This window comes from Streptomyces sp. NPDC006326, assembly GCF_040612915.1.
Lineage (GTDB): Bacteria > Actinomycetota > Actinomycetes > Streptomycetales > Streptomycetaceae > Streptomyces.
The window spans coordinates 111,481-166,046 of sequence record NZ_JBEXRC010000010.1 but is presented as its reverse complement, the minus strand read 5'-3'; the positions used below and the strand labels follow the sequence as shown (position 1 = coordinate 166,046).

Sequence of the window (54,566 nt, the reverse complement as noted above, 5' to 3'; positions counted from 1 at the left end):
GGCATGGCGGGTGGGTGGTGTGCTCAGCTCGGCACTGACCCCTCACGTGGACCCGTCGTGGAACGGCTGGTCGCTGACGTCCCGACAGGAGATCCATCCGGACGAGTTCGAGAAGGTCGGCGAGCTGCTCTGCTGGCTGGCCACAAGGGCTCACGAAACGCACCCGCTCGGGGACAGCGCAGTCGGGATCGGATCCCTCAGGTTTTATGAAGCCGAGGTTCCGGATGTACTTCAGGTCAAGAGCGGGCAGGTCAACTGGCCTGCCTGAACAGTTTGCTCCCCGAGGGCGACCTGGACTGGGTCGTCGCGGCCGACTCCACATCCGTGGCCACCAGCACGCCGCCCATCACCGGTAACCCAGGGTCCGCCCGTGGGCGGACGGGTCAGCGCTCGGCGTGGATCACCTCTCCGTGGTCCTTCGTCCAGGTGCGCAGGCGGTGCCGGATGCCGTCCGTCTCGGCCCACAAGGTGATGGTCACCCCGTCCGAGCCGTGCGTTCCGATGAAGCTGCGGAACCGCTTCACCGCAGATGCCTCGGTTTCCCAGGCCCCCTCGACATTTGGTCCCCCGGGGGTGAAGGTCATCGACACGTGGAAGCGGACGGTCGGCTGCGGGGGTGTGCTGGTCATGGTGTCGTCTACCGGCGGTGGGCGCTCTCGAAGATCTCCACGGCCGTGGCTCCGGACTGCTGGAGTTCTTGCTGTCGCCGCTCGGCGGAGGTCCGGTCCTAGTGGACGGCCGAGGTCTGCTCCTGACCGTCGCAGACCCATCTCACTTTGAAGCTCACCATCGCCATCACCTCCGTCATAGCTGCTGAGCGGCCGCCGCCGGGAGCGCCGGGCCTGCTGACTGATGTCAGCTTCTCAGCCACCACTGACAATCTTGCAGGCGCTACCAGGGCCGGGCAGTCCAGAGTCACGCACAGGGCGCAGGGCCGGCCGGTACTGATGGCCTCGGCCTGTTCGCGTAGGTCGGCGGGGGTGAAACCGATCAGGGCGTCGTCGGCTGGCGTGCGCTTGAAGTACGTCCGGGGAGGCGAGCGATCACATGAGGTGAGCGGTGCCGACCAGGGTGGGGATGCCGCCGCCTAACGGGGCAGCCGGCCCGACACTGCGCGGCCCGCCGGATGAGCAGGCTCCCCGCGGAACCGGATAGCGATGGAACTGGCGTGGCAAGTCCGGCCGTGGATGAAGTCCCGCAGAGCACACAGCTGGTCAATGGTCGGCAGGCACGGCTGGCCAGGGTCATGAGCAGTCACGACTCGACCCTACTCACAAGCGGGTGGCGCGGCGGGTGGGCAACTAGCCCTGCAGGCTTCGGCAGGCCACGGCCCCTTGCACGGAGCCGCCTCGATGGGCGCCGCCCCTCGCCTAATGGTGCGGTCGCACCAGGCACACAGCACTGTCGCGCGGGCGCCCGCGTCCTCAAGGACCCTCGCCGCCTCTTCTGCGACCTCGAGCCAGTTGGGTTCCGTGACCGCTACTGGCGCGCTGTCGAGGAGAAGTTTGCTGTTCCAGAGACTGAGACCGGTGACCGTACGCATCGCACGGACCGCCTCGACCTTCCGGTCACCTGCCTCTGTCAGCAGTACACGGAAGCCTGGCTCTTCCACACACCCTCCCCGCCCCGGCCACCCCAAGCTATCCCTGGCAAGTGAACCATTCACCGACGCAGCTGCTTGTCATGGTCGCCTCACAAACAGGTACTCACGCGCGCGGGTAGCCGTGGCCCGGCGGCGGTTACTCCGGTGGGGGTGCGGCAACGCCATCGAGGACGACGGGGACCGCCACGCCGAGCGCGACGGCCGCACGCCGGCACCCTCCCCGCACGGCGACAAGCTCCGCCCGTACGTCCACCCCCGGCCGGTCCCCGGCGGCCTCGGCCGCCCGGGCGGCCGCCGCGCGGAGCTCCGCCCGCGCCAGTGGCCCGCCTGCGGGAAGGACCGTGAGCTCGGCGGCGTCCGCCACCGCGCCCACCAGGTACGCCGCCTCCGCCGGACCCGGCAGCGACCGGTGAACGTGCACGCCCAGCAGCCGGGGCGCCCACTCCGCCAGGGCGTCCCGGACCTGCTCGCACAGCCTGCCGATACCCGTGTACGGGCCGACGGGCGCCCTACCGGCGCTCATCTCTCCATGCTCTCCCCCACCACCGACAGCCCCGTCGGGGACGGGCATGACCGGCTTCGCCGCTGCGCCTGGCCGGGCGCAGCGCGGCCGGGGACATCCCGCCCCGAGCCAGCCGGGCTCGGGGCGGGTGGCCGGGTGGTCAGCCGGGCTCGTTGCCCGCGGCCGGCTGAAGGTTTGCCCGCAGGGCATCGCGGGCGGTGAACAGGACGCAGTTCACATCATGGGCCGGGAGGGGCAGGATCGCCTCGCACTCCTGCGCCCAGGTGGGCACCGGCCCCGTGCGCAGCAGTTCCAGCGGGCGGCCGTCGTCCGGGGCGGCGATCCACGCGAGGATCGTCTCCACGCCCGAGCCGTCGACCGCGGCGGCCATGAGATAGGCGGAAAGCAGGACGTGGGCGTGGGCGGCCCAGTAGTCGTTGTGCGGTGGCTGCGGGGAGTGCTCCAGCAGCCCGGTAGCCGGCCAGGGCCTCATCAGGGCGGGAGCAGGCGGCAAGGTCGAGCGTGAAGGCCATCGCTCCTCCTCTCGGTAGACCGGGCCGACGCAGCCCGGGTGCTTTGCGAAGTACCGGTGCTGTGGCGGGTGGACCTGAGCGTACTGCGGCCGCTTGCCGGACGCCGCGTCCTCTGCCCACGAGACAAACGAGCCCCAGCCCCACCCGGGGCGATGGGCATCGGATCTGTGTGTGCGTGTCCCGGGCCGCGGCAGGCCCGGCCCTGCCCGCAACGTCGCGGGCATCGAGGGCCGGTCCGGGAAAGGGGAACGGCCGGCGCCCCCTGCAGGTCCGGGAGTGGCCCCGCCCGGCGCGGGTACTGGCGGCCGGGGAGTCCGGCGCCTTCATCAACGCGAGCACTACCTGCAGCAAGTAATGCGGAGTGGCTGGTCGCGGATGAGGCCGTTCTCGCCCCCCGTTCGCCGATCGAGGTGCCCCCGTCGGCTGGCGGGGGCACCTCATCCGGTCAGGTGATCTCCAGAGCGCCTGGGGCACCTGCCCTCGTCCGCACACTCCTGTCGGCACGGCGTGATCTTGAGCGTAGCGGCCAGGCCGTGCGTCAACGGGCTCAATGCGGGAATCCTCCCGACTCCCAGCGCGTACTGCCCGCGCGCAGCCGGACAACCCCACCCGCCCCGGCGCGGCCGCGCAAGGCCACACCACCGACGCCCACCCGCGCGCCACGCCGCCAAGCCCAAACCCAGGAGGACGAAGGCCCGGCCGAGCACCCACCCACGCCCGCACCGCACCGCCCGGCGCGGCCTGCACCCGGCCCCGGCCCCGACGCGGGGAACGCGCACATGCCCGGGCTGCGCCGCGCCGCGCACCGCGTGACCAGCCCCGCCCTCACCGCGCTGTGCCACCAGACCTGCGGCCGATGACTCGGCGGGCCGCTTCGCCCAGAAAATCGAACACGTGCTCAAGTAGAGGTGAACGCCGTACCGAGGAGCAGCACGTCATGACTTCCCCCACCCCTGGGCCTGCCGCCAGACCGCAGCCCGTCACCTGGGCGCGGAGCCAGACCGGGCCGTGCGCGAAGTGCCACCAGCCGTGCGCAAGGTACGGTGCTCCGGCGAATCCGCTGTGCGAGTCGTGCCGCCGGGCCCGGCAGGAGCAGTTCGCGGCCCGCCCCTGACCGTGACCGATCCCGCACCACCGCCCGTACCGATCACGCTGCTCCTGCCCGACGGACAGGAAATCGAGCGGGTACGGCTCTATGAGCGCCAGCAACTCGACTCGGGGTTGTGGATGTACCGCATCGGTGTGCCCCTGTGGCAGACGGCCGTCGGCGGCGGCGCCGAGCCGGTGGAGTACGCGACGTGGGTGACCTCCGCGCAGCTGCGCCCGATCCCCGGTGTGGACCTGGACGGCGTGCCCACCCACCGTCAGCCGACCGTTATGGCGCCCGCAGGCCGGTGGGCCTGGCTCCTGGACGGCCGGACTAGCGGCCGGGCGGCCACCATCCACGCCGAGGGTTGCCGGCTGGCCGCCGACCGGGCGCGGCCACTGACCACCATGCGGGCGCTGGATGCCCTGGCGCGGCCCGGGACGGCGGCGTGTACCGGGTGCGACGCCGCCGAGGTCCTGCTGCCGATCCTCCGCCACGGTCAGGACGAGGGGCGGGAAGAGGCAGACCAGCCTCACTGACACGAAGCGGCCGCCCGGTCCGGAACACGCGCACACCGCCAACACGCCAGTTGCCGTCCCCGGCGCGGGAATGGGTGGAGTGTGCCCTGGATCTTTCACGAGCCGCGTTCGCCGTCGGGTCGCCGCGCCCGGGAACTTCACTGCTCTGCCCCGCAGTTACGTGATCAGGGTGTTTTCCCCTGGTTGGGTTGAGGAGGGCTTGTGGCCAGTGCGGATCCGATGTTCACCCGTGTGGAGCTGAAGGGCCCGCACGAAGCCGTCGACGACCTGGTCACGGGCTTGAGCGGGCTGGGGGAGATCATCTTTGATGCGCGCAGCGCCCCCGACGCCCGGGGGGATGTGGCCTGTATTGCGGAGGTGGTGACGCCGCCCAGCCGGCCCCCTTCCGGTTCCGGCGAGGTGCGGGTCGTGGTGCAGGCCGTCTTCGACATCGATCCGGCCGGGTGGGCGGGTCTGTCTGACGAGGCGGTTCGTGCCCGTCTGGAGGAGGCGGTCGCCGCCGCCGTGGCGGGCGCGGTGGCGGGCAGCAGTGATGTGGGGGCCCGGGTCGTGTCCGCTCGTCCGGCGCGGGCCCGCCGGGGGTGATCGGGGGGTGCACTGGGAGGGGGTGTCACTGCGGCTGGCCGGGTGGAAGGCGGGTCCGGGTCATCGCTGGCCCGGCCGGCAGGCCATCGCGGTGGTGGACGGCAGGCAGGCCGGGTCGGTGAAGTTCTTCGCGCATCCGCAGGGTCTGGCCGTGGAGATCGACATGCTGGAGGTGGCCGAGGACTTCCGGGGGCGGGGGCTGGCCTCGCTGCTGATCGACACGGTCTACCAGGCCCATCCGAAAGCGTGGGTCAACCACGGACTGCGGACCATAGACGGCGTGCACTGGTGGAACAGCTACCGCGACCCGGCGCCGGAGCGGAACATCCACAACCGCCCCCCGCAGGAATGGGCTGCCTACTTCATGGCGAGCAGGGTCGCGGCCGACAAGGCCCACAACGCGTCGTGGAACACCCACTTCGGGCTGGACGGGCACCGGGATGCCGAGTACCGCTACCGGCAGCGGCTGGAGATGGAGTTCATCGGGCACGACAAGTCCTTCGTCCGCCGGCCGGGCATGCCGGTGGTCGATCCCACCGTGCAGGACCTGTACGCCGGACATCTGGTGTATCTCCCTCCCGGGCTGCACCGCTTCCTGCACGACCCCGGTCTGCCGGCGGCGCAGGGGGCCCATGCCCTGCTCGACCACCTCGGTCACGGCAACCTGCCGCGGCCCGATGAGCACACCGGCTGGTGGAACACCACCCACCAGGCCGCGCTCGACGACGCGCTGCACCGCGAACTGGCCGCGGGCGGCGATGGGCGGGGCAGCCCCGCCACCCAGCTCGTCTTCCACGCCCGCCCTCTCCCCGAAGACGACGCACCCGCTTACGCATCCGCGGGTGACTATGTGGAGTACACCGACGGCGGTGACGTCCCGGTGGAGCTGGCCGGACTGTCCTGGCGCCAGAGCACTACCCCCCACACCGTGCATTCGGCCGTCTTCGATCCTCCCGTCGAAGCTGCCGTCGCCCCGGCATACTCCGAGGCCGCGAGCACCACGTATCTCGAGCGCTATGACGAAGCCGGGATGCTGCGTGCCCCGCTGACACCCCAGGAACGGATGCTCGCCAGCCGCGCCGGGGAACTGAAAGCGGCGGCTGACCGGTTGATGAGCGACATCGCCGCCCGGGCTGCCGCCGCTCCGCCCCGGCCGCCCGCGCCCAGTCCTGCCAGGCTCCCGGACCCCCGGCAGCAGCAGCCGGCACCAGCCCCGCGCCCCCGTCTGCCGTAGTCGGCAGGCGGCCCGGGCGCTCTGCGTATTTGTGGCGGGCGGCAACAGGTACAGGCCCCGAGCCCACTGCGGGTGGCGGCCCTTTGGACCGTTGGGACGGGCACAGGTGCGGCGGGGTGAGAGGGCCGGCCGCAGTGTCGTTTCCCCGGTGAACCACGCCGCTCAGCCGGGTGAACTCCCCACCCCGCAACTTCTGCAAGCAGCAGCCGGCCACTACAACCGGAGCCCGTGATCACCAACGTGATGCGGGCCGCCGCCGCGGCCGCCGCCACCCTCGTCCTGACCCTCCCCGCCCCCGCCGCGCACGCCGCGCACACCGCACCCGAAGCCGCACCGCAGACCCTGCCGATCAGTCTTGCCGTCGACGCCCTGCCCTTGGCCGCGGAATCCCGTGACGGCTATCAGCGCACCAGCTTCAAGCACTGGAACGCCAGCGACCTCCCCAACGACGGCTGCAACACCCGCAACGAGGTCCTCCTCGCCGAAGCCGTCGAGTATCCGATCACCGGCGCCGGCTGCACCATCACCGGCGGCGTGTGGTGGTCCTACTACGACGACACCACCGTCACCGCCGCCTCAGGACTCGACATCGACCACATGGTCCCCCTCGCCGAAGCCTGGGACAGCAAGTAGGCGGAGTTGTTTCGACTGCATCATTCCGCCTGGCTCGGTGACCGCCTCTGACCTGGTCGGAGAGGTGCGGCTGTCGCTCCTCCAGGTGATCACGGGGCCTTCTACCTTGGGGGATCATGATCCAACGCCACGATGTTGCAGCTGATGCAACCGTGGGAACTGGTGTGCTTTCTGCCAATGTGCCGGGCGCGATCGGCCTGCTGGTGCCGGATAACGTCCGGGCGCAACCCGGCTCCGACTGTGGCACGAATGACATCGGGATTCGCCCGGCAGCACAGCAGCTGGCGGGAGGACCTGCCTCACACGGCTCAGTTGTCCGGACCGCAGACGCCGCCGGGCTGCTGGCGGGAGTACCGGACGATGGCTTCCTGCGAGGTCGATGACCGGCTGCCGTCGGCGGGGCTGAGCGTGTAGAAGGCGATGATGGAACCCTCGGTGACGGCGTCCAGGACGCCGTCCCAGGGGATGGTGTAGCCGGCCGAGGTGGTGTCAGAGGTGATGCTCGCGACACCCTGGATCTCCGCAGCCGGGATCTGCCCGTTGGCGTCGCTGCAGACCGTGATGTGGAAGGTGACCTTGTCGCCGGTCTTGAAAGGGATCTCGTCCACCACGACGAGGACGCCGTTCCAGGGCTTCTGCCGGCAGGTGATGCCACCGGGCGGCTCCTCGTAGGGAAATTCCGGGAAGTCGAGCTCGATGGACATGCGGGCTCCTGGTCGGTCCAAGGGGGGCGGGAGATCGGACTCCCACTCCATGATCACGGATCACACGCCAGGCCGTGAGGTCGGATCTGTGAGGATGACCAGACTTGCCCGCCACCAAGTCGGTAGGGAATGCAACACGACTTGAATAGCGCTCCCCGCCAGCCGGAGCCTCCGCATGGACCCCGGCACGCCGCGAGGCCTGCGCCAACGACCAAGGACAAGCCACCTCACTCGTAGCGGTCACCGCCCGCTCCAACAGGAGCAAGGCCGACCAAGACCCCGCGACATGGCTCCCGCCGCCCCCCGACGCCCTGTGCCGCTACGCCGCCGAATGGACCGCCACCAAGCTCCGCTGGAGCCTCACCGTCGACGAGGCCAAGAACGACGCGCTCCACGCCATCGCCGACAGGTGCGCAACCACCGAGGTCACCTACACGCCCGCCCCATAGCACGACGTCCTGGAAGTGGGCCGGCCGCCCGCCCGGCGGCTGGCCCCCACCCGCACTCAGCCAGCGGCCGCCGCCGGGCCCGCCCCGAAGCGGGGCACATCCTCCACCGCGGTGTCCAGACGCAGCCGTATGAAGCGCAATGGGTGGCGGAAGACGCCGCGGTCGATGGCGGTGTCGGCACTGATCTCCGCCACCAACTCCAGACGGACCAGGGTGACTTCCTACAGCTAGTTTCGGGAAAGATCACCCGTACCCGATCCACCGACCGACGACAGATCTGTCGTGGACCAGTGAGACTGCGCAGTGCCCAACCAACCTGCGCGACCCGATCCGGAGCTAGAAACTCCGCAGGTCAGACCGCTTCGTCCCCGTACTCTGCGCAAGTTCAGTGAACCGGCACAGCCCCCAAACCAACCCAGCTTACGTGCGCTACTCCAGGTCAAAAGCATAACGACTACTCAGATTCACTGTCCGTCCCTGACGGCCTTCGCCGACAGCTGCAAGCTCCGCCCGCCCCAGCCGTCGCGCCCCAAGCCACGTCTTGGATCGCAGGCCCGCGTGCGGCCGGTCGATCAGCGGGGCAGGATGCGCATTACTGCCTCGCGATCGCCGCTGAGCCGCAGGCCTTGCTGTACTGCGGCGTTCAGATCGAGGTCGCCGAGCAGAGTTGCAGCCAGCAGGTGCGGCGGTCCGGTCAGTGACGCGGTGGGGTGGTCGACCCGGCCGGTATGTGTGTGCACCGAGCCGTCCTTGACTTCGATGACCAGGTCTTCGTTGCCGTCGGCGTGCAGTTGCAAGGCGATTGCCGGTTGGTCGGGGCGGTGGTCGGTCAGTGCCCGGGCGGGCATATCCAGCCAGTGGGTGCGGAAGGTGTCGTTGCCGCCCGGCTCACGCAACAGCGGCACGCCCCACCGGCTCAGCTCCTGCAGCGCCGGCTCGAGCTCGCGGCCACGCTCGGTGAGGGAGAACAGGGTGGTGGCCACCGGCGGCGGGGCGGCCTCGCGGTGGATCAGGCCGGCTTCCTCGAGTTCGCGGAGCCGGTCGACCAGCAGGTTGCTGGCGATCCCGGGCAGCCCGTTGCGCAGGTCGGTGTGCCGGCAAGGGCCCAGGGCGAGCAGTTCACGGACGATCAGCAGGGTCCATCGGTCGCCGATGACGTCCAGTGCTTTCGCGATGCCGCAGTACTGCCCGTAGGTGCGCATGCCACCACCCTACATCGTGGCGTTGAGATTCAAAACTTGCTTGTTGACTTTCTCAACAACGTCGGTCTAGCGTCGCTGCCCATGACCCCCACCCTTACCGTGCGTCGGCTGACCTGGGCCGGCGTCGAGATCCGTCTCGGCGACACCCGCCTGCTGATCGACCCGCTCGAGAACGTCGCTCCGCTGGCGCCGGTGATGGGGCCGCCGCACCGGCCGGTCGACCCTGTCGATACCCCGCCCGGCACCCACGCCCTCATCACCCACCTGCACCCCGACCACTACGACCACGACCTGATCGCCCGGATCGCGGCCACCGGCACGATCGGCTGCCACACCCCGAGCGCGGCGGCGCTGCGCGAGGTGGGCATCACCCCCGTCGCCCAGGACCTGGGCCAGTCACGGCGCATCGGAGAGCTGACCGTCACCCCGGTGACCTCGCTGGACTGGCGCGGCAACGACTGTGACCAGGTCGCCTGGGTCGTCGAAGGGGCCGGCCGGCGGGTCATCCACTGCGGCGACACCCAGTGGCACGGCAGCTGGTGGCAGATCGCCCGCGATCACGGCCCGTTCGACGTCGCTTTCGTCCCGGTCAACGGCGTCATCGCCCACTTCGAGGGCTACGCGGCCAACGTCCCGGCGACCATGACCCCCGAGCAGGGCGTCGAGGCCGCCGTCGCACTCGGCGCCGGCACCGTCTGCGCCATGCACTACGGCCTGTTCCACAACCCGCCGTTCTACACCGAACAACCCGACATCGAGCAGCGCTTCCGGCATGCCGCCGACGAGCGCGGCATCACCGCGGCCATCATCGCCGACGGCCAGCCCGTCCTTTGACCACCAGAAACAAGGAGCAACACATGAAGATCGTCCTGTTCGGTGCCAGCGGCAACATCGGCCGGCCAACCACCGAGGAACTACTGCGTCGCGGCCACACCGTCACCGCGGTCACCCGAGCCGGCCACATCAACGGACTGGGGCACAAGGCCCTGACCGTGACCACCGGTGACGTCACCGACGCCACCGCGGTCGCCGGCCTCGCCGCCTCCCACGACGCCGTACTGTCGGCCGTCGGCCCCCGGATCGGCCGGGAGAACGACCGCGCCACGATCCTCGGTGCCGCCCGTGCGCTGATCGACGGACTCCGCCGAGCCGGCGTCACCCGCCTGGTCACCATCGGCGGTGCCGGTAGCCTACGCACGCCGACCGGCGCCCGGGTCATGGACGACCCGGACTTCCCCGCGCTGTGGAAGGCCAACGCCGAGGCCCAGTCCGAAGCGCTCGACCTCTACCGCGGCGTGCACGACCTCGACTGGACGTACGTGTCGCCCGCCGCAGTCCTCGGAGCGGGCGAGCGGACCGGGGCCTACCGCAGCGCCGGGGACACCCTACTCACCGACGACGACGGCAACAGCCGCATCTCGTACGCCGACTACGCGATCGCCTTGGCCGACACGATCGAGAGCAGCACCGCGATCCGCCGGCGCATCACCGTGGCGTACTGAGCCATGAGCAACGACGCCGCCGACCGGCAAACCCGATTCATCGTCCTGCTCGCAGCGCTCGTGGCCCTGGGACCCCTGTCCATCGACGGCTACCTGCCCGGACTGCCGGACCTCGCCGGCGACCTGCGCGCCAGCGCCGCGGCCACCCAGCTCACCATCACCGCCTGCCTGGCCGGGCTGGCCATCGGGCAGCTGGTCGCCGGGCCGCTGAGCGACACCTACGGCCGGCGGCGGCCGTTGCTGGCGGGCCTCGCCCTCTACACGATCGCCAGCGCGCTCTGCGCGGTGGCGCCCGACGTCTGGACCTTCGTTGGCCTCCGCCTGGTCCAGGGCATCGGCGGGGCGTTCGGCATCGTCATCGCCAACGCCATGGTCCGCGACCGCACCTCCGGAACCCGCACCGCACGTCTCTTCTCCGCGCTGACCTTGATCACCGGCCTGGCGCCGGTGTTCGCGCCGGTCCTCGGCGGCCAGCTACTGCGCGTCACGGCCTGGCCGGGGATCTTCGTGGGCCTTGCCGTACTCGGCGCCGTGATGCTGGCGGCCTCCGCCGCAAGACTGCCGGAGACCCGGTCCTCCGCGTCACGCCAGCCGCTGCTGGCTGTCGTCGGGCAACTGCTCAGCGACCGGGTCTTCACCGGGTACGTCCTAGCCAACGGCCTCATCTTCGCGGCGATGTTCACCTACATCTCCGGGTCGCCGTTCGTCCTGCAGAAAATCCACGGCCTGTCACCGCAGCAGTACAGCGCCGTGTTCGCCGTCAACGCCGCAGGACTCATTGCGGCCGCCCAGATCAGCGGTCGGCTGGTGGCCCGGGCCGGCGCCCGCGTGCTGCTGCTCGCCGGTCTGCTGGGCGCGACAGCCGGTGGCACCACGGTCCTGGGCGCGGTGCTGACACGGGCACCCCTGCCCGCGCTCCTGATCGGCCTGTTCGTCCTGGTCTCCAGCGTGGGCCTCGTCATGCCGAACGCCGCGGCCCAGGCCCTGGCCGACCACGGCGGACACGCCGGGTCGGCCGCCGCTCTGCTCGGCTTCAGCCAGTTCATATTCGGCGGGGCACTTGCTCCGCTGGCCGGCGCGGGTGGCGCCACCGACGCCTTGCCGATGGGAATCATCGTCGCCGTGTTGCCGGCGCTCGCTCTGCTCACACTCGGCGTCCTCACGGTCGACGCCCGGTGAGCGCACTCACAGGCCGGCTCGCCAAGGACCTGCCGGGCATCGGCGACCGCGCCGGCACATCGATCGCCTCTGCCTCCCACTGTTTGCGCAAACCTTGAGCAAGTTGGTCGGCAAGGTCGTCCAGCTCGGCAGGGGCCGAGGCGCTGCTGCGGTGGCGGAGCACGGCGAGCACCGCGGCCGGCAGAGCCAGCAAGCCGGTGAACGCGGACACGACGGCAATCAGATGGTCGGACCTGGTGGCCGCGCGCGATGTACCACGTCAAAAATGCTCCGACGGTGAGTCATACAGCAGTCCAACCCACTTCAGTACACGTCTCACACAGTGATCATCCGGGCCACTCGGTGACGTCCCTGTGATTGACGCCACAGCGCCCGCCAGAGAACGAGCCGTCACCAATTCAGGCGTACAACTCGAAAGCACCAACGCTATCGCACTTCGCACACGCGAGAGTGGCGGCATTCCAGGCACGCTACAGGCCAGAAGGCGGTGGCGTGATGTCCGAACAAGGCTTCCAGGCGTCGGCGGCGCTCGGCGTAGGGCAGGGCCAGCAGCTCGATGCCGTCGGTCCGCAGGGGCGTCGAAGGCGATGAAGAACGCCGGGTTCTTCGTGGCGAGCTCGAAGGGGTTGCGGCCGCGGGCGGCGGCCCGGCGCTGGAGGGCTTCGAAGGACAGCCGGCCGGTGGCGTTGTCCCAGACCACGAGCTCGCCGTCGAGGACCAGGCCGTCCGGGAGCTGCTCGGCGCGGCGACGAGGTCGGGGAACCGGTCTTGGATCAGGGAGCCGCGCCGGGTTTGTAGGAGCAGTCGGCCGCCCGGGCCGGCGGGGGTGAAGAGGATCGTCCGGTGGCCGTCGAACTTCTGCTCTGCCGCGAAGCCGCTCGCCAGGACGCCGGAGCCGGGGACGTACTCGGCGGCCTGTGCGAGCATCGGCTCGAAGGGCGGGGTGAGAACGGCTCGGGGACGGCCTCCTTCACCCTCGCTGCGGGCCTGGCCCCCACAGCCCCTAGCCAGGCGCGTACGGCTTGTGGATACGGCCAGAAGGCCCGGCCGCGTCACGCTCCAGGGTGGGACGGCTCCGCTGTGATTTCCAAGAGCCGGGCGCGGCACTCATGAAAGAGCGGGTTGGCTCCGGGTCCGTACCTTCAGCAGGGCTGGTGGCAGCGGGCGCAGGGCCTGGTCGGGGAAGGCGCCCAGTCACGCGCACGGGACGCGGTGCGGCGGGTGTGCCACAGGGGGTCCTTCCTGCTGGGTCTGCGCTTGGCTTCGGACATAGAATAGAACACGTGTCTGAGTCGCCTCCTGATTGATTGCCGCGCCTACGGGCCGCGCTGGGGCGGCCGAAGGGCGCTGAGCACCGCGGAGGCACGTGAAGCCCTCGCCGCGGTGGCCGCTGTCTGGGCCGCCAGCATGGATGCTCGACCGGGGCATCGGCTCGGGCCGGCTCCTGGTCCGGGTCCACGCAGGGGACTGCTGGGGCCCTGCGAGGAGGCACGCCGAGCCCTAGTACCCGCCTGCCCCCACTGGCAGCCCGACGTCACCCTCGGCGTGCTTGAGTAGCCGTGCACCGGCTGGGTCAGGCCCATGAGCACGGCAGCTCCGCCCCCAGCGGGGCCGGCCACCCCAGGGGGTGGCCGGCCCAGTTCCGTCAACCAGCGCCAGCGCCTTCGTCAGACCGCGATGCAGGGCCCGGGAGGCGGGCAGGGCGGCAGCACGATCGGACCCCGCGGTATCCCGGGCGGCGGCGGGAGCGGAGCCGGCTTCGGGGGCGGCTTGAGCTCGCAGTAGACCTTTCCCTTGTAGTACTTGCAGCCCGGCATGTTCTCCACGTCCCGAGGCCCCTGCCGCCCCTTCTTATGCTTGTGCTTGTCATGCCCACCGTCATGGTCGACGTGACTCACCACAGTTTCCTTGGCATGGGGTAGCGCCGGAGCGGCGAATGCACTGGTCGGTAGCAGCACGCCTCCTCCGACCAGAGCCCCCGACATGACAAACAGCGAAAGACGCTGCCTCCGAGAAGTGCGAGCCATGAGAGTTCTCCCTTTCAGTGAGAAACGTGCATCGAGGTATCCAGCAAACCCTCTGCCCGCGCCGCCGGTCATGCCGCAACATCACGGGACTTGACAGGCGCGCCGAGTTACCTAGGGCATCTGAGCGACCACGTAGGTCACGGACCCATTGGTGTACGGCGGCCGCTGGAGCTCGCCACGAAGAACCCGGCGTTCTTCATCGCCTTCGACGCCCTGCAGATTGACGGCATCGAGCTGCTGACCCTCCCTACGCCGAGCGCCGCCGACGCCTGGTGTCCCAGACCACGAGCTCGCCGTCGAGGACCAGACCGGGCGGGAGCTGCTCGGCGGCGGCCAGGTCGGGGAACCGGTCTTGGACCAGGGAGCCGCGCCGGGTTTGTAGAAGCAGTCGGCCGCCCGGGCCGGCGGGGGTGAAGAGGATCGTCCGGTGGCCGTCGAACCTCTGCTCTGCCGCGAAGCCGCTCGCCAGGACGCCGGAGCCGGGGACGTACTCGGCGGCCTGGGCGAGCATCGGCTCGAAGGGCGGGTTCAGGGCCACTGGGGGATGCGCGGCGAACTCAGCCGCACGGAGCAGGCCCTGGCCGCCGCCGAGGAGCGCGAGGCCGCCACAACCCCGCCGCAGCCCCCGGAATGGGTGGTAGAACGCGGGATCGGCGTCAGCCGGCTTCCCGCCCGCGTGCACACCGGGGACTGCTGGGACACCGGCAACCGCTGCACCCCCGCCGACCCCGAGCAGATACGCCGGCTGCTGACCCTGGGCGTACCCGCTTGTATCCACTGCCGGTCCGACACCGCTCTCGGAGTGCTCGAGTGACCGGGCACCGGCAGGGTGAAGGGATGAGCCCTGCCCCCCGCGTGGTCGTCTATCCGCCTGACGCCCAGGGCGGGCGCCGCATCCGCTGCGACGGCGAAATCCTCGGCCGTACCCTCGGCCCACGCCGACCTGTTCGAGTTCCTGCGGCGGGCCGGCCTGGACCCCGACACCGTCCGGCTGGACGATCCAACAAGAGACAAAAGGGGCATTTTCCCCTACTGCTTCCGAGGTTGCGAGCAGTGATGACCCAGCCGATCCGGCGGAGGAAATCCCATGAGCCTCACCCTCACCGAGCCGCACGCCGCAGCCTCCCTGGCCCCCCGCGAGGAGGAAGCCCTGCGCCACATCGCCGCCGGCCGCACCTACCTCCAGACCGCCCGCCACATGGGACTCTCCAAGCACACCGTCGACGCCTACCTCCGCCGCATCCGCGCCAAGCTCAACGCCCACACCACCGCCGACCTCACCCGCCTCGCCATCACCATGGGAATCTGACACCCGTCATCCCACGACGCCCCGCTTCACCGCGCCCACCCGCAAAAGCGCATGCCAGACGACCCCGAAACCGGAGTCCCGAACGCCGACGCCGGGATCAGAGACTGCCGTAACGGATGAAGAGACTGCGGACCGCGGACGGACTCGTGCCCAGCGCGGCCGCCACCTCCTCCACCGGTACCGCGCTGCCACGCACCGCCCGGCCGCCTCCTGCCCCGCCCGCGCGGTAGGGCGCTCAAGAACGCCCAGGGCCCTCAGCGCGGCGAGCGGGCTGTCGGTGGCGGTGGACTGCAGCTGGTCGGCGAGCTGGACCAGAAGCGCCGCGAGGGATTCGGGCAACGGCGCGGTGGTGTGGCGGATGACGGACAGGTGTGCGGTCCAGTCCGCGAGCGGACCCGTCAGATCGATGTCCGCCTCGTGCAAGCGCTGCTCGCCGATCTTCTCCCAGTCCAGCGGGTACTCGGCCGGGGCGCGCCACCCGCACGCGCATGCCGCGCGCAGGGCTGCCGCCAGCGGGCGGCCGAAGTGCCCGTCGTAGACAGACCAGTGCGTCGAGGAAGGGACGTGGGAGCCGCTGCCGATATCGAAATACACCGGACCCGGCTCACTGCCATCGGCCAGGAGCACCCCTACCGCGCCTGCGTGCGCGTCACCGAACTCCGCCGTCGTCCAGTCCCACTCCGCCGCCACGACGCCTCCCCTTGCCACCGCTGCGCCCTCCCGGAACCGGACCGAGGCCGCCGGCAAACCGAGCCTGCCTCCTCCCCGTGGAGCATGCACCACGGATCTCCCAACGGAACGCCAACGGCACCCGCTGTTGGGTCAACGGCGCACCGTCGCACAAGCACACCCAGGCTGCCTGCCGAACCCGGGTGTCGGCGGTCAACCAGGGCCGCCGAGCGGTCGGGCCCTCGCCGCCTGGGGGGCAGGCTCCATCTCAGTGCTGCGCCTCGTCCCCCTCTTGATTGCCACCACCCTGGCTGAAGCTCGGGACATGGGTGGACAACCAGCGCCGCCGGGTCGCATCGCTGACGCCGGAGCGGGTCGAGCCGCTCTACACGATCTGTATGCGTGATGGGGGTCGTGCCCCGCCTCGAGGAGATGCTGACCTATGAGACCGACAGGCCAACCGAGTACTGGACGGTCCTCAGGTCGCTGCACGCCAAGCGGAGATCTTGATGCGCCCCGACGTCGAGCAGCGTCACTATCTCACAAAGCACATGTCCACCACGTGGAGTTGCAATGGCACTGCCGCTTGACCCGTCGATAGTCAGCCGACTCGCATACGTCCGGTACCTGTACCGCGAAGGAGCCGAGCAGAGCAGACAGCCACCGCCGCTGCGATCCCGGGCCATCACGTCCTTCCACGACGCGGTGGAAAACTTCATGGGACTTGCCGCACAGCACTTGGGCGTGGAACTGAGTAAGAACACGGAGTTCCTCGGCTATTGGGAGGCGATCAAGCCGGTTCACGAGCTCCCCAAGAAGGAGCAGATGAAGCGTCTCAACGACGTCCGTGTCGCTCTCAAGCACAACGGGACCTTCCCGTCTTCCCACCAGATCGAGCAGGCCCGCGAGGCCGTCGGTGACTTCTTCGCCACGGCGACCCCCAGAATCTTTGGCATCAAGCTCGACTCCGTGCACATGGTCGACCTGCTGTCCCAGCCTGAGGTCAAGCAGCTGCTCCATGACGCCCAGACGCATGCGGACATTGGCGACTACGTCCAGGCCATGGCTGGTCTCTCCCTGGCCTTCGAAGCGCTGCTCACCCACTACCGCCGTGGTGAAGGGTCGATCAGATGGTCGCCCTTCGACTTCGGCGAGAAGCTGTCGCCTCTCGACGAGCCTCGTGTGCGTTCCACGGATTTCTCTAGTCGCCTCCTGGCAGGAGCGTCGTGTTGTTCGCGGTAATCAGGATGGCGCGGACGCGCTGCTTCACGGGTTCGGTATCTCCTGTGACTGGGGTCGGGCGCGGTCCTACGGGGGCTCCGTGCCGTAGGGAGCTACCGCTCCGTGTCCTACGGCGTTGGTTTGCGGTGCCGGCCCGGGCCCTCACGCAGCGCGGTCGACGGACGATCCCACTCGGCAGGCTTGTCCTGCACGGGCGGCGGCGGATACAGCAGGGCCTGGGCGGCTGCCAGGTTTTCGACCACTCCGACCAGCTGCCACTCCGTTCCGCTCCATTCCTCGATCGCCCGGGGAGCACCAGGGGCGACGTGGGCTCCGCGGTGAGGGCCGTCGCCCAGCGGTACGGCGCGCAGTCTGCCCTTCAAGCCGCCTGACGCGCGGCGCGTCGGCGGGCCCACTCCTCCAGCGACTCTTCATCCTGCATCTGGATATCGTCGCGGAGGTGTCCGCTCGTTGGCCACTGTGTCCCCCGATCGCGTGATGCCGCTCCTCACGGGGGCGCGAACTTCTTCGTGAGAGATGCCGTCGACCGATCAGCGGCCGGGCGGAGGCGGGAACTTCGAAATCCGGTGGCTCGCCGCGTGCGGCAGTGAATACTGCCGAGGTGGTGATGGATCTCAAGAGCGCGCTGGCCGCGCTGGACGCCCAGGAGCCGGGCTCCCTGCTCGGGATACGCGAGACGCAGTGGCTCGACGCGAAGGCGGCCCCGTACCAGCTGGCGGACCCCAAGGCAGTCGAGGAGCTCAGCAAGGACGTCGCCGCTTTCGCCGACGGGGGCGGCGGGGTCATCGTCGTCGGCATCGCCACCCGTCTCGAGCATGACGAAGAGGTCCTGGACCACGTCGTCGGCCCCGACCCGGCCGCAGTGAACGTCGACCAGATCCGAAGGCTGATCCGTCAGCGGGTCTCCCCGGCTCCCCGCGGCGTGCGCGTCGGCTGGTCGGGAGCGGATGGGGAAGTGGTGCTCTTCATCGACGTCCCCGCGCAGACCGATCATGCACTCTTCGCCGTACCGGCCCCGATCGGGAGACCCGGTGCCCCGCGCGAGGACACGATCGCGGTGCCGATGCGGGACGGCGACAGCACGCACTGGCTGCCCCGGGCCGAACTCGTGCAACTGCTCTCCGCCGGCGTCCGGGCCTCCGGCGTACCCACTGCCCAGGCTCTCGCCGACCTCGTACGGCAGGCCGTGTCCGAAGCCGGACCCGGCTCTGGGCTGCGGGTCGGCCAAGGCCTGCCCGACCGTGAGCGGGAGATGAGGGCGGCCTACGAGAAGCTAGCCGACTCCGGGCTGGGACATCCCGCGGGGGAGGCCTGGGCGCAGGGAACGGCGGCGCTGCAGGATCTGCGAAGCAGAGTCGATGGCGAGCCGGGCTGGGTGTTGTGCCTGGTGCCCGGGCTCCCAGCGGTGGTTGTCTCCGAGCCGGTCTGGCAGGCGATCGTGGAAACTGGCCGACGGGCGCCTGGCGGTCAGGATCCGCTCGCGGCCGTCGGCTTCCCCCACCCGCCCGCGGGCACGGACGCCCCGTGGGTGGTCCCGGCCAGCGCCCGGCGCGTGGACCTCGACGGCGGATCGTGGGGTCCGGGCTTCTTGACGTGCTCGGGGCGTGATGTGTGGCGGTGGCAGCCGCTCCCCCGCTTCAGCCTGAACCAGGGCCGCTCGGCCGAGATCGGGACCGCCGGTCAGGCGCCGGCGCTTCGCCTTCGGGCGCTGGTGAACCTGCCCTGGGCCGAGGCGAGCACACTGGAGATCAACAAGTCCCGGCGCACGCAGCTCGCGCAGTTGCTTCCACACAGTGCGGTGGCCGGCGCGGTGACGCTCCTGTCCCGCCGTCGGGGCGCGGAGCTGTCTGCCGCTCGCTGGGAGCGCGGGCCCTTTAGCAACTCGAGCCGGTCTGCCAGCTATACGTGCACGATCGCCGGGCCTGACGGGACCCCGGCCGTGAAGGCCTCCGTCATGCTTGCCCTGCCCACCACGATGGAGTCCACCGTGGTCGCCTGCGCGGACGTTCTGGTCGAGAACCCAGAGGCCTGGGCGGCGGCTGTTGGCCCCGGCTGGGACACGCGGTTGGGCTTCGACGAGGTCCAGGCCGTGGTGCTGAGCACGTGGGAGACGGCTGCCGAGCTGCTGCCGGACCTCGTCGGTGACCCGGCCGGGCTGTCGTGGGCTGCCCCGCCCACCACCGAACTGCGGATGACGTGCGAACAGCCAGCCGACAACGGCGTCCTGCCAGAGCTGGACTCGCTCGTCGACCTGGCGTCGCTCAGCACGGACGACGGCGGGACCAGGTCGCGGATGGCCGTCACGATCACCGCCGCGCCGGCGATGGGCCGGGCGGAGCGCCAGAGCATGCTGCGGGAGGCGCTGGCGCACATGGCCCGCGAGTTCGGGTACGTCGACGCGGAGGTGGATCTGCTGTAGCTCGGCGGCCGGGCAACGACCGTTCTGCTCGGCGTCTCTCGGTCAGGAGCCGGCAGGGGCAGGTGGCTTCAGGAGTGACGTCGGAAGGTAGGCGGACCTGGTCTGCAGGTCCCATCCATGAACCTGTACGGCGAGTGCGGCCAAGGCGATCGCGCCGAGGGGAAGCAGAGTTCCGGGGGCTGGATTCTCACCGACGCCAGCACGGTGCTGCTGCAGTCGTTCGTCCAAGGCCCTCTCGAAGGCGATCTGATCATCGGCGAGCAGAACACGCAGCAGGCGTTGGTCGGGACTGACCGCGTGGGCGGCGTCCAGGGCGAGGGCAGCGTCCAGGCGCTCGTCCGCCGAAGGCTTCGTCAGCGTCACCTGCGGCCAGTCGCGGGGCAAGTGACCCCTGGCCGGGGTCAGGTAGACGCACAAGGCGTCCATATATGCGAGGTCGTCCGGTTCTGAGACGGAGTCCCGGCCAGCGTGGGGCAGGCTGTTGTGGAGGGCCGGTGCGAAGTCGCTGCGCAGTACCAGACCGATCGCCCGTTCCCAGTCCTGCACAAGACCGCTGGCGACGCAGATATCGAAGGCGTCGATCCAGGTGCGGGCGGTGACCGTATCGGTCGCGTCGTGCATCTCGTCGTAGTCCAGCTCTTCGCTGGTCAAACGCGTCCTGGTGAGAGGCAAGGGGATCTCCCAGTCGCCTCCGGGAGTGCAGCCGAGGTCCAGCACGCCCAGGCGGCACTCAGCAGCGGTGAGCAGGGCGAGGCGAGTGCGCTCGTCATCCAGGTCGGAGTCCTGAATGGTGCACGCTGCGACGTGGTCGAGCAGCTCGTGGCCGAGTTCCTCGAGCATCACGCGCATCGGATAGCCACGCTGATAGACATCCTCAAAACGCTCCTGGACACGGTCCGCCTTGTCGCCGAGGGCCTGGTCCAAGCGCTGCTGGTTCACGGGATGGCGTAGCGCGTGGTTGATCTCCATCCGTGCATCCTGCCAGGCGCCACCGACAGCGCCGCTCCACGCTTTCCGTCCGGCGACCGCTGGCGGCGCGAGCTCCAAGACTTCGTGGGGGTGCCGAATCACCCTGTGGCGCTCCAGGGTTGCTTGTCGTCGGACCGGACGGTGCGCTGATGTTCTGATCGGGCCGCTTCGAGCAGACGGCGCGAGGAGGTGACCAGTGGCCGGCGCCGCAAAAGGGACCGCCCTCCCCGCTCAGTCATGCCGCCCCAAACGCCGTGTTCGATCCGGTTGTCGAGGGCGTGTGCGAGGCATTCGGTGCGCACCGGGCAGCCGGTACAGACAGCCTTGGCCCTGTTCTGGGCCGCGCCCTCGACGAACAGCTCGTCCGGGTCTCCGGTCCGGCAAACCGCTCGCTCTCCCCACGTCTCCGATTCGTCCCCGCCCACCCCGTCGCCATCCTCTCCCCGGTCCTGCCCGCCCCCTCCCCTGGGCGGACACAGTCCGAAAACGGTACGGCAAACGTGCGGAGTGCGGGGGATCGCCGTATTTCGGCGCCCCTTTCGGGTAAGGGGTGCCGAAAACGGCCGTGCCGTTTCATGACTTTGCTCAACCGGTGCCCGAGCAGCCGGGCACCGGCGGCAGCAGCGCCTCGCCCGTCAGAGCGCTGATCCGTCGCCGGATCGCCGCGAACATCTCCGCCCGTTCTTCCTTGACCGGGTAGTCGAAGCGGTCGTAGCGCAGTTGGACGGCGGCGGAGCCGTCCGGGGACTTCAGAAGGACGAGGCCGAGACCCTCGCCGGGAATCAGATCACGGTGCCCCCGCAGTTCCAGCGGCAGACCGTGCTCCGGGTCGGTGAGGGCCTGGACCAGCTCGGCGCGGCGCAGGCCAGTGTCGGAAGCGTGGTCCAGTTCCAGGATCCACCACTCCCCCAGCCGGGCCTCGTGGCCGGTGACGACCTGGGGGACGGCGACGGTGTGGAGGAGGCCGAGGCGGCGCAGCCGGCCGCTGGGGAGCGAGGCTGCCTTGCGCCAGGTGGACTCGTAGGTGAGGGGCTGGCGCTCGTCCTCCCAGCGTCGCTCGTGGTCCGTCCAGGTTTCGCCGGCGAGCCAGCTGGCCTCGCCTCAGATGCCGTGAGTTCGATCGGCCAGGGCTGCCTCGGCCTTCTGGAACGCGCGTCGGGACGCTCCGGTGCGGTCGGCCAGCAGAGTCGGTGCCGCACGACCGGGATCGACGGCGAGGATGTCGAGCAGCACCTCGCGTTCGGCGGCTTTGGCGCCGGTCAGCGCGAACGCGATGGGCAGGCCGTGCAGGGTGCAGGCCAGGTGGAGGCAGTCCCCAGAAGAACCGTGAGTGGCTGGCGCAGTAGCCGTACTCGGCCCATCCGGCCAGGTCGGAACGTTTCGCGGTCTCGCGGGAGCGCCCACACTCCACCGGTGTGGAGTCCACGATCCACACGTCATCGCCCCACAGGGCGGTGTCGGTGGCCAGCTCTCGTAGAACCCGCCTGACCAGGTCGGATGCTCGGCGCAGGCGCTTGCTCCAGCGGCTTTGCTGGGCAGGTACGGGAAAACGGTGCACTGATGTCTGGGCGGGGACTCATGGGACATGGCCCGGCACCCGGCTTAGGTTCCGGGGAGGATACGGCGCGTTTCGTAAGCCCACATCGCGATCTCGACCCGGTTGCGGGCGCCGAGTTTGGCCATCAGGCTGGCCAGATGCGTCTTCACCGTGCTGAGGCTGATGTGCAGTGCATCGGCGATCTCGGTGTTGGTCAGCCCGCGAGCGACGGCGAGGAGCACCTGCTCCTCGCGGGCGGTGACGGGGGCGACCGGCTGGGCCACGGGCCGGCCGGCGGGCAGGTCCGCGAATGCCTGGAGCAGACGGACGGTGACGCTGGGCGCGATGAGCGCCTCACCGTCGGACGCCGAGCGTACGGCCTGGGCCAGAAGGTCTGGTCCCGTGTCCTTGAGGAGGAATCCGCGGGCGCCCGCACGCAGTGAGCCGTAGACGTACTCGTCGAGGTCGAACGTGGTGATGACGACCACGGTCAGCGGGTCGGCGACGCCCGGGCCGGCGACCAGCCGGGTGGCCTCGAGCCCGTCGAGCACGGGCATACGGATGTCGAACAGGCAGACGTCGGGGCGCAGTTCGCGGGCCAGACGTACCGCTTCGTATCCGTCGGCGGCCTCGCCGACCACCTCGATGCCGGGCTGGGCGTTCAGCATGATCCGCAACCCGGTGCGGATGATCGTCTGGTCGTCAGCGACGAGGACGCGAATGGACACCGCTCTCGCTCCTCGCTCTCGGCAGTTCGGCTTCTACATGCCAGCCCCGGTCGGTACCCGGGCCGGCTCGTAGTGTGCCGCCGAGCAGGGTCGCGCGCTCGCGCAGTCCGGTAAGTCCGTATCCGTCGCGACCCCGGCCGGTGCGCCGGCCGTCGTCGCGCACGCTCACCCGTACCGTGTGCCGTTCCGCGGCGACCCGAACGACGAGCTCGGTCGCGTCGACCGCATGGCGCAGCGCGTTGGTCACCGACTCCTGCACGATCCGGTAGACGGCCGCGTCCACGGCCGGAGGCAGTGCGTCCACTTCGCCGTCGAGCCCCAGGTCGACCCTGAGGCGACCACCCGGGGTGCGCACCAGGCGCTCCAGATCCGCGACTCCGGCAGGGGGAGCCAGCTCGGCGCCGACCCCGCGGTCGCGCAGCGCGGCGACCATGGCGCGCATTTCCTCCAGCGTGCGCGCCCCTTCCTCCTCGACCCCCTCCAGCGCCTCGACGGCGGCGGACGGGTCGGTGCCCGCGAGCACCCGGCCCGCCTGGGCGATGATCACCATGGCCGACACGTGGTGGGCCACCGTGTCGTGCAGTTCCCGGGCGAGCTGCTCGCGCTCGCGGGAGCGCACCTGCTCCAACTGCCGCTCCTGAGCGGTCACCCGGAACCGCACGGCGGCCCCGACCACGCCGGGCAGCAGCAGGAAGACGAGGCCCATGACCTTTTCGACGACCGGGGTCTCGTCCGTGACGACACACAGCGCGCCGACCGCGAGGATCACCGCGCCGCCCAGCACGATCTCGCGGCCCGATCCCCACCGGGGCAGCGCGTACACCAGCACGAGCACGACCGCGCCGGTGTACAGGCCGACGGGCTCGCGCGGTGCGGCGACGAGCGAGGCCACCGGAAGCAGGCTCACCGAGCCGAACGCCAGCGTCACCATCGCCAGCGGGCGGGTCCGGCGCCACAGGGGCAACAGGCACAGCCATACGGCGAACACCACCGCCACCGGCCGCCACACGACGTTCTCGCGCAGGGTGGCCTCCAGCGCCACACCGGCAAGGCCCGCGGCGAGCAGCGCCCAGTCCCGCCACACGCGGGCGGGCGCGTCGGGCGGCCGGGGTTCGGTCCACAGGGTTCGCAGGTCGTCCTGGAGCACGGTTCTCAGCCTAGGGGCCGCGGCGTGCCGCGCATCGGCCGAAAGTACGGGTCGTCACTCCGCCCCGGGGTCGACGGATCCGCGGCCCGCGGGCCGATGCCGCGGAGCGCCGTGGCGACGACCCTCGGCATCGTCGGCCGTACAAGGACGACCGACGAGGTGTTGGAGGAACCGATGCTCTCGAAAGCCCTGTTGCGCTTGGGCGCAAGCGCCGCCCGCCATCCCTGGCGGGTGATCGCGGCATGGCTGATCGCCGCCGCGCTCGTCGTCCTCGCCGCCGTCGCCTGCGGCGGGCGGACCGCGGACTCGATGACCGCTCCGGGACTGGACTCCCAGCGGGCCGCGGAACTGATCGAGCGGGCAGGCACCGGCCAGGAGGGCATGACCGCCCAAGTGGTCGTCACCCCCCTCGACGACGGTGCGACGTTCTTCGACGACGACGGCGCGCGCACCGCTCTCACGCGGCTGCGGGCCGAGGTGAAGCGGCTGCCGCACGTGCTCGGCACGAGCGACCCGGCGGGGGCGCTCGACATGGGCGGGGACACCGCCGTGCGCGGCGGCCTCGTTTCGGCCGACGGGCGGATCGCAGTCGTCCGGGTGCAGTACCCCGACCAGAGCCGGCTGTCGGCCGAGGACCTCGACGCCCTCCTCGATCTCGGCGACCGGCTGCGCACCGAACTGCCCCTGCGCATCGAGATGGGCGGGAGCCTCTTCTACGCCTTCTCCGACCCCGACGGCGGTGCGAGCGAGTTGATCGGCCTCCTCGCCGCGGCCGCGATCCTGTTCCTGGCGTTCGGTTCGCTCGTCGCCGCCGCGCTGCCGATCGGCATGGCGGTCTTCGGACTGACCGTCGGGGTCGCCACGATGACGGTACTGGCGGGGGTGACGGACGTCCCCACCTTCGCGCCGGTCCTGGGCAGCATGGTCGGGCTCGGAGTGGGCATCGACTACGCGCTGTTCGTGCTCGCCAGGCACCGGGAGTACCTCGCGCGCGGGCTCGATCCGCAGGCGGCGGCCGGACGAGCGGTGGCAACGGCGGGGCGGCCGGTGGTCTTCGCCGGCGGCACCGTCGTCGTGTCGATCCTCGGCCTGGCGGTCGCGAACGTGCCGTTCATGACGGTGGGCGGGGTTGCCGTCTCGATCGTCGTCCTGACGATGGTGCTCGCGTCGGTGACGCTGCTGCCGGCCTTCCTCGGCGCGGCGGGCCCGCGCCTGGCCCGGGCCGGCCGCATCGGCCGGGCTCTGCAGACCAGGGAGCTGGGCCGACTCGCACGGCGGCGGGACCCGGCAGCAGGCGCCGCCCACGCCGCCGGATGGCGTCGCTGGATCGGGCACGTCAGCCGGCACCCGGTGCCGTACGCGGTCGGCGCGGCGGGGCTGCTGCTGACGGCGACGCTGCCCGTGCTCGGACTGCACGTCGGCCTGCCCGATGACGGCTCACTGCCTCAGAGCCGGACCGAGCGCCGCGCGTACGACCTCGTCGCCGAGGGATTCGGCCCCGGCACCAACGGTCCCCTCGTCATCGCCACGGACCCCACCGGCGATCCGGGAGTGCTGGACCGACTCGTCGGGGCGGTCGCGGCGGATCCGGGCATCGCATCCGTCGCGCCGACGCACATCGATCGGGCCACCGGCATCGCGACCCTCGTGGTGTTCCCGACCACCAGCCCCCAGGACAAGGCCACGGCCGACACCATCGCCCGGCTGCGCACCGACGTGCTGCCCACGGCGATCGGGCACGGCCCGGCCAGGGCCCACGTCGGCGGCGCCGCCGCGAGCCTGTCCGATGTGGGCCGACGCACCAGCCAACGCCTGCCGGTGTTCGTCGCCGCGGTGCTGGCGATGTCGTTCCTGCTGTTGATGCTGGTCTTCCGCTCGCTACTCGTACCGCTGAAGGCGGTACTGCTGAATTTGCTGAGCATCGGCGCGGCCTACGGCATCATGGTCGCGGTCTTCCAGTGGGGCTGGGGAGGCGCACTCATCGGGCTGGAAGCAACGGTTCCGATCGTGTCGTTCATCCCGATGTTCCTCTTCGCCATCCTGTTCGGCCTGTCGATGGACTACGAGGTGTTCCTCCTCTCCCGCGTACGCGAGGAGTACCTGCGCAGCGGCGACAACGGCACGGCGATCGTTGAGGGCGTCTCGCGCACCGCCCGGATCATCACCTCGGCCGCCCTCATCATGGTGGCGGTCTTCCTGTCCTTCGCCGTCGCCGAGGACCCCTCCGCCAAAATGTTCGGGCTCGGCCTGGCCACCGCGATCTTCATCGACGCCACGGTCGTACGCATGGTGCTCGTACCGGCGACCATGACACTCCTCGGCCGGACCAACTGGTGGCTGCCGAGGTGGCTGGACCGGATCCTTCCCCGCGGCCCGGTCGGCACCGACGGCACCGACGCGGACGCGGAATCCACGGGTGAGACCCCTCGTCCAAGGCTGGGCGACCGTTGACTCAGCTCCTGCCCGCCCTTGGCGTCCGGCACCTCAGCGCGTCACCCAGGAGCATAGCGAGTCGTGATCATCGGGTGGTCCTGGTGAGGTCTTTGATCCAGATCATCGAGGCGCGCACGTGGAAACTGGCGACGTAGCTGTCGGCAGTCTTGTCGTATCGGGTGGCGATGCCTCGCCATGCTTTGCGCTTGTTGATCAGGCGCTCGACGGTGTTTCGCTCCTTGTAGATGCGATCTCTCGCTTTCGTGTCAGTACGTGACCAGCACATTCCTCACTCGACGACAGCGGACAGCCCCGGTCGCTCACATCCATGACAGTGGCAGCGCAGACGGCGCGTCCCTCTGACCAGCACAACAAGCCAGTACCGGGCAGCCGCACCACTGAACCGTTCGCTGACGGGCTCTAGCCCAAGGCATCAGCGTGCAGAGTTCTCGTTGCGGATCATTCGGCGGCCGCACCGTCTCAGGCGCCGTCCCCGAAAGCCGCCGACACGGTGCGGGGGGAGGGCGCCCTGGTGATTGCCTACGCCGAGGACAAGGATCTCGACTCCACGCCGCCCTCGCGGTCCGAGATCAACCAGGAGAACGACTTCACGGTCTTCCAGCTCAGCGGCCGCATGCTGCGTCCCGAGCACGGCGCGAAGGCGCTCGCGTGGGAGAACTCCGGCACGGTCCCCTCGTACTCGGACTGTGCGGGTGTCACGAAGACGCAGGCCACCGCCAAAGACATCGAGATGAAGACCGGCATGGTCGTGTACGGCACGACGAACCAGGGCAGAGTGGTCCGGCTGGCCGTCAAGCAGTTGGCCGGGCAGGCCTTCGATGTGCGGGGCACCTTCGACGTCGTGGTGTGGGACAACACCTGAGTACGGCGCGCGGGCCGCGGCCGGGATCACCGCAGCCGAGCCCGACACCGCGACTCACCGCCCGTGGCCGGTCCAGGGAAAGGGCTGTTCCATGACCGGCCTCGGGCCCTGCCGTAATCCGCTTGCCCTGGACGGGGGTGAACCATTAGGACCGTCCGAGTGGAAGCTGAGTTCGGGTACCGCAGGACATCGATAGTGAGGTGGTCTCCGGCAAGCAACGCCGATCCCCGCGCCCACGGCAGACTGCCGCCACAAAACGAACCAGGCCATGACGTGAACCCCCACACCACCCCGTAAGGTCCGCCCTCCTCTGAGGGCGGACCTTACGGACGTGACCCTGCGCGGCCGTTAGGGGGTGCGACGCACCGGGCGAAGATGCGCCACGCACGACGCTTCGCCGGCGTGGGCTGCGGGCGCACCGGTCAGTGTCAGTCCGCCGGTGGCGAGGGCGCCCGACGCCGCAAGGGCGGCGATTCGAGCGCGAAGAGTACGCATATCTGTGCTCCGCCTACTCCGTCGGCGACGGCCGTGACGTCTGTGCCGGTGTCTTCGGTGTGCCGCCCGGGTTCGTGCCCAGGACGACGTACCACGACTTCCCCTTACGGGTTAGCGTCAGCGTCTCGTTGACGGGCCGGCCCTTGTCGTCCGTCGCGCGGACCTGGGCGTCTGCCGTGTCCGGGCCGAACTCGTGACTGACCCGGACGTCGTCCACGTGCAGCTTGCGTCCGCCCTGCGCGGCGACCAGCTTCTGCGCCTCCTCCTCCGTCCCCGCGTTCCCGGGCGGGCCGAGTTCCGCCAGAGCCTGCGCATCCCGGTCGTTGAGCGCCTTCACGTACGCGACTGCGGTGTCGCGCTCGTTTCTCGCCTTCCCCTGGTCACCACCCCCGCCCCCGTCGCTGTCGCACGCGGCCATGGACAGGACCGCGATCGCCGTCGCGCACACGATGCGAAGTGGTGTCTTCATGTCGCTCCAGAGGAAGGCGAGCCGGTGAACGATGGTGAACGATCAGGTGCGGTGCGCGTACCACGCCGTGTGCGGGCGCGCGGCGAGGAGGTTGGTGAGCTTGCGGTTGTGCGTGTTGTTCGTGTGGTACGTCAGGTAGATCTCGTCGGTGCCCGAGAAGCCCGTCACGATCATCGTGTGGTCGATGGTGTTGTCACGGTCCCAGTCCGCCTGTAGCACGTCGCCCAGGCCCATCTGCCAGACATTGGGCAGGATCCGGGTGCGTTGCGAGTGCTTCGTGGCGAACCAGTACCAGTTCTCCGCACCCGCCCAGGTGTAGCTGGTCGTCCAGGTGTGGCCGCCGTAGTACCACTTGTCCTTGTCCTTGCGGTCGAAGTACCCGCTGCCCTTCTGCTTCCAGCCACCGGCCTTCATGGCCTGCGAGACGAAGTTGGTGCAGTCGTTCCCGTAGGTGCGGTAGCTGCCGTTGGGGTTCTTCCAGTAGCGGTTCGCATAGTTGACCATCGCCGTGTAGTTGTACCCGGCGGCCAGGGCGGTTTTGTCGTTCGCGGTGCGCTGTCCGGCCACGTGGCCGGTGGCGGAAGAGGCCGTGCGTCGATCCTCGTCTTTCGCGCCTTCCGCGGGTTGCTCGGTCTTCGGCGGGGTGGTGTACGTGGTGACGTCCCCCGCGCCGAGGTCCGGGCGGTCCTCGGCGAGCACCCACTTGCCGGCCTCGTCGCGCGCGAAGGTGAGCGTGTGGTCGAGGACGTACTCCTCGGCCTTGGGCTCGTCCGCCGAGCGGACGTTCGGGTAGAAGAGGCTCGTGCTCTCTGTCAGCCGGAGCGTGGCCTTGCCGCCCTTGTGTTCCGCCGTGCCCGCGGTGACCGTCACCTTGGCGCCGGAGTAGCCGCCGCTGGCCTTCTCGTAGACGCGGCCCATCCCGGCGAGCTGGGCGAACTCCGTCGCGAGGCCGTTCCGGAGTTCCGGTGTGGCACGGTCGGGCACGACCGGGGCCAGGCGGTGGGCTCCGGCCGTGGTGACCGAGTCGGCCCGCTGCTGCAGGTACGCGCGGGCGACCCCGGTCAGGTCCCGGACCTCGCTGCCGGCGAGCGGGCGGGGCTCCGCCGCTTCCGCGGACGCCCCGCTCCCGGCGGCGGATGCCGGTACGGCCGCGGTGAGCGCCACGACTGTCGCCGTGATCAACGCGTACGGTAATCGGCGAGCGATCTTGTTCATGTTTCCCCCTGTTGTGATGTGATGCCTGTATCAGGCTGCTCTTGAAGGGGGCTCATGCGGCAGTCGCCGAGCCCTGTTGGCCGAATGTCGACGCCGATTGGCGCGAGAGCGACTTAAGGACTTGTCCGGCCGATCATATGACCGCATCGCGTACTGGTCGTTGATTTGGACATGGGGCGGGGAGTTCTAACGGACGCCGAGTGGGAACGGCTGCGGCCGTTCCTACCGCTCAGCAACGGACGTTGTGGCAGGTGGCGGGGGCACAGGCAGGACCAGCCCGTTCTCGCGCCGGCGGCGGAAGAAGGCATAGACCCGGGCCCCGTCGGGGAAACCGCGGGCATCGCCCACCAGGAAATCCCGCCCGCGGACCAGGTAGCAGATCGTGTCGAGCATCTGGCGGTGGCAGTAGACCTCGGGCTGCCCGCCCCGGCCTTCCAGCCAGGCCGGCGTGGGCAGCAAGAACCGCATCCCCCCATTCCGCGTCCGTCATGTCCGACGGATACCGGCGGGGCCGGCCCGGGTTGATCGGCAGTGTTGCCGTACACATGCGCGAGCAATCGCACGACCAGGGGGCGAGTTGAAGTCGACAGGCGCAACCGCGTACACATGTGACAACAGGGCCTCCTGGTACTGCGCGGTCAGATTCGCATCCCCGAGCTACCGAGAGGCCGTGCCCTCATGCGCGTAGAGCCGGAAGATCACTCCACCAGGAACCCTGTTCGACCCGCACGTTCAAAATTGACCGGACAGGCCAGTGACCGCGGCTGCCCAGCCCGGCCACCAGGCCGCGCCAAGGTCAGCCGCGCCGGCACGCGGCCCCCACCCGCCGAGGCACGCCGCCACCCATTTTTCGCTGGGCGCGGATGGGTCCTGTCGTTGGGGCGGCGGTTCGGCCCAGTTGGTGTCGGAGAAGCGTGTGCGGGAAGGGCACCACATCGCACGGCTCCGCACTCCCGTCCGCCCCCGGAAGCAGCGTGTACAACGGGCTCGTCAGGGTCACATTGGGCCTCAGTGTGAACTGCGGTGCTGGAGGACGAGGGATGGCCAGGTTACGAAGGGCTGCCCGACAGTGGGCACCATCGACAACCAGCAGGCTGGGCAGAACTGACTTGCCTCCTCCGATCTGCCCTGCGAACGCTGCAGGCAGCAGCCAGAAGGCCCGGCTGACACTGACGGCCTGGGGACGGGGCGGGAGGCCTGGGCTTCTGCCGATTCGGGCCGCCACCGCCGCCTCCACGTACCTACGAAACCCTCCCTCTGCCTGGGCCTGACGAGGAGCTGGCAGCTCGGGTGAGATCTCGCGCGGTCGAAACCCTCGCCCCATGCTGAGCGGTTGGCCCGCACGGCCCTCCTGGGAGACGGGGAGTTGCTTTGCACGGCGGGCGCGGTAGGCGGCCTGTCGGCACGCGTTCGAGCAGAACTGGCGACTGCGACCGGTCGACGGCTGGGTAAGCGCAGCAAGGCGCTCTCCACAACGAGAGTCTGGAGACCGTGCCTGCGGGCGATCCGATCGGCGTGGAGCCCCTGCATGAACTCGGAGAGCAGTAGGAGTTCACCCGGCTTCAGGACGGCGCGCAGTGCACGGTCCAGCAGCTTACCAACGCGCCCTCGCCACGTGGGAGAGGCTGCTGGGCGACGATCATCCAGCCACGCTGGCATCTCGCGGCAACCTCGCGGGCGTATATCGGGCAGCAGGTGATCTGGGCCGGGCGGTGCCGCTGGCCGAGCGCGCCCTGGAGGACTGTGAACGCCTGCTGGGCAACGACCACCCCAACACGCTGGCCTCCCGCAACAACCTCGCGGGAGCATATCGGGCAGCAGGTGATCTGGGCCGGGCGGTGCCGTTGTACCAGCGCGCGTTGGAGGACTGTGAACGCGTGCTGGGCAACGACCACCCGGACACCCTGGCAGCCCGCAGCAACCTAGCGGGCGCGTATGTGGCCGCCAGTGATCCAGGCCGAGCGATGCCGCTGGCCGAGCGCGCGTTGGAGGACTGTGAACGCCTGCTGGGCAGCGACCACCCCCATACGCTGGCCGCCCGCAACGACCTCGCGGACGCATATCGCGCGCTGGGCGATCTGGCCCGGACGGTGCCGCTGTACGAGCGCGGCCTCCACGACCGAGAGCAGCTGCTGGGCGAGGACAACCCCCAAACATTGCGCGCCCGCAACAAGCTCGCGGGCGCGTACCAGGCGGCGGGTGATCTGGGCCAGGCAATGCCGCTGTTTGAGCGCATCCGGGCGGACTGTGAGCGGCTCCTGGGCAACGACCACCCCGACACGCTGACCGCCCGCAACAACCTCGCCAGCGCGTACCAGGCGGCGGGTGATCTGGGCCAGGCAATGCCGCTGTTTGAGCGCATCCGGGCGGACTGTGAGCGGCTCCTGGGCAACGACCACCCCGACACGCTGACCGCCCGCGGCTACCTCGCGAGCGCGTACCAGTCCGCGGGTGATCTGGGCCAGGCAATGCCCTTGTTCGAGCGGAACCTCCACGACCGGGAACGACTGCTGGGCAACGACCACCGCGACACGCTGACCGCCCGCAACAACCTCGCCGGCGCATACCACGAGGCAGGTGATTGGGGCCGTGCAATTCCCATGCACGAGCACGCCCTAAAGGACTGTGAGCGGCTGCTGGGCAACGATCACTCCCATACGCTGGCCGCCCGCAACAACCTCGCTCGTGCATACCAGGCGGCTGGTGATCTGGGCCGTGCAATTCCCATGTACGAGCGCGCCTTGAAGGACTGTGAGCGGCTACTTGGCAACGATCACCTCAACACGCTGATCGCCCGCAGCAAGCTCGCGGGCGCCTATCACGCCGTGGGTGATACGGGCCGGGCAATGCCGCTGTACGAGCGCGCCCTGGACGACTGTGAGCGGCTGCTGGGCAACGATCACCCAAACACGTTGACCTCCCGTAACAACCTCGCATGCATGCACGAGGCGGCAGGGGACCGTGCCCGGGCGATGCAACTGTACGAGCGCACTTTGGAGGACTGTGAGCGGCTACTGCCCCCGGGACATCCGACGATTGCTCTGGTGCGGGCAAACCTGGAACAAGCGCGAATCACGTAATTGCGCCGGAAGTTGTTCGCCATTCCTCCGCGTGGCTGCATCGACTGGGCGCGAGGATGCCGTTCGCTCAGGCCGTTTCCTTCGTATCACCTCACTGACCAGATGAAGATGGCGGCGAGGCGGGGTCCGGCGAGGTAGATGGTGGTGGTCTTGTCGTATCTGGTGGCCGGGCCGCGCCACTGCTTCAGCTTGTTGATGCACCTCAAGTGGGCCGCGCCCACAGTGACCGCCGCCGTCAGACTGTCGCCGACCATCACAGGGCTCCCGGTAAGCAACCGCTTAACCGTGTCGTCGTGACCAGCACGCTTGCTGATCAGCGCTCCGTGGGGCCCGTACCAGGTCACGGTGTCCGCTTTGGAAGCCGCTCATGTCGAGGTCGGCCTGTCCGCGGCTACGACGAAGTGGCCGGGTTCGTCGCTGAAGCGGGTGGCCAGCTGCGTGGAGTGGCCGGCGCCGACCTGACCCGGCCGGTGCAGGCAGTGCGGGAGCTGCGGCGAGCGGTCGAGGAGCTGGGGTTCGTCGCGCTGCGGGTAGTGCCCTGGCTGTGGAGCTTCCGCCGACCGACCGGTTGCACTACCCGCTGTACGCGGCCTGCGTGGAACTCGGCATCCCCTTTTGCACCCAGGCGGACACACCGGCCCGCTCAAACCCTCCGAGACCGGGCGGCCCATCCCCTACATCGACCAAGTGGCGCTGGACTCTGCCGATAGCCGGTCAGGGCCTGGTGGAGGACAGCGCCAGGTCCGGGGCGGTGGCGACGTCCAGCTCCCCGGCCAGGGCCGCTCGCGCGCGTCGGGCCCGCAGCCGCGGACCGTGATTTCGAATGTGTCGTCCGCCCCCGGCGCTTCCCTCGCCGCCCTTCTGTGTTCCCAGGGAACGCCGGCAGGCGGTGCGACGGGCAGGGGGTGCGCCGCCTTCACAGCTCCTCGTCGCGCAGGTCTTCCTCATCGCGCATCTTGTCGTCCTCGGGGCGAGGGGAGGACCCCTCGACACCCGGCTCGCGCGACGGCTGGCCGGGGTGCAAGGGGGCGGGGCCGGGGTGCCCCAGGTGCTCCTGCTCCCGGCCGCCCTTGCCCCGCCTCTCGCGCCTGCTCTGCCTACCGGCCATGACGGTGACTCCCTTCGGCGCACGGACAGCGATTCCCTCCCATCAAGAGGCTCCCGCATTTCGCTCAGGCCCGCACGCAGGGTGTGTCAGGCTTTCCCGGGGGCAAGGCTCGGTGGGTGGCTCCTCTCCCGGCCGGGGCGGGATTTCGGCAGGACCGTCCGCCTCGTTCACGTCGTCGGCCCCGGGCCGCCTCCAGCTCCGCCCCATGCCGGCCGCCCACCCCACGCCCCCCGGACCGCCACGAAGTCCTCGCCGTGCTGCCCTTGGGACACCGCCTCGACGTTTTCGACCGGACGTCCCACCACGATGCGCACACCGCGCCGCCTGGGTGAGCGGCGACATCCGGGCCTCGGGGAGGTTCCCCTCCCCATCCCTGGGGTGGGCCGACGGGGAAAGGCGCCTGCCTTCCGCGGCCGCCCCTCATTCTTCGCCGGCACGGCCTACTCACCGGTTCGGCCCATCGCCCGTGACCGGCGGGCGGCTCGGGCCGTTGTGGGGGACGTCGTCCATGCCGTACTCCCTGCGGCAGGTGTGAGTTCAAGGAGATTTTGATGTCGCGTATCGCCAAGGCCGTAGCCGTTACCGCCGCTGTTGGTGCTGTCCTGGCAGGCGGGGCCGGCATGGCCGCCGCCGACGCCGTGGCGGAGGGCGCCGCCGTCGGCTCCCCCGGTGTCCTGTCCGGCAACCTCGTCCAGGTGCCCATCCACATCCCGATCAACATCTGCGGCAACACCGTCAACGTCGTCGGCTTCCTCAACCCCGCCTTCGGCAACGTGTGCATCAACGATGGCGGCGACCTCAAGGACGGCTACCACAAGGCTGACCACCACGGCGAGTCCTGACAACACCAGGTCCTGGCCTCGGCGCGCTGATCCCGCCGTCGCAGCCGGCGCCGCGCTCCGAACCAGCCGCAGCGCACAGCACTGAAACAAGACGGCCTCCCCCACTCCTCCAGGGGGAGGCCGATCGCATGAACGAGATCCAGCGCGGCGCAGCCAGAGCACAGAGGAGGAGATTCCGCTGCAACCCGTCTCGCGTACGGCGGACACACTGATCTATGACGCCGTCGAGCGCGGCTCAGCCAAGGCCGCGAAGAGCCCCGGCCCCCGATTTCCTTCGCCCCGCGGCACCTGGTGAGCGCGACCTGTTCCTGCGGGGCATAGGGCGCACCGGTCTCGTTCACCGCGGGCAGTCGCTCGCGCAGGTACAGCAGAGCCGCCGTGTCCGCCACGCCGGCCAGGTCGGCCAGCAGAAGGCCGATACGGGCGTCGTCACTGCCACCGACCGCCTGCACAATGTGCTCCGGCCCGTGGGTCCATTCTCGGCGGCTGCCCCGGGGTTGCGCCGACCGGGCCGGCCAGGGGCTTCATTCCTCTTCTTCCGCCAGGACGCGGTCGGCTGCGTAGTGCGGGCAGGACAAGCAGTGCCAGGTCACCGTGAGGCGGTCCCCGGCCGTGGCAATTGTGCGCGCCTGGGGTGCGGGCCGTCCTCGGCCGGGCCGGTCCAGTCGCCAAAGAGGCTGTCGGTGCCCGGGCCGGGGGCCCCGAGGACACCCGGCCCCCTCGTGCGCTGCGGCGGCATCGGGATCATTCGGTGTCGCCTCCGCTCCGCATTGCTGGCCAGTCTGCTCGGGCAGTCGCTGGGGCATCAGCAACGCGTCAGTCGTCCCTACGTTGTTTCCGGGATGAGCGAGCCCTTGTCTGAGGCGTGGTGTCGATCCGTCCCGCCCCGGAGAGCCCGTGCTCCGGGGCGGGTGGATACCGCTGCGCGGGTCAGGCGGCGGTGATGTTCTCCGCCTGGGGGCCCTTCTGGCCCTGCGTGATGTCGAAGGTCACGGCCTGACCTTCCTGGAGTTCGCGGTAGCCGCTGGAGTTGATGTTGGAGTAGTGGGCGAAGACGTCCGGGCCGCCGCCATCCTGCTGGATGAAGCCGAAGCCCTTTTCGGAGTTGAACCACTTCACGGTTCCGCTGGCCATGCTCGTGCCTCTCAGTCGATGTCGGATCCGCACCGCGCGGACCCGGAGGTGATCGCCCTGGTCCTGCACTGCACAGCAAAACGCCCACGCCAGGGCGCGAGCAGGGACTGCGAACCACGACATCTGAGCTGGACGCTACATGTTGCAACGGTCTATCACCAGAGAGCAGCAATCCATACATCGCCACCACGGGCTCACCACGTTCCCGCTGACCGCCGGTCCGCTGCATCCCCACCCAAGTGGTTACGGCGGCGAGGAGCCGTTTCGGCCCACGCCCCGAGAATGACACCCGCCACCCTCCGGTCAGCGGGTGATCTTGACGCCCTGAAGGTCAGCCGGTGTGCGCCGGAAGCGTGTCCTACCTTCGAGTGGCAGGGCTCGCACCCTCGCTGGGGCGGTGGTCGTTGGTCGGATGGGGGCTGATCAGCGAGGAGGTCCGCTGTGGAGCGGATCAACGTGCATCGCCTAGAGCTGCACGGGGGTGAGTTGCCCCGCCGCGCGTTGAGGGTCCGGGCTGAGGCCGCCCTCGCCCGGCGTCTGGGACTGCCGATGGCCAGCGGCGGGGCCCACCCCTCATGGCGCGGTGACCTGGGCCTGGTCGTAGTCTGCGGCCATGACTGATACCTCGACGCCGACTCCCCGGGAAGCCTTCGAGATGCTCCTGGCCGGCAACCAGCGATTCGTTTCAGGAACACCGGAACACCCCAATCAGGACGCCGCACGCCGCTCCGAAGTCGCACCGGCCCAGAACCCCTTCGCGGTGCTTTTCGGCTGTGCCGACTCCCGCCTGGCCGCCGAGATCATCTTCGACCAGGGGCTCGGCGACCTGTTCGTCGTCCGCACCGCGGGCCACGTGACCGGGCCAGAGGTACTGGGCAGCATCGAGTACGGGGCGAGCGTCCTGAACTGCCCCCTGGTGGTCGTTCTGGGCCACGACTCATGCGGGGCGGTCGCGGCCACCCGCACTGCCATAGAGGACGGGGTGGCCGCGCCGGGGTATGTACGGGACGTGATCGAGCGGGTCACCCCCAGCGTGCTGGCCGCCCGCTCCGCCGGCCTCACCCAGGACAGCGACATCATCGCCGAGCACACCCGGCACACCGTCGACCTGCTGCTGGACCGCTCACGGGTGCTCGCCGAACAGGTGAAGGCCGGAAAGACCGCCGTGGTGGGCCTGTCCTACCGGCTGGCCGACGGCAGCGCCCACCTGGTCACCACCCGCGGCCTGGACGTCACCGTCGACTCCGCATCATGACGGGCGCTCCGCCGGCCGTTGCGCAGCCACGTCATGCCGCGTATGGCCCGCGGAGCCTGTCATGCTGCCTGTCCCGTACCTCGTGCCGACCCGGCTCTTGCCGCGGAGTGCGAGGGCTGCGACAGGTGGGGAACCGTGATCACTGTCCAGGGGCGTGGCCGGTGGAGGAGGGCCGGGGTCCGGCGGCGCGGCGGAGCCGGTTGGCGATCGCGAGTCCCAGCCCCTCCTCCACCGGCAGGGACGCGATGATGAGGTCGCAGCCTTGCTGGTCGAGATCGCGCAGGAACCCGTACAGCCCGCGTGCATAGGCGGCCATCGAACCGGGGACCGCCACCACGGCGTGCGCCTTCACCGGGGCGCCGGCGAAGGAGGCAGGGAGGAAGACGCCGACCTGGTGCCCCAGCTCCTGCGCGAGCTGCGCTTCGGCGACGACCTTCTCGGGCTCGACGAGGACCACCCGCGCCCGCGGCGCGTAGTGGGACGGATGCTGGCCCGGCACCCGGACGCGGCTCGCCGTAGGGACCGCAAGCGGGTACCCCAGCACCGCTTCGAGGTCCTCGCGTGTCACCCCGCCGGGCCGAAGGACGCTCGGGGCATCGCCCGTGAGGTCGATGATGGTCGACTCGACGCCTACCTCGCAGGGCCCGCCGTCCAGCACGAAGTCGACGGCATCGCCCAGCTCGGTACGGACGTGGTCCGCCGTTGTGGGGCTGACCGAGCCGAAGCGGTTGGCGGACGGGGCCGTCACACCGCCGCCGAAGGCCGACAGCAGCGCGAGTGCGACGGGGTGGTCGGGCACGCGCACGGCCACCGTTTCCAGGCCACCCGTCGCTTCGAGGGGCACCCGGCGACTGCGCCGCAGGACCAGCGTCAGCGGCCCCGGCCAGAAGCGTTCGGCCAGCAGGCGCGCCGTCGGGGGCACGTCCTCGACCCAGTCGCCCAGCTGCTCCGCGCCACCGATGTGGACGATCAGCGGGTGGGAGGGCGGTCGCCCCTTGACCTGGAAGGTACGCGCAACGGCGGTGGGGTCCTCCGCGTTGGCGCCCAGGCCGTAGACGGTTTCGGTCGGGAAGGCCACCAGGCCTCCGGCGCGCAGCACACCGGCTGCCTTTTCGATGTCACTGGTTCTTGCCGTCACCCGCGCAATCCTCTCACTGATCCGACTCTCCACATTCCGAAGACGGGGAGCCGGCGCGTGAGCCCGAACGCATCTTGAGGTGGTGCGAGACGGTCGACTGGCCGACGGCGGCCCGCTCGACGATCTCGCCCACACTCATGGGCCTGCCTTCCCGGGCGAGCAGGTTCAGCAGACGGTCGGCTGCGAGACACCACGTCGGGGATGTCGCACACTTGTCCGCCGCCAGGCTGTCCGGCTTCTTGCGGGGTCTGCCCGGGCCTGTCCGCCGGATGCGGATCTTCTCGATCGAGCACCGGCTTGAACTGGGTGCGGCCCGCCCGCTGACCTGGTGTGACGATCAGGCCAGCGGGCGGCAGCGGCCGTCGGTGCTCAGGTGGAGCTTGGTGGTGAAGCCGCCGCGCGAGCGGCCCAGGCCCGCACCTCCAGCACCACCTCCCCCGGGCGGGCGACGAGGCTCTGCCACGCGGTTTCGCCCTGGCGTTCCGGCGGTTCGGCCCCCTTTGAGCCAGGCGCCGGAGGCGGATCTGTGCGGGCGCCGGCCGCATGCTGGTGAGCACGGACGCTGGTGGAGTCGACCGAGATATCCCAGTCGATCTCACCCGCCGCGTCGGCTGCTGCCTGGACCTGCTGGAGCAGACGCTCCACGTCCCGTCGGCCGACCACAGCCGGTGGCTTTCGTAGACGGTCTTCCACGGACCGAACCGTTCGGGAAGGTCACGCCACTGAACGCCGGTCCGCACCCGGTGCAGAATCCCGTCGGTCACCTGCCGGTGATCCCGCCACCTGCCGCAACGCCCACAGCCGCCACAGGATCCGTACGACCGTAGAACACGCCTCGTTACGGCAGGCGGGGACAAGCCACCACACCCATGGTGGGCGCCATCGTCCGACGTCCGCCAACACGATTGTGTCGTCCGGGACGCTCCGCTTCTGGGCGCACCGTCGCCGGCCCCCTGCCGCATGCCCCGGACTCGACCGCATGCCCCGGACTCGACCTCAGTCGTCGGCATCGGTGCCCCAGTCGCGACCGTCATTCCCGCCTCGGCGCCCCCGGAGCACGCCTGCGGCGGCGGGTTGACGAAACGGCTCCGCCCTGGAGGAGGGGAGCCGTTTCCGTCTCAGGTGGATGCGTCATTCAGGCGTGGCTGTGGTGGCGCCTGTTGCCGGTGACCAGACGGTAGACGGCGAGAAGAATGACGGAGCCGATGATGGCGGCAATCCACGTGGAGAGGTCGAAGAAGCCGTCGATGGAATCGACGCCGAAGATGACCTTGCCGAGTCAGCCGCCGAGAAGGCCGCCCGCGATGCCGACGAGGATGGTGATGATGATGCCGCCAGGGTCCTTGCCCGGCATCAGTGCCTTGGCAATGATGCCCCGTCTACTGGTCCTTCTGTCCGCGATGGCCGGACACGGGGCAAGGTTGCGCTCACGGAAGCCTTGGTGGGGCAGCCCCCAGGGAACTGGTCAGGCACCGAGCTTCACCCGCGGCGGCCCCGAGCACCCCACCTCCCCCCTCGACGGTGGCTGCGATGCGCCTTTGAAAGTCGGCACCGGCGGGGTGCTCGCGTCGGCTCCTCCCTACTTTCAGCTGCTGCTCCGAGTGGAGAGGTGACGGAATCGCGCTTGTCTTGTAAACAAACCCACTCGAAGCAACGCACACGGGCATATCGTCACGCTCTACCGAGCTGGCGGAACTCATGTGCAGCGCGGGGGAACAGGGACGAGAGGATGTTCGAGCGCAGCTCTCCGTCGAGGCAAGACGCGATGAATTGCGTGCAGGATACGGGGAAGTGTTCCCATCGGTCGCCGCGCGCCTCGTTCACCATGACGGTCCATTGGTCTGGTGCAAGGCCTGGTCGCACAAGCCAGTAGAGGCATTCTCCGTTGTCCGTGGTCGCCCAGGGGATGACGCGGGTCCCCTCGGCCTCCAGTTCCGCTGGCTTCTTCTCGAACTGCCACAGGTCTTCCAGGTCTTCGGCCTGGTTCTGCGCCCATTCGACGAGGTCGTAATTTTCGTTTTGGCAGCCGGGCTCTAGGACGTACAGGTAGTCGTCCCAGTCACTTCCTCCGTAGGCGTGGATGAGCTCCTTGTAGTCGGCGGGAAGCTCGACCCCGAGGGTGCGCTCGACCTCGCCCCAATCTTTCTGGCGGGGCTCGCTCGGCGCTGGGGCGATTCCGAAGAGACGTGTGAGGGCGTTGGTCATGGCGGGGTCCTGTTCTGGGGATCAATGAGTTGGACAGCGAGGCTCGCACGAGGCGATCGACCGCGCCCTCACACAGCAGCTTCGAACGGGCCGGCCCATGCGCCGGCCGAAGTCGAGGACCGCAAGGTGACCGGCCACTGGGAACGCGACCTGGTGATGGGCACACGGCCCTCGGCGATGGCCACCCTGGTCGAGCGGACCAGCCGCTTCACCACCCTCGTCGCGCTACCGGACGGCATCAAAGCCGAGAGGTCGGTGATGTCCGTGTCGTCGAGGCCGTAGGCGACGAACTCCTCGTCGTCGTACCAGCCCGCGCCGGTGAGACGGTCATGGGGGTCATCGAACCGGCGGTCGTACGCAGCCGGGAGGCCGCGTGAACGTCGATGAACGGGTGCGGCTTCCTTGAACTGGCGGGCCAGCGCGAGCGCCTTCTCCAGCCCGGGCCGCACCTTGACACGGGTTCTGATCTGCTCCTGGAAGACCCTGTGGCACTCTGCGCGGTGGAGGGCTTCGAGCTGGCTCGTCAGCTCCTGACGGGCAGTCGAGGTACGGGCGTACCCGATCCTCCGGCTCGGTGCGGAGCGCGGGGACGAGGACGTAGCGCGGGTCTGGTACTTCGCGGCGGTCTTCCCGCCCCGGGTGCGGCAGGCGCTTCCAGCGGGCGCATCACAGTTCGGGCAGTCGTGACGCTCTACCGCCAAGCTGCCTGATCGGGCGTGAGATCCATGGCGGCAGCCTCGCAGAAGTACCTCGCACAACACGCCGTTTTCGAGAGGCCTTTTGCGAAGTCATGTCGCTTCTCCAGCGGCCACGCGATGCACACGCACTGTTCCATGCCACGCGGAAGGCTCCTGGCCCTGCTCCGTGGTCATCTCGTCGCTTCCGCAGCAACGCCCGGCCGCAGCCGGGTCCGCATGCCCCAGCGGGCAAGGGATGGGCCGGTAGCACCCAGCGCCGCGAAGAACAACGCCAGCAGCAGCCAGCCCGCCGTGCCATGGCCAAGCACCACCGTGGTAAGGATCGCGGGGGCAAGAGCCTGGCCCGCGTTGAAGCCGAGGCCGAGGACACCTTGGTACTGGCCCTGGGCATGGTCGGGGGCAAGACCGAAACCAAGGGCGAAGCCCGCCGAGGACTCCCAGACCTCTCCCAGGCTATGGACGAAGATCGCCGCCAGGAACAGTCCTGCTGCCGCCCAGACAGGGGCGTACGCCGCCAGCGCCATCATCGGACAGCTGACGAGGAAGAGCACCCCCGCGGTGCGAAACGCCCTGCCGCCGTCGTACGGGGTCTCGATACGGGAGCCGATCCTGGTCTGCATCACTACGCAGAAGGCGGAATTGACGGCGAACAACGCGGCCACCGTCCAACGCGGCGCCTCGGTGTGCTCGGAGATCCAGATCGGCAGGAGCAGGGAGACCACCGGGTACTGCAGTCCCATGGCCCCGTAGAGGGCGGTGAACGTCAGGAACGGACGGTCCGCGAAGACGAGCCAGCGCCGCTGCCGCGGCGGCGCTGCCAGCACCGGATAGCGGGGCAGCAGAAGCAGAAGCACCGCGCACAGGGCGAAGCTCGCCGCGTTGCCGAGGATCAGCGTGATGTAGGCGCAGCGGGTGTCCGCGGCCAGCGCCAGCCCGGCACCCACCGTTCCCAGGACGACGCCCAGGTTGACGAAGGTGCGCAGCTTCGCCCGGAACATGGCCGGTCGCTCACCCCCGACCCGGGCCACCAGAGCCCCCCACGCCGCCCCTCCGACCGCCGCGGCGACCTGGTCGACCGTTGCGAGGATCGTGAGCGCGGCCCAGCTCTCGACGAGGGCGAGGGCCGCCATCGATACCGCCTGGACCGCGAGGGCCGGCATCATGATCACGCGTGCGCCGCGCCGGTCAGCGAGATGCCCCCCAGGTATCCCCGCGCACAAGCCGATCACGCCGGCGATGGTGAGCGCGGCGCCGACCTGCACCGCAGGCAGGCCCACGACCAAGGTGAAATAGAGCGCCGACGCCGCGTTGAACAGACCATTGCCCACCCGGTTGACGAAACTGGCGGCGACCAGCACGCGCTCCGGCCCACTGTCCCCCGCCATCCGGCCTATTCGACCTGCCAAACCGCCCTTGATCATGGACCGCAGGCTAACAGCGCCGCAGAACCCGCCGCAGTCGTACGAAGATCGCGTGCCCTAACGGCGACGCAGGCCCCGACGCGTGTTCCATCCCCTGAAAGCCGGTGCCGGCAAACGAAACGAATGACGGTAAGGGGGTGGTTTCGAGTAGGCCGAATCGCCGCTATCAGGCTTGCACGGTGGGGCGGACGACTATCTCGCTGACGTCGACGCCGTCGGGTTGTTCGATGGCGTAGCCGATGGCGGAGGCAATCGCCGAGGGCGGCATGGCGATTTCGTCCCGCTGCTGGGTCATCGCGGCCGCGGCTTCAGGGCTGGCTCCCTTGCCGATGCCTTCGGTATTGGTGAAGCCGGGTGAGACGAGTGTGACGCGCAGGTCGGGTCCCGACTCCTGGCGTAGGCCCTCGGTAAGCACCTTCACCGCCGTTTTGGTGGCTGCGTAGACCGCCTGGGGGGTTTTGACGACATAGGCCGCAGTGGAGCCGACGTTGACGAACTGGCCGAAGCGCTGCCGGCGGAAGATGGGCAGAGCCGCCCCGATGCCGTTGAGCAGGCCGGTGATGTGGGTGGAGACCATGGCATCCCAGTCATCTTGGCGCAGGTCGTCGAACGGTGAGACGGCCATCGTGCCTGCGTTGGAGACGAGGACGTCGAGTCGACCGTACTGGTTGAGGGCCGTGTCCGTCAGGCGCTGGAGGTCTTCGCGGCGCGTGACGTCGACGATGACGCCGGTGGCGGTGCCGCCCTTCGCCGTGATGCCGTCCACGACGGCATTCAGTCGGTTCTCGCGCCGGGCTCCGAGCAGGAGCTGGGCGCCCTTTTCGGCGAGGTAGGCCGCGGTTGCCTCACCGATGCCGCTGCTGGCGCCTGTGATCGCGACGACTTTTCCCTGGATGCCCGACATGATCGGCTTCCCTTCTTGGGGTGGCGCGCAGGTCAGTGCAGTGACCTACAGTGAAACCGGAGGTGTCCCCAGTTAGCTCACCCTAAGTGGGGGCGTATCCGGTTAGCAAGTTCGGAGGGCTTCGAAGAGGGATGGCGAACACTGATGACCGACGGAACGCTTCGGCCGCTGCGGGCTGACGCACGGCGGAACAGGGAGAAGATCCTTACGGCCGCTGTACGCGTCTTCACGACGGAGGGGCTGGATGCGCACCTGGAACGCATCGCCAAGGAGGCAGGCGTGGGCAGTGCGACCCTGTACCGCAACTTCCCTACCCGGGAGGCCCTGATCGAGGCGGTCTACCGCAACGAGGTGGCCCACCTGTGCGATGCCGCCCCCGCTCTGCTTGCGCAGAAGCCGCCAGCAGAGGCCCTGCGCGCGTGGACACGCCTATTCCTGGACTACGTCACTGCCAAGTACGGCATGATCGACGCCCTGCGCGCCATCGCCGCGACGGGAAGCAATCCCTATGGTCACAGCCGGGAAATGATCCAGGCCGCCATTACCTCACTCATGGACGCTTGCACGGCCGCCGGGGCGATCCGCACTGATATCCAGCCCACCGACATCAGCGCTGCCCTGGAAGGCATCGCCCTCACCTCGGCGGGTGCTGAACACCGACGGCAAGCGGAGCGCCTGCTCGACCTCACCCTGGACGGCCTCACGGTTCGCCCGTGAGGACTCCCCGAGGTTCTGCGGTGGTGGAGCGGACCCACGCACGATGAAAGCAGCACGTTCGCCGCCCGTGCGAGCGTGCGCGAGGCCTTCTCCAACTCGGGTAGCGTGGACAGCCGTTCCTTCTCCGTCTTCCGCTTCGCCACATTCGGCAGCCGGGTGGCCATGAGGACCTGGAACAGATCCAGGGCCTCATCGATCGCCTTGGTCTCCAGGTGCCGCATCACCGCGGTGAGCATCGCCGAGCGCTTCGGTTCCGGCGCCCGCTCCAGCAGCGGCGCCTTCGACCCCAGCGCGTACCGGGCCGGCGCCGCCATCCGGTCCAGCACCTCCGAAACTCCGTCAGTCAGGCGTCTGCAGGCGGGTGGCGAGCAGCGCGACGTCGTCTTCGGCAGGACCGGACACCAGGTGCATGACGATGGCGTCCAGGATGTCCTCAAGGGGCCCGTCCACGGTCAATCGCAGGTCCGTCAGCCGCTGGAGCGAGGTGTCGATGTCCAAGCTGCGCTGCTCAACCAGGCCATCGGTGTACAGCAGCAGGACCGCTCCGGGAGGGATGGGCACGGTCAGCGCCTCGTAGCCGCCCAGCTCGGTTCCCAGCGGCGGACCGGTCGGTACGGAAAGCAGCTCGGTGCGGCCTTCCCTGTGCAGCAGCGCCGGGGGCAGGTGGCCCGCGCTGGAGATCGTGCAGGTACCGCGATGAGGATCGACGAGGGCCAGCAAACAGGTGGCGAACCGGTCCAGTCCGATGCTGGCGACCCGGTGGTCGGCCTCGCTGAGGAGTCCTTCGACCGACGTGTCGGCAAAGGACAGGCTACGGAGCAGGGAGCGGTAGTGGCTCATGGCGACGGCCGCAGTGAAGCCGTGGCCCATGACGTCGCCCATGACGAGTATGCGGCCCGCGGGCAGGGCGATCGAGTCGAACCAGTCGCCCCCGACCAGTGCGCTACGTCCGGCGGGCAGGTAACGGGATGCCACATCGATGTCCGGATGCGGGCTTCCGGGCTCGGACAGCAGGGCGTGCTGAAGTTCCAGGGCCATGGTGTGCTCAAGGGTGTACTGGCGGGCGTTGTCGATGGTCACGGCAGCGCGGCCGGCGAGGTCCTGTGCCACCACCACGTCGTCGTCCGTGAACGGCGCCGACTGCCCGGCCCTGGAGAGGTAGACGCCCCCGACCGGATGCCCCCTGGTCGGCAGCGGGACGAAGAGCCAGGAGTGGATTCCTGCGGCGCGCACGGCCTCGATGTGCCCGGGTGTCGGAAACATCTTGCGGAGCACCTCGTCCGTGGCGAGGTTGGCCGTCCACGGCTGGCCGGTGTCGAAGGAGCGTCGCGTCGGCGAGCCGCGGGCGAGGTCGAAGTGGTCTCCGATCGTTCCGATCCGCTCCATGTGACGACCGATGTCGGGACTTCCCGATGCCGCCACCATGCGTATCCGTACGATGCCCAGGGGCGGCGGCGGTGCCCCGGCCGATTCGTCCTCGATGACGAAGACGGCAGCCGTGTCCGCCAGGCTCGGCACGATGAACTCGGCCAGCTCGGTGCAGGTCTTCTCGACGTCGAGGGTCGTGCCGACCCGGGTGGCCGCGGTGTCCAGCAGCGCCAGCCGCTGATGGGCGTTCTCCAGATCGTCCATGTACTGGCGAAGCCCGCTGATCTCCACTCCGATGCCGCACAGGCCAAGCACCCGTCCCTTGTCCTCCAGCCGGTGGTAGACCGCGCTCCACTGTCTGCGCCTGAACGGCGAAGACGCGCGCGTGCGGCCCGTGACCGCCAGCGCCCGGGGCTGTCCGTCTGCGAGGACCATGCGCAGGATCTCGTCGGAGCGGTGGATGTCCGGCAGGACCTCGGTCATGGTCCGGCCCAGGAACGCCGCCGCCGGCACCCCGCCCATCCGGCCCATGGCGGCATTGACATACAGGTAGCGCAACCCTTCGTCCAGGACAGCCACCGCTGCGGAGGTACCGTCGAGGATGCTGCGGAGCATCCCGTACTCGCGAGCCTGCTCCGACACGTCAGCCGACGATGCCCCCGCCACCGCGGACAGAAAGGCATCCTGAGTACCCGAGAAGAGCCACCTGGGCGGCAGCCGGTCAAAGCCCACCCGAATCCTCCTCATTCCCTGACGAGGTCATGGCTCATCCCATCGTGGACCTGCCCGCAGAGCACCGCATCCGCAGCGCCAAGCCCCTCATCCGTGGGGGGCCCAGTAGTCTCGCCGAGCGAAAAGCAACGGGGTGGCCCCTGACCTCGGGTGCAGGGAAGAACCGCGTCACCGGGGGTGGCCAGGGCATGAGGCGCCCAGCTCTGAACAGCGGCCTCGGCCCCTGAATGGCGGGGCGCGGTTGTGCGGGTCACCGTGCGCCGTTGCCGTTCAGGCACGCGCCATGAGGACGGGCAGCTCCCGGTGTTCCCGAGAACGGGAGTCAGCCTCCCTGGGTCTGTTCCCGGGAGTACCCGTCACTGCCCGATCCGGGCGTGAGGGCCTGTTCGGAGGCGGTCGGTGGTGTGAACAGTGTCTGGACGGTTTCGGTGGCCAGGTCTCGGAGCCAGGTGTGGGCGCGGTCGTCGTCGTAGCGCTGGTGCCACAGGAGGTACAGGGGGACCTCGGGCAGCGGGATGGGCGGCAGCAGAGTGGCGAGGCCGAGTTGTTCGCGGGCTGCGCGGGTGACCGCGTTCGGGAGGGTGACGACCAGGTCGGTGTCGAGGGCGAGTTGCAGTGCGAAGGCGGCGGTGGGTCCGGCGGCGACGACGCGTCGTTCGAGGCCGCGGGTGGTCAGGGCGTCGTCGATCGGATCGCGCAGGTTTCCGCGTCGCGAGACGGTGATGTGTTCGGCGGCCGCGTAGCGCTCGATGCTCAGTGGGCCTTCGGTGACGGGGTGGCCTGGTCGGACGGCGATGACCAGCCGGTCGCTGCCGACGAGGCGGTGGCGTATGTCGGGGAGCGTCGGAGCGCTGGAGCTCGATTCGAGGTCGACCTCACCCCGGCGCAGCTCGGCGTCGTCCGTCCCGGGTTCGGCGGACAGGCGCAGCCGGACGCCGGGGGCCTGGCGGTGGACGGCGGTGATCAGGGCGGTGCCGCAGGCGGCGGTCAGGGCGTCGTGCCAGCGCACGGTGAATACCCGGTCCAGGGCTGCCAGGTCGAGTTCTTGCTGCGCGGAGAGAAGGTGGTGGGCCTGCTGTACGAGGGCGTGAACCTGGGCGCGCATCGCCAGTGCCCGGGTGGTGGGAACCATGCTGCGGCCGGTGCGGACAAGGATCTGGTCACCGGTGGCCTTGCGGATGCGGCCCAGAGAGCGGCTCATCGCCGGTGCGGTGACATGGAGGCGTGCTGCGGCGCCGGCGACGCTGCCCTCTTCCAGGAGTGCGTCCAGGGCCGTGAGCAGGTTCAGATCCAGTTGCATGGCAGTAACTCTACAACTGCATAGCATGCACTTGTTGTTAATGGGTGAGGGGCCTACCTTCGAAGTGCAGGCGCGAGAGACGCAGCGCCGCATACATCAAATCCAGGGGAGCCCATCATGAGCACAGCCATGCCTTTCGCCGCCGACACGACGCTCCTGTCCGAGGTGACCGCCGCGGTGAAGACGGCAGGCCTCACCCTGCGCGACCGCCACACCCCGCATGCCCGGGGCGTCAGTCTGGAGGAGGTCGTCGCTGAGATCCACGCCAACGACGACGCGGTGCTGAACGTGCTGCGGGAGCCGCTGCTGCAGGCCCGGCGGGGATCGCAGTGGGCCGAGGACGAGCTGGCCGGCGGTGCCCTCCCCTCGGGGGAGTGGTGGGTCGTCGACCCCGCCGAGGGCAACATCAACCACGTTCACGGCATGGAGGACTGGGCCGTGACCGCCACCCTGGTCCGCGACAACCAGCCGGTGCTCACCGTCGTCCACCTGCCACTGACCGGCGACACCTACACCGCTGTCGCCGGCGGCGGTGCCCGCCTCAACGAGCGGCCCCTGAAGGTGTCCGCCAAGGCCGACCTGGGCGCCGCGCTCGTCGGCACCGGCCAGGCCAGGCCCGGTGAGGACGAGCGCACCTTGCGGCGGATCGGTGACTCGGTCACCGCCATGCTCACAGGCGGCCTGGTCGTGCGCGTGTCCGTGCCCGCCACGATGCAGCTCATCCAGGTCGCGGCCGGACGCACGGACGCCTTCTGGCAGTTCTCCGACGTTCGCTCCGGTCTGGTCGCCGGTGCGCTGCTGGTCTCCGAGGCCGGAGGCACCGTCACCGACCTGGCGGGCGAGCCCTGGAACACGGGCAGCCGCGACTTCCTGGCCGCGGCTCCCGGCATCCACACCGCCGCCCTCAAGGTCCTTTCGCCGATCGCCTGACCGGACACCTCCGCTCTACCCACCTCACACCGCAAGGAGCATCACCTCATGACCCGCATCGGCATCCTGGGCGCCGGCCGCGTCGGCGCCAACCTCGCCGGCAAGCTCTCCGCAGCCGGACACCACGTCACCCTCGGCGTCCGGAGCCCGGAAGAGACAGCAGCGCCTGCCGAAGGCATCGACCCCGGCATCTCCTTCGCCGACCAGCGAACCACCGCCCGCACCGCGGACGTCGTGATCAACGCGACGCCCGGCGACAGCACCTTGGACCGCCTCACCGATCTGCGCGCCGAACTCGCCGGAAAGATACTGGTCGACGTCTCCAACGCGACCCGCGACGGCGACGACGGGCTGCCCGGCGCCCTGTGCTATCCCGGCAGCAGCCTCGCCGAGCAACTTCAGGCCGTCCTCCCGGACACCCGTGTGGTCAAGACCCTCAACACCATGCTGTTCATGGTCATGACCGCCCCCGAAACCCTGGCCACCCCGCCGACCGTCTACGTGTCGGGTGACGACGAACACGCGAAGAAGACGGTCACCGGCCTGCTCGGCGACCTGGGCTGGCAGCCCGCATGGATCGAGGACCTCGGCGACATCACCACGGCCCGCGCCACCGAGGCCATGATCCTGGTGGTCCCCCACATCCTGCGCCGACGCGGCTTCCAGCCCTTCGCCGTATCCCTCGCCCACTGACCCCGCCGGGGTCGGCACCACGGAGCGGGAGTCGGCCGCCAATGCCTTCCTGGGCCGCTACCTGTTCAACGTCAAGCCAGCGGCCCCGGCCAGGGGTTGCGCCCGTTGCGTGTCCCGATGCCTCGCGTGAGGACGGGCCGGAAGAAGGCTGAGCGGGCGCTGTTCAGCTGCCGCAGGCGTAACGGAGGGGGTCCGCTCAGCGCTCCTGCGTTGTGGGGCGGCTGCCGAAGGCCGTGATGGCGGCAGCGGCTGAGAGTACGGCCAGTACGGCGAACAATGCCGGGTAGCCGCCGAGCGGGCCGGCGATGAGCGTGCCGGCGAAGGGGGCGAGGGCAGCCGCGGTGTGTGCGGGTGCGCCGAGGAGTCCGGAGAGCCGGCCGTAGTGGGTGGTGCCCCAGCGGTCGGTGACGGCGGTGGCCTGGAGGAGGGTCAGGTTGCCCCGGACGATCCCTGCCAGCACGGACAGCACGACGAGGAGTACGTATGGTCCGGGGATGAGAGCGAGGGCTGAGGTGGTGAGGCCGCCGAGTCCGACGAGGGTTGCGGTGCGGGTGATGGTGCCGGTGTGGCGGGCGAGGGCGGCGTAGAGGGTGCGGCCGAGGGTTTGTCCGGCGCCTCCGAGTCCGAGGGCCCAGGCGGCTTGGGTGGTGGTGTAGCCGCGTTCGAGGAAGAGGGGGACGAGGGCGATGACGACGGCGTACATCGCGAACGCGGAGAGGGTGAAGGTCGCAGCGAGCATCCGGAACGCCCGGCTGCGCATGGCCGGCTCCGGCCCCTTGGCCGGGTGGCCCGGGCCGGCGTCCGGGGCTGGGGGCCAGGGCGCGCGGAGGGCCAGGGCATGGGTGGGGATGGTCAGGGCGGCGAGGATCGCGGCGAGGACTGCGTAGGTGGTGCGCCAGGCGTAGTGGCCGGCGAGGACAGCGGTCAGGGGTGCGAAGACGGTGGAGGCGAGTCCGCCGGCGAGGGTGACGATGGTCAGGGCGCGGATGTGGTCGGGGGCCCACCAGCGGGTGAGAGCGGCGAAGGCGGGCGGGTAGAAGGTGGCGGCCATCGCTGCCCCGGCCAGCAGCCATCCGGCGGTGAAGACAGCGAGGTTGGGGGCGGCGGCCACGACGAGGAGGCTGGTGGGGCCGAGGACCGATCCGGCCGTCATGACGAGTCGGGGGCCGCGGTGGTCCAGCACGCGGCCCACGTAGATGCCGACGACCGCCGAGACGATGAGCGCGGCGGAGAACGCGGCCGTGGTCGCGCCCGCGGGCCAGCCGGTGTTCTGCGTAATGGCAGGGTTGAGGACGGGGAAGGCGTAGTAGAGGACGCCCCAGCTGGTGATCTGCGTGGCGCAGAGGGCGGGCAGGACGGCGCGTGGCCGCGACCGGACCCCCGTCCCGGTCGCGGCCACGTCGGCCTTGGTGTTGGTCATGCGGTCAGCAGCCGCCGGAGGAGGCGGGTGCGCCGATGGTGAGGGTGGCCGGGGCCGCGCAGCAGCCGCCGGCACCGCTCTGCTCGGTGGTCTCGGGCTGGTCGAAGAGGCCGGCGCCACCGCATACGCCGGTCTCCGGGAGGGTGAGTTCGACGCGTTCGGCGGCCTCGCGGTCGCCGGCGAGGTGGGCGGCGATGGAGCGGACCTGCTCGTAGCCGGTCATGGCCAGGAACGTCGGGGCGCGGCCGTAGGACTTCATGCCGACGAGGTAGACGTCCTTCTCCGGGTGGGAGAGCTCGTTCACGCCGTGCGGGTAGACGGTGCCGCAGGAGTGCTGGTTCGGGTCGATCAGCGGCGCCAGCTCGACCGCGGCTTGCAGGCGCTCGTCGAGGCCGAGGCGCAGCTCGTCCAGGAAGGTGAGGTCGGGGCGGAAGCCGGTCAGCACGATGACCTCGTCCACCGCGTCCAGTCGGCGGCCGTCCTCACCGACGAGGACCAGGCGCCCGTCCCCGTCCCGCTCGAAGACGTCGGTGCGGAAGCCGGTGACCGCGTCCGCGTATCCGGCGTCAACGGCGGCCTTGGCCGCGAGACCGAGCGCGCCGCGGGCAGGCAGCTGGTCGGCCTCGCCGCCGCCGAAGGTGGAACCGGAGATGCCGCGGCGCAGCACCCAGAGCGCCTTGGTGCCGGTTCCGTCGCCGGCCTTGGCCAGGTCGGCGAGATAGGCGAGGGCGGTGAAGGCGGAGGCGCCGGAGCCGATCACCGCAGTGCGCTTGCCCGCGTACCGGGCCCGGACGGCCGGGTCCTTGAGGTCGGGGACGCGGTAGGCGATTCGGTCGGCTGCTGCCTTCTCGCCGAGGGCGGGCAGTCCGCTGCCGCCTGCCGGGCTTGGGGTGGACCAGGTGCCGGAGGCGTCGATCACGGCACGGGCGAAGACGCGCTCCTCACGGCCGTCGCTGTGCTCGATGTGAACGACGAAGGGCTGGGCGTCGCGGTCGGCGTCGACGACCCGGTCGCGTCCGGTGCGGGAGACGCCGGTGACGCGGGCGCCAAAGCGAACGCGGTCGCCGAGGATGTCGGCGAGGGGCTGGAGGTAGAGCTCGGCCCAGTCCCCGCCCGTCGGGTAGGAGGCCGCATCCGGCTTGACCCACCCGGTCGGGGCCAGGAGCTTCTCCGCAGCCGGATCGACGACCTCACCCCAACGCGAGAACAGGCGTACGTGAGCCCAGTCGCGGGTGGCGGCGCCGGCGTGGGGGCCGGCTTCGAGTACGAGGAAGTCCAGGCCGCGGTCTTCGAGGTGGGCGGCGGCGGCCAGGCCGGCGGGGCCGGCCCCGATGACGACGACGGGCAGGTGGGTGGTGGTCTGGCTCATGACGTGTCTCCGGGGTCTTCGTGCGGCAGGCGGGCAGGTGGGGCGGGCTGGGGTATCAGCAGCAGCCGGTGGCGGCGGCTTCGCGCTGGGCCTGCGGGTCGCAGCAGGCTCCGGCTTCTTCCGCCCGCTCGCTGGTGCCGCAGCACGGGGAGGCCTGGGCGGGGGCCGGGCCGCAACACGAGGCCGGGGCTTCGGTGACGGGGATGACTGGCTCGGTCATGACGACTCCCTCGGTGTTTCGATGGCTGTCGATGTCTTGCGCTGCCAGCATGGCACCTGCTTCGATGAACGTCAACATAGACATTTGTCGAATTCACCGAGTTGTTCATGGAGCATGTCGAGGTGGTGGTCATCGGGGGCGCCCAGTCCGGCCTGGCGGCCGCGCAGGCCGCTTCGGCGGAGATCCGGACCGCTACCCGCCCCGCGACGAGGTCGTCGCCTACCTGGACCGGTACGCCGCCCGCCGGCGGGGATCCGCACCGGCTGCCGCGCGGCCCGCGTCGCGGCGGAGGCGGCCGGCCGGTTCCGTGTCGGCCTGGAGGGTGGGGCCGTTCTGACGGCCGGGGCCGGGGCCGTGGCCGTGGTCGCGGCGTCGGGCAGTTTCGGCAATCCCTACCGGCCGGCACTGCCGGGGCCGGAGTCCTTCACCGGCCACCTCCTGCACGTAGCGGACTATCGCGGGCCCGAGGCGTTCGCGGGGCAGCGGGTCGTGGTGGTGGGTGCAGGCAACTCCGCAGTCCAGGTCGCCGCCGAACTCCCCCGCACCAGCCGGACCACCCTGGCCACCCGGGCGCCGGTGAGGTTCGCCCGCCAACTCCTGTGGGGCCGCGACCTGTACTTCTGGCCGACTCGTACGGGCCTGGGCGCCGCCGCGCTCGGCCGCGTCCTGCGCACGCCGCCGCTCAGTGCCCTACCCAGCTTGCTTCGACGTATGTCAACATAGACGCATGTCGAATGCGAAGGTTCTGCCGCTCCTGGAGTCCGAGGCCGTCGCCCCGTGCTGCCCCCCGCTCAATGAGCGTCCCATGTCCGCAGACGAGGCCGAGGTCGCGGCGAAGATGTTCAAGGCCCTCGGCGATCCGGTCCGCCTGCGCCTGTTCTCCGCCGTTGCCTCCCACGAGGGCGGCGAAGCGTGCGTGTGCGACATCTCCGACGTCGGCGTCTCCCAGCCGACCGTCTCCCACCACCTGAAGAAGCTCAAGGAAGCGGGGCTGCTGTCCTCCGAGCGCCGCGGGACCTGGGTGTACTACCGGTTCGAGCCCTCCGTGCTGGCCGCCATGGGCGCCCTGCTGGCTGGCGCCGCACGCACCTGAGGTCACGCCCGGGGCAGGCCCGGCTGCTGACACGAAAGCATTCATCGATTATCGTCGATTAACGATGAATGCGAAGCTGACGCTGACCGAGGAAGACGCCCGCACCTACGCGAGCTGGTTCAGGGCGCTCGCGGATCCGACCCGGGTCCGGCTGCTCCACCTGCTCGCCCGGGAAGGCAGGCCCATGAGTGTGGGCGAGATCGTCGAGCGGGCCGCCGTCGGCCAGTCGACCGTCTCGCACCACCTCAAAATGCTTGCCGAGGTGCGCTTCGTCCTGGCCGACAAGCGAGGTGCCTCCACCTTCTACGAGGTCAACCGCACTTGCCAGAGCGTCTTCCCCGACGCCGTACGCGCGATCCTCGGCGAACAGGAGCCGGCCGGTGGCTGCTGACCTGACCATCCTGGCCATGGAGGCTGGACACGCCGAGCAGGTCCTGGACATCTACCAGGCCGGCATCGACGAGGGAAACGCCACCTTCGAAACCCGGGCACCGAAGTGGGAGGTGTTCGACGCGGCCAAGCTGGACGCGCACCGCTTCGTTGCCCTGGGCGCGGCAGGTGCGGTGGCGGGCTGGGTCGCGGCGAGCCCGGTCTCCGACCGCTGCGCTTACGCAGGCGTGGTCGAGCACTCCGTCTACGTAAACCCGGCCGTGCGCGGGCGGGGCGTCGCCCGAGCCCTTCTCGGGGCGCTGATCGCCTCCACTGAGTCCGCCGGCATCTGGACCATCCAGTCCGGCATCTTTCCCGAGAACGCCGCCAGCCTGGCCGCCCATACCAAGGCAGGGTTTCGGGTGGTCGGCGTACGTGAACGCATCGGCCGTCACCAAGGCAGTTGGCGGGACGTCGTCCTCGTGGAGCGTCGCAGCTCCGTCGTGAACTGACGTTGCGGTGGTCTTGGCGGGCGCTGTGGGTATTCAGCATGACCCGGGCGGAAGGAGCGGCATATGGTCAGCCCCGCTCAGCTGGACCGGCGGGCCGTATGGGATGAGTACGAGCGCGCCCGTCGCACGTTCCGCCGATTGCTGGAGGCCACATCCGCCGGCGATCTCAAGCGCCCCCAGCACTTCGACTTCCACCGCCACCAGCTCACCCTCTCCCATAGGACCAGCCAGGCAACGCCGTGACGCCACGGCGTCTGCAGGAGTGTGGTCAGCAGCAGTCGCAGCCTGGACGGCAACCGCAGGGTCCGGTCGCGCGGGCCTGTCCTTGCTCAGGGTCCGCGCTGGCATGTGCGGTTGAGTCGCGGGTGCCTGGCCACAGCTGTCTCCTCCGCTGTTCCCGGGCGCCGGGCTCAGCGGCACCCGGGAACTCACGGCTGTCAGAGGGCCGGGGTGGCTTCGTACCCGGCGGTGGCGATGGCGGCGAGGATGTCGGCGGGATCGACGTGGCCGTCGGTCTCGACGACGGTGCGGCCGGTGCGCAGGCTGGTCGTGCTGGCCTTGACGCCGGTCAGTTCCTCGACCTCGTCGTCGATGAGGAGGCCGCAGCTGTTGCAGTGCATGCCGGTCACGTGGAACTCGATGCGGTGGGTCATGAGGTGGTGTGCTCGCTCTCGAAGGTGATCTGGCCGCCGTACATGCCCATGCCGCAGGTGAATTCCAGGCTTCCGGGTTTGGGCGATCCCAGGTCGATGGTGGTCTGGCCG

The 54,566-nt window shown here is 69.9% G+C and carries 55 protein-coding genes and 11 pseudogenes (2 of these 66 only partly in view); 27 read left to right on the top strand and 39 right to left on the bottom strand.

Annotated elements, in window-relative coordinates; genetic code table 11:
- Positions 1–268, top strand: the 3' portion of a protein-coding gene (locus ABZ128_RS11415) for a hypothetical protein (protein WP_356847669.1). It extends 200 nt beyond the left edge of the window; the window shows 268 of its 468 coding nt (coding positions 201–468); the start codon falls outside the window, past its left edge; it ends in the stop codon at positions 266–268.
- 115 nt (positions 269–383) lie between these two features.
- Here ABZ128_RS11415 and ABZ128_RS11410 read toward each other — a convergent pair whose 3' ends face one another.
- From ABZ128_RS11410 to ABZ128_RS11395, 4 genes are all read right to left on the bottom strand, one after another.
- Positions 384–629 carry a hypothetical protein gene (locus ABZ128_RS11410; RefSeq protein ID WP_356847657.1) on the bottom strand — a complete coding sequence of 82 codons (246 nt, stop codon included), beginning with the start codon at positions 627–629 and terminating at the stop codon, positions 384–386.
- 638 nt (positions 630–1,267) lie between these two features.
- Positions 1,268–1,612 (bottom strand): ribosomal protein L7/L12, encoded by a 345-nt coding sequence (locus tag ABZ128_RS11405; protein ID WP_356847656.1) that lies wholly within the window; start codon positions 1,610–1,612, stop codon positions 1,268–1,270.
- A 127-nt stretch (positions 1,613–1,739) separates the two neighbouring features.
- Positions 1,740–2,126, bottom strand: a complete 387-nt coding sequence (locus ABZ128_RS11400) for a hypothetical protein (protein WP_356847655.1) — start codon at positions 2,124–2,126, stop codon at positions 1,740–1,742.
- Between the two features lie 139 nt (positions 2,127–2,265).
- Entirely contained in the window at positions 2,266–2,598 is a 333-nt protein-coding gene (locus ABZ128_RS11395) for a hypothetical protein (protein ID WP_356847653.1), read from the bottom strand.
- A 1,156-nt stretch (positions 2,599–3,754) separates the two neighbouring features.
- On the opposite strand from ABZ128_RS11395, the gene ABZ128_RS11390 reads away from it, so the two are divergent.
- The 4 genes and pseudogenes from ABZ128_RS11390 to ABZ128_RS11375 form a co-directional block, all read left to right on the top strand.
- On the top strand, positions 3,755–4,264 hold the full coding sequence (locus ABZ128_RS11390; RefSeq protein ID WP_356847651.1) for a DUF6233 domain-containing protein: 510 nt from the start codon (positions 3,755–3,757) through the stop codon (positions 4,262–4,264).
- A 201-nt stretch (positions 4,265–4,465) separates the two neighbouring features.
- On the top strand, positions 4,466–4,849 hold the full coding sequence (locus ABZ128_RS11385) for a hypothetical protein (RefSeq protein ID WP_356847650.1): 384 nt from the start codon (positions 4,466–4,468) through the stop codon (positions 4,847–4,849).
- Between the two features lie 7 nt (positions 4,850–4,856).
- Positions 4,857–6,083, top strand: coding sequence for a GNAT family N-acetyltransferase (locus ABZ128_RS11380; RefSeq protein WP_356847649.1), 1,227 nt, complete (start codon positions 4,857–4,859; stop codon positions 6,081–6,083).
- Positions 6,084–6,311: 228 nt separating this feature from the next.
- Positions 6,312–6,710, top strand: a pseudogene (locus ABZ128_RS11375) (HNH endonuclease); the annotation flags it as partial.
- Between the two features lie 314 nt (positions 6,711–7,024).
- Here the strand turns inward: ABZ128_RS11375 and ABZ128_RS11370 are convergent.
- Positions 7,025–7,420 carry a hypothetical protein gene (locus ABZ128_RS11370; protein ID WP_356847647.1) on the bottom strand — a complete coding sequence of 132 codons (396 nt, stop codon included), beginning with the start codon at positions 7,418–7,420 and terminating at the stop codon, positions 7,025–7,027.
- Positions 7,421–7,581: 161 nt separating this feature from the next.
- Here ABZ128_RS11370 and ABZ128_RS11365 point away from each other — a divergent pair.
- Positions 7,582–7,869 (top strand): annotated as a pseudogene (locus tag ABZ128_RS11365) (HNH endonuclease); the annotation flags it as partial.
- A 56-nt stretch (positions 7,870–7,925) separates the two neighbouring features.
- On the opposite strand, the gene ABZ128_RS11360 reads toward ABZ128_RS11365, so the two are convergent.
- Positions 7,926–8,063 carry a hypothetical protein gene (locus tag ABZ128_RS11360; protein ID WP_356847645.1) on the bottom strand — a complete coding sequence of 46 codons (138 nt, stop codon included), beginning with the start codon at positions 8,061–8,063 and terminating at the stop codon, positions 7,926–7,928.
- Between the two features lie 378 nt (positions 8,064–8,441).
- Entirely contained in the window at positions 8,442–9,071 is a 630-nt protein-coding gene (locus tag ABZ128_RS11355; RefSeq protein WP_356847643.1) for a winged helix-turn-helix transcriptional regulator, read from the bottom strand.
- Positions 9,072–9,152: 81 nt separating this feature from the next.
- On the opposite strand from ABZ128_RS11355, the gene ABZ128_RS11350 reads away from it, so the two are divergent.
- From ABZ128_RS11350 to ABZ128_RS11340, 3 genes are read left to right on the top strand one after another with little or no spacing between them, the layout of a single operon-like run.
- Positions 9,153–9,905, top strand: coding sequence for an MBL fold metallo-hydrolase (locus ABZ128_RS11350; RefSeq protein WP_356847641.1), 753 nt, complete (start codon positions 9,153–9,155; stop codon positions 9,903–9,905).
- Positions 9,906–9,928: 23 nt separating this feature from the next.
- Positions 9,929–10,573: an NAD(P)H-binding protein gene (locus ABZ128_RS11345; protein WP_356847639.1), complete on the top strand. Its 645-nt coding sequence runs from the start codon at positions 9,929–9,931 to the stop codon at positions 10,571–10,573.
- Positions 10,574–10,576: 3 nt separating this feature from the next.
- Positions 10,577–11,752, top strand: coding sequence for a multidrug effflux MFS transporter (locus tag ABZ128_RS11340; protein ID WP_356847637.1), 1,176 nt, complete (start codon positions 10,577–10,579; stop codon positions 11,750–11,752).
- A gap of 2,274 nt (positions 11,753–14,026) precedes the next feature.
- Here ABZ128_RS11340 and ABZ128_RS11335 read toward each other — a convergent pair.
- The gene (locus ABZ128_RS11335) at positions 14,027–14,317 is read right to left on the bottom strand and encodes a hypothetical protein (RefSeq protein WP_356847635.1); all 291 of its coding nucleotides are present in this window, start codon (positions 14,315–14,317) and stop codon (positions 14,027–14,029) included.
- Between the two features lie 6 nt (positions 14,318–14,323).
- On the opposite strand from ABZ128_RS11335, the gene ABZ128_RS11330 reads away from it, so the two are divergent.
- Together ABZ128_RS11330 and ABZ128_RS11325 are read left to right on the top strand one after the other, a co-directional pair.
- A complete protein-coding gene (locus ABZ128_RS11330) occupies positions 14,324–14,593 on the top strand; it encodes a DUF6233 domain-containing protein (protein WP_356847633.1) in 270 nt (89 codons plus the stop codon).
- Positions 14,594–14,866: 273 nt separating this feature from the next.
- Positions 14,867–15,088, top strand: coding sequence for a helix-turn-helix transcriptional regulator (locus tag ABZ128_RS11325; protein ID WP_356847631.1), 222 nt, complete (start codon positions 14,867–14,869; stop codon positions 15,086–15,088).
- Positions 15,089–15,094: 6 nt separating this feature from the next.
- On the opposite strand, the gene ABZ128_RS11320 is transcribed toward ABZ128_RS11325, so the two are convergent.
- On the bottom strand, positions 15,095–15,778 hold the full coding sequence (locus tag ABZ128_RS11320) for a hypothetical protein (RefSeq protein ID WP_356847629.1): 684 nt from the start codon (positions 15,776–15,778) through the stop codon (positions 15,095–15,097).
- Between the two features lie 552 nt (positions 15,779–16,330).
- Between ABZ128_RS11320 and ABZ128_RS11315 the strand changes: the two genes are divergently transcribed.
- Positions 16,331–16,999, top strand: a complete 669-nt coding sequence (locus tag ABZ128_RS11315; protein ID WP_356847628.1) for a hypothetical protein — start codon at positions 16,331–16,333, stop codon at positions 16,997–16,999.
- A gap of 107 nt (positions 17,000–17,106) precedes the next feature.
- Here the strand turns inward: ABZ128_RS11315 and ABZ128_RS11310 are convergent, their stop codons facing one another.
- Positions 17,107–17,361, bottom strand: coding sequence for a DUF6087 family protein (locus tag ABZ128_RS11310; protein ID WP_356847627.1), 255 nt, complete (start codon positions 17,359–17,361; stop codon positions 17,107–17,109).
- Between the two features lie 245 nt (positions 17,362–17,606).
- Between ABZ128_RS11310 and ABZ128_RS11305 the strand changes: the two genes are divergently transcribed.
- A complete protein-coding gene (locus ABZ128_RS11305) occupies positions 17,607–19,418 on the top strand; it encodes a hypothetical protein (RefSeq protein ID WP_356847668.1) in 1,812 nt (603 codons plus the stop codon).
- A 42-nt stretch (positions 19,419–19,460) separates the two neighbouring features.
- Here the strand turns inward: ABZ128_RS11305 and ABZ128_RS11300 are convergent, their stop codons facing one another.
- From ABZ128_RS11300 to ABZ128_RS11275, 6 genes and pseudogenes are all read right to left on the bottom strand, one after another.
- Positions 19,461–20,387: an Imm49 family immunity protein gene (locus ABZ128_RS11300; protein WP_356847625.1), complete on the bottom strand. Its 927-nt coding sequence runs from the start codon at positions 20,385–20,387 to the stop codon at positions 19,461–19,463.
- 98 nt (positions 20,388–20,485) lie between these two features.
- Positions 20,486–20,812, bottom strand: coding sequence for a WhiB family transcriptional regulator (locus tag ABZ128_RS11295; protein ID WP_356847623.1), 327 nt, complete (start codon positions 20,810–20,812; stop codon positions 20,486–20,488).
- Positions 20,813–21,488: 676 nt separating this feature from the next.
- Positions 21,489–21,620, bottom strand: a complete 132-nt coding sequence (locus ABZ128_RS11290; RefSeq protein ID WP_356847672.1) for a hypothetical protein — start codon at positions 21,618–21,620, stop codon at positions 21,489–21,491.
- Positions 21,603–21,921 (bottom strand): annotated as a pseudogene (locus tag ABZ128_RS11285) (transposase); the annotation flags it as partial. The gene ABZ128_RS11290 and the pseudogene ABZ128_RS11285, both read right to left, overlap by 18 nt.
- A 68-nt stretch (positions 21,922–21,989) precedes the next feature.
- Positions 21,990–22,652: a response regulator transcription factor gene (locus ABZ128_RS11280; RefSeq protein ID WP_356847622.1), complete on the bottom strand. Its 663-nt coding sequence runs from the start codon at positions 22,650–22,652 to the stop codon at positions 21,990–21,992.
- Positions 22,627–23,799: a histidine kinase gene (locus ABZ128_RS11275; RefSeq protein WP_356847620.1), complete on the bottom strand. Its 1,173-nt coding sequence runs from the start codon at positions 23,797–23,799 to the stop codon at positions 22,627–22,629. The genes ABZ128_RS11280 and ABZ128_RS11275 overlap by 26 nt, the downstream gene beginning before the upstream one ends.
- Positions 23,800–23,910: 111 nt before the next feature.
- Here ABZ128_RS11275 and ABZ128_RS11270 point away from each other — a divergent pair, with 111 nt between their 5' ends.
- Positions 23,911–26,250 carry an MMPL family transporter gene (locus tag ABZ128_RS11270; RefSeq protein ID WP_356847619.1) on the top strand — a complete coding sequence of 780 codons (2,340 nt, stop codon included), beginning with the start codon at positions 23,911–23,913 and terminating at the stop codon, positions 26,248–26,250.
- Positions 26,251–26,317: 67 nt separating this feature from the next.
- Here ABZ128_RS11270 and ABZ128_RS11265 read toward each other — a convergent pair.
- A pseudogene (locus ABZ128_RS11265) lies at positions 26,318–26,479 on the bottom strand (IS5/IS1182 family transposase); the annotation flags it as partial.
- Between the two features lie 285 nt (positions 26,480–26,764).
- Here ABZ128_RS11265 and ABZ128_RS11260 point away from each other — a divergent pair.
- The gene (locus ABZ128_RS11260; protein ID WP_356847617.1) at positions 26,765–27,115 is read left to right on the top strand and encodes a hypothetical protein; all 351 of its coding nucleotides are present in this window, start codon (positions 26,765–26,767) and stop codon (positions 27,113–27,115) included.
- Positions 27,116–27,623: 508 nt separating this feature from the next.
- On the opposite strand, the gene ABZ128_RS11255 is transcribed toward ABZ128_RS11260, so the two are convergent.
- Positions 27,624–28,079 carry a hypothetical protein gene (locus tag ABZ128_RS11255; RefSeq protein WP_356847616.1) on the bottom strand — a complete coding sequence of 152 codons (456 nt, stop codon included), beginning with the start codon at positions 28,077–28,079 and terminating at the stop codon, positions 27,624–27,626.
- Positions 28,080–28,121: 42 nt separating this feature from the next.
- On the bottom strand, positions 28,122–29,294 hold the full coding sequence (locus ABZ128_RS11250; protein ID WP_356847614.1) for an amidase domain-containing protein: 1,173 nt from the start codon (positions 29,292–29,294) through the stop codon (positions 28,122–28,124).
- A 171-nt stretch (positions 29,295–29,465) separates the two neighbouring features.
- Between ABZ128_RS11250 and ABZ128_RS11245 the strand changes: the two are divergent.
- Positions 29,466–29,564, top strand: a pseudogene (locus tag ABZ128_RS11245) (IS5/IS1182 family transposase); the annotation flags it as partial.
- On the opposite strand, the gene ABZ128_RS11240 reads toward ABZ128_RS11245, so the two are convergent.
- Positions 29,517–29,762 carry a hypothetical protein gene (locus tag ABZ128_RS11240; protein WP_356847670.1) on the bottom strand — a complete coding sequence of 82 codons (246 nt, stop codon included), beginning with the start codon at positions 29,760–29,762 and terminating at the stop codon, positions 29,517–29,519. The pseudogene ABZ128_RS11245 and the gene ABZ128_RS11240 overlap by 48 nt on opposite strands.
- A 1,109-nt stretch (positions 29,763–30,871) precedes the next feature.
- On the opposite strand from ABZ128_RS11240, the gene ABZ128_RS11235 reads away from it, so the two are divergent.
- The gene (locus ABZ128_RS11235) at positions 30,872–32,374 is read left to right on the top strand and encodes a tetratricopeptide repeat protein (protein WP_356847612.1); all 1,503 of its coding nucleotides are present in this window, start codon (positions 30,872–30,874) and stop codon (positions 32,372–32,374) included.
- 86 nt (positions 32,375–32,460) lie between these two features.
- On the opposite strand, the pseudogene ABZ128_RS11230 reads toward ABZ128_RS11235, so the two are convergent.
- Both ABZ128_RS11230 and ABZ128_RS11225 read right to left on the bottom strand, forming a co-directional pair.
- Positions 32,461–32,577: pseudogene (locus ABZ128_RS11230) on the bottom strand (IS5/IS1182 family transposase); the annotation flags it as partial.
- A gap of 713 nt (positions 32,578–33,290) precedes the next feature.
- Entirely contained in the window at positions 33,291–33,482 is a 192-nt protein-coding gene (locus ABZ128_RS11225) for a hypothetical protein (RefSeq protein WP_356847611.1), read from the bottom strand.
- A 551-nt stretch (positions 33,483–34,033) separates the two neighbouring features.
- On the opposite strand from ABZ128_RS11225, the gene ABZ128_RS11220 reads away from it, so the two are divergent.
- A complete protein-coding gene (locus ABZ128_RS11220) occupies positions 34,034–34,324 on the top strand; it encodes a chaplin (protein ID WP_356847609.1) in 291 nt (96 codons plus the stop codon).
- Positions 34,325–35,254: 930 nt separating this feature from the next.
- On the opposite strand, the gene ABZ128_RS11215 is transcribed toward ABZ128_RS11220, so the two are convergent.
- Positions 35,255–35,458, bottom strand: coding sequence for a cold-shock protein (locus ABZ128_RS11215; protein WP_356847608.1), 204 nt, complete (start codon positions 35,456–35,458; stop codon positions 35,255–35,257).
- A 613-nt stretch (positions 35,459–36,071) separates the two neighbouring features.
- Here ABZ128_RS11215 and ABZ128_RS11210 point away from each other — a divergent pair.
- The gene (locus ABZ128_RS11210) at positions 36,072–36,713 is read left to right on the top strand and encodes a carbonic anhydrase (RefSeq protein WP_356847606.1); all 642 of its coding nucleotides are present in this window, start codon (positions 36,072–36,074) and stop codon (positions 36,711–36,713) included.
- Positions 36,714–36,852: 139 nt separating this feature from the next.
- Here the strand turns inward: ABZ128_RS11210 and ABZ128_RS11205 are convergent, their stop codons facing one another.
- From ABZ128_RS11205 to ABZ128_RS11185, 5 genes and pseudogenes are all read right to left on the bottom strand, one after another.
- A complete protein-coding gene (locus tag ABZ128_RS11205) occupies positions 36,853–37,851 on the bottom strand; it encodes an L-threonylcarbamoyladenylate synthase (protein ID WP_356847605.1) in 999 nt (332 codons plus the stop codon).
- A 13-nt stretch (positions 37,852–37,864) separates the two neighbouring features.
- A complete protein-coding gene (locus ABZ128_RS11200) occupies positions 37,865–38,014 on the bottom strand; it encodes a winged helix-turn-helix domain-containing protein (RefSeq protein ID WP_356847667.1) in 150 nt (49 codons plus the stop codon).
- A gap of 36 nt (positions 38,015–38,050) precedes the next feature.
- Positions 38,051–38,630: pseudogene (locus ABZ128_RS11195) on the bottom strand (IS5 family transposase); the annotation flags it as partial.
- A 356-nt stretch (positions 38,631–38,986) separates the two neighbouring features.
- Positions 38,987–39,205 (bottom strand): annotated as a pseudogene (locus ABZ128_RS11190) (GlsB/YeaQ/YmgE family stress response membrane protein).
- Positions 39,206–39,522: 317 nt separating this feature from the next.
- Complete coding sequence (locus ABZ128_RS11185; RefSeq protein WP_356847604.1) at positions 39,523–40,056, bottom strand: SMI1/KNR4 family protein; 534 nt, start codon at positions 40,054–40,056, stop codon at positions 39,523–39,525.
- 102 nt (positions 40,057–40,158) lie between these two features.
- Here ABZ128_RS11185 and ABZ128_RS11180 point away from each other — a divergent pair.
- Positions 40,159–40,287, top strand: a pseudogene (locus ABZ128_RS11180) (IS30 family transposase); the annotation flags it as partial.
- Between the two features lie 188 nt (positions 40,288–40,475).
- On the opposite strand, the pseudogene ABZ128_RS11175 reads toward ABZ128_RS11180, so the two are convergent.
- From ABZ128_RS11175 to ABZ128_RS11165, 3 genes and pseudogenes are all read right to left on the bottom strand, one after another.
- A pseudogene (locus tag ABZ128_RS11175) lies at positions 40,476–40,817 on the bottom strand (recombinase family protein); the annotation flags it as partial.
- Positions 40,818–40,924: 107 nt separating this feature from the next.
- Entirely contained in the window at positions 40,925–42,175 is a 1,251-nt protein-coding gene (locus tag ABZ128_RS11170) for an MFS transporter (protein ID WP_356847603.1), read from the bottom strand.
- A gap of 166 nt (positions 42,176–42,341) precedes the next feature.
- Positions 42,342–43,079, bottom strand: a complete 738-nt coding sequence (locus ABZ128_RS11165) for an SDR family oxidoreductase (RefSeq protein WP_356847601.1) — start codon at positions 43,077–43,079, stop codon at positions 42,342–42,344.
- Positions 43,080–43,223: 144 nt separating this feature from the next.
- Between ABZ128_RS11165 and ABZ128_RS11160 the strand changes: the two genes are divergently transcribed.
- Complete coding sequence (locus ABZ128_RS11160; RefSeq protein ID WP_356847599.1) at positions 43,224–43,796, top strand: TetR/AcrR family transcriptional regulator; 573 nt, start codon at positions 43,224–43,226, stop codon at positions 43,794–43,796.
- A 50-nt stretch (positions 43,797–43,846) separates the two neighbouring features.
- On the opposite strand, the pseudogene ABZ128_RS11155 reads toward ABZ128_RS11160, so the two are convergent.
- From ABZ128_RS11155 to ABZ128_RS11145, 3 genes and pseudogenes are all read right to left on the bottom strand, one after another.
- A pseudogene (locus ABZ128_RS11155) lies at positions 43,847–44,116 on the bottom strand (hypothetical protein); the annotation flags it as partial.
- Between the two features lie 19 nt (positions 44,117–44,135).
- On the bottom strand, positions 44,136–45,806 hold the full coding sequence (locus ABZ128_RS11150; protein WP_356847597.1) for a SpoIIE family protein phosphatase: 1,671 nt from the start codon (positions 45,804–45,806) through the stop codon (positions 44,136–44,138).
- A 412-nt stretch (positions 45,807–46,218) separates the two neighbouring features.
- Complete coding sequence (locus ABZ128_RS11145; RefSeq protein ID WP_356847596.1) at positions 46,219–47,196, bottom strand: LysR family transcriptional regulator; 978 nt, start codon at positions 47,194–47,196, stop codon at positions 46,219–46,221.
- Between the two features lie 117 nt (positions 47,197–47,313).
- Here ABZ128_RS11145 and ABZ128_RS11140 point away from each other — a divergent pair, with 117 nt between their 5' ends.
- Positions 47,314–48,126 carry an inositol monophosphatase gene (locus tag ABZ128_RS11140; RefSeq protein WP_356847595.1) on the top strand — a complete coding sequence of 271 codons (813 nt, stop codon included), beginning with the start codon at positions 47,314–47,316 and terminating at the stop codon, positions 48,124–48,126.
- A 48-nt stretch (positions 48,127–48,174) separates the two neighbouring features.
- On the top strand, positions 48,175–48,819 hold the full coding sequence (locus tag ABZ128_RS11135) for an NAD(P)-binding domain-containing protein (protein ID WP_356847594.1): 645 nt from the start codon (positions 48,175–48,177) through the stop codon (positions 48,817–48,819).
- Between the two features lie 196 nt (positions 48,820–49,015).
- Here ABZ128_RS11135 and ABZ128_RS11130 read toward each other — a convergent pair whose 3' ends face one another.
- The 3 genes from ABZ128_RS11130 to ABZ128_RS11120 are packed head-to-tail and all read right to left on the bottom strand — an operon-like array spanning position 49,016 to position 51,828.
- A complete protein-coding gene (locus ABZ128_RS11130; RefSeq protein WP_356847592.1) occupies positions 49,016–50,239 on the bottom strand; it encodes an MFS transporter in 1,224 nt (407 codons plus the stop codon).
- Positions 50,240–50,243: 4 nt separating this feature from the next.
- Positions 50,244–51,608, bottom strand: coding sequence for an FAD-dependent oxidoreductase (locus tag ABZ128_RS11125; protein WP_356847591.1), 1,365 nt, complete (start codon positions 51,606–51,608; stop codon positions 50,244–50,246).
- 55 nt (positions 51,609–51,663) lie between these two features.
- Positions 51,664–51,828 carry a hypothetical protein gene (locus ABZ128_RS11120; protein ID WP_356847590.1) on the bottom strand — a complete coding sequence of 55 codons (165 nt, stop codon included), beginning with the start codon at positions 51,826–51,828 and terminating at the stop codon, positions 51,664–51,666.
- 360 nt (positions 51,829–52,188) lie between these two features.
- Between ABZ128_RS11120 and ABZ128_RS11115 the strand changes: the two genes are divergently transcribed.
- From ABZ128_RS11115 to ABZ128_RS11100, 4 genes are all read left to right on the top strand, one after another.
- Positions 52,189–52,551 (top strand): NAD(P)-binding domain-containing protein, encoded by a 363-nt coding sequence (locus ABZ128_RS11115; RefSeq protein ID WP_356847589.1) that lies wholly within the window; start codon positions 52,189–52,191, stop codon positions 52,549–52,551.
- Positions 52,552–52,555: 4 nt separating this feature from the next.
- On the top strand, positions 52,556–52,921 hold the full coding sequence (locus tag ABZ128_RS11110) for a metalloregulator ArsR/SmtB family transcription factor (RefSeq protein ID WP_356847588.1): 366 nt from the start codon (positions 52,556–52,558) through the stop codon (positions 52,919–52,921).
- 64 nt (positions 52,922–52,985) lie between these two features.
- Positions 52,986–53,312 carry a metalloregulator ArsR/SmtB family transcription factor gene (locus ABZ128_RS11105; RefSeq protein WP_356847587.1) on the top strand — a complete coding sequence of 109 codons (327 nt, stop codon included), beginning with the start codon at positions 52,986–52,988 and terminating at the stop codon, positions 53,310–53,312.
- 16 nt (positions 53,313–53,328) lie between these two features.
- The gene (locus tag ABZ128_RS11100) at positions 53,329–53,802 is read left to right on the top strand and encodes an N-acetyltransferase family protein (RefSeq protein ID WP_356847666.1); all 474 of its coding nucleotides are present in this window, start codon (positions 53,329–53,331) and stop codon (positions 53,800–53,802) included.
- A 437-nt stretch (positions 53,803–54,239) separates the two neighbouring features.
- On the opposite strand, the gene ABZ128_RS11095 is transcribed toward ABZ128_RS11100, so the two are convergent.
- Both ABZ128_RS11095 and ABZ128_RS11090 read right to left on the bottom strand, forming a co-directional pair.
- Positions 54,240–54,455 carry a heavy metal-associated domain-containing protein gene (locus tag ABZ128_RS11095; protein WP_356847586.1) on the bottom strand — a complete coding sequence of 72 codons (216 nt, stop codon included), beginning with the start codon at positions 54,453–54,455 and terminating at the stop codon, positions 54,240–54,242.
- Positions 54,452–54,566 carry the 3' end of a sulfite exporter TauE/SafE family protein gene (locus tag ABZ128_RS11090; RefSeq protein ID WP_356847585.1) on the bottom strand. The gene runs 926 nt beyond the window's last position, so 115 of the gene's 1,041 nt are visible here — the last part of the coding sequence; its start codon lies beyond the right edge, outside the window; it ends in the stop codon at positions 54,452–54,454. Before ABZ128_RS11090 ends, ABZ128_RS11095 begins: the two co-directional genes overlap by 4 nt.

Coding starts and splice junctions, on each gene's coding strand:
- ABZ128_RS11410 (WP_356847657.1), bottom strand. CDS start 629: ATGACCAGCACACCCCCGCAGCCGACCGTCCGCTTCCACGTGTCGATG.
- ABZ128_RS11400 (WP_356847655.1), bottom strand. CDS start 2,126: ATGAGCGCCGGTAGGGCGCCCGTCGGCCCGTACACGGGTATCGGCAGG.
- ABZ128_RS11395 (WP_356847653.1), bottom strand. CDS start 2,598: ATGAGGCCCTGGCCGGCTACCGGGCTGCTGGAGCACTCCCCGCAGCCA.
- ABZ128_RS11370 (WP_356847647.1), bottom strand. CDS start 7,420: ATGTCCATCGAGCTCGACTTCCCGGAATTTCCCTACGAGGAGCCGCCC.
- ABZ128_RS11355 (WP_356847643.1), bottom strand. CDS start 9,071: ATGCGCACCTACGGGCAGTACTGCGGCATCGCGAAAGCACTGGACGTC.
- ABZ128_RS11350 (WP_356847641.1), top strand. CDS start 9,153: ATGACCCCCACCCTTACCGTGCGTCGGCTGACCTGGGCCGGCGTCGAG.
- ABZ128_RS11345 (WP_356847639.1), top strand. CDS start 9,929: ATGAAGATCGTCCTGTTCGGTGCCAGCGGCAACATCGGCCGGCCAACC.
- ABZ128_RS11340 (WP_356847637.1), top strand. CDS start 10,577: ATGAGCAACGACGCCGCCGACCGGCAAACCCGATTCATCGTCCTGCTC.
- ABZ128_RS11330 (WP_356847633.1), top strand. CDS start 14,324: ATGCGCGGCGAACTCAGCCGCACGGAGCAGGCCCTGGCCGCCGCCGAG.
- ABZ128_RS11325 (WP_356847631.1), top strand. CDS start 14,867: ATGAGCCTCACCCTCACCGAGCCGCACGCCGCAGCCTCCCTGGCCCCC.
- ABZ128_RS11315 (WP_356847628.1), top strand. CDS start 16,331: ATGGCACTGCCGCTTGACCCGTCGATAGTCAGCCGACTCGCATACGTC.
- ABZ128_RS11305 (WP_356847668.1), top strand. CDS start 17,607: ATGGATCTCAAGAGCGCGCTGGCCGCGCTGGACGCCCAGGAGCCGGGC.
- ABZ128_RS11300 (WP_356847625.1), bottom strand. CDS start 20,387: ATGGAGATCAACCACGCGCTACGCCATCCCGTGAACCAGCAGCGCTTG.
- ABZ128_RS11255 (WP_356847616.1), bottom strand. CDS start 28,079: ATGAAGACACCACTTCGCATCGTGTGCGCGACGGCGATCGCGGTCCTG.
- ABZ128_RS11250 (WP_356847614.1), bottom strand. CDS start 29,294: ATGAACAAGATCGCTCGCCGATTACCGTACGCGTTGATCACGGCGACA.
- ABZ128_RS11240 (WP_356847670.1), bottom strand. CDS start 29,762: ATGCGGTTCTTGCTGCCCACGCCGGCCTGGCTGGAAGGCCGGGGCGGG.
- ABZ128_RS11225 (WP_356847611.1), bottom strand. CDS start 33,482: ATGGCCGGTAGGCAGAGCAGGCGCGAGAGGCGGGGCAAGGGCGGCCGG.
- ABZ128_RS11220 (WP_356847609.1), top strand. CDS start 34,034: ATGTCGCGTATCGCCAAGGCCGTAGCCGTTACCGCCGCTGTTGGTGCT.
- ABZ128_RS11215 (WP_356847608.1), bottom strand. CDS start 35,458: ATGGCCAGCGGAACCGTGAAGTGGTTCAACTCCGAAAAGGGCTTCGGC.
- ABZ128_RS11210 (WP_356847606.1), top strand. CDS start 36,072: ATGACTGATACCTCGACGCCGACTCCCCGGGAAGCCTTCGAGATGCTC.
- ABZ128_RS11185 (WP_356847604.1), bottom strand. CDS start 40,056: ATGACCAACGCCCTCACACGTCTCTTCGGAATCGCCCCAGCGCCGAGC.
- ABZ128_RS11170 (WP_356847603.1), bottom strand. CDS start 42,175: ATGATCAAGGGCGGTTTGGCAGGTCGAATAGGCCGGATGGCGGGGGAC.
- ABZ128_RS11165 (WP_356847601.1), bottom strand. CDS start 43,079: ATGTCGGGCATCCAGGGAAAAGTCGTCGCGATCACAGGCGCCAGCAGC.
- ABZ128_RS11160 (WP_356847599.1), top strand. CDS start 43,224: ATGACCGACGGAACGCTTCGGCCGCTGCGGGCTGACGCACGGCGGAAC.
- ABZ128_RS11145 (WP_356847596.1), bottom strand. CDS start 47,196: ATGCAACTGGATCTGAACCTGCTCACGGCCCTGGACGCACTCCTGGAA.
- ABZ128_RS11140 (WP_356847595.1), top strand. CDS start 47,314: ATGAGCACAGCCATGCCTTTCGCCGCCGACACGACGCTCCTGTCCGAG.
- ABZ128_RS11135 (WP_356847594.1), top strand. CDS start 48,175: ATGACCCGCATCGGCATCCTGGGCGCCGGCCGCGTCGGCGCCAACCTC.
- ABZ128_RS11130 (WP_356847592.1), bottom strand. CDS start 50,239: ATGACCAACACCAAGGCCGACGTGGCCGCGACCGGGACGGGGGTCCGG.
- ABZ128_RS11125 (WP_356847591.1), bottom strand. CDS start 51,608: ATGAGCCAGACCACCACCCACCTGCCCGTCGTCGTCATCGGGGCCGGC.
- ABZ128_RS11120 (WP_356847590.1), bottom strand. CDS start 51,828: ATGACCGAGCCAGTCATCCCCGTCACCGAAGCCCCGGCCTCGTGTTGC.
- ABZ128_RS11110 (WP_356847588.1), top strand. CDS start 52,556: ATGTCGAATGCGAAGGTTCTGCCGCTCCTGGAGTCCGAGGCCGTCGCC.
- ABZ128_RS11105 (WP_356847587.1), top strand. CDS start 52,986: ATGAATGCGAAGCTGACGCTGACCGAGGAAGACGCCCGCACCTACGCG.
- ABZ128_RS11100 (WP_356847666.1), top strand. CDS start 53,329: ATGGAGGCTGGACACGCCGAGCAGGTCCTGGACATCTACCAGGCCGGC.
- ABZ128_RS11095 (WP_356847586.1), bottom strand. CDS start 54,455: ATGACCCACCGCATCGAGTTCCACGTGACCGGCATGCACTGCAACAGC.